Origin of the sequence: Stutzerimonas xanthomarina DSM 18231 (assembly GCF_900129835.1) — a bacterium.
In the GTDB taxonomy this organism is placed as follows: Bacteria; Pseudomonadota; Gammaproteobacteria; order Pseudomonadales; family Pseudomonadaceae; genus Stutzerimonas; species Stutzerimonas xanthomarina.
Genome location: NZ_FQXA01000003.1, coordinates 56,006 through 112,446, shown reverse-complemented (window position 1 = coordinate 112,446; position 56,441 = coordinate 56,006). Strand labels below are relative to the sequence as shown.

General features: G+C 58.9%; 51 protein-coding genes and 1 pseudogene (1 of these 52 cut by a window edge). 25 read left to right on the top strand and 27 right to left on the bottom strand.

The features are described 5' to 3' along the window. The first annotated feature begins 68 nt into the window (after window positions 1–68). The gene (locus BUE09_RS20350) at window positions 69–308 is read left to right on the top strand and encodes a DUF1127 domain-containing protein (protein ID WP_073300553.1); all 240 of its coding nucleotides are present in this window, start codon (window positions 69–71) and stop codon (window positions 306–308) included. A gap of 56 nt (window positions 309–364) precedes the next feature. On the opposite strand, the gene mnmC is transcribed toward BUE09_RS20350, so the two are convergent. Beyond that, on the bottom strand, window positions 365–2,338 hold the full coding sequence (mnmC, locus tag BUE09_RS08455; RefSeq protein ID WP_073300551.1) for a bifunctional tRNA (5-methylaminomethyl-2-thiouridine)(34)-methyltransferase MnmC2/FAD-dependent 5-carboxymethylaminomethyl-2-thiouridine(34) oxidoreductase MnmC1: 1,974 nt from the start codon (window positions 2,336–2,338) through the stop codon (window positions 365–367). Window positions 2,339–2,517: 179 nt separating this feature from the next. Here mnmC and pap point away from each other — a divergent pair, with 179 nt between their 5' ends. Next, complete coding sequence (gene pap, locus BUE09_RS08450) at window positions 2,518–3,999, top strand: polyphosphate:AMP phosphotransferase (protein ID WP_073300549.1); 1,482 nt, start codon at window positions 2,518–2,520, stop codon at window positions 3,997–3,999. Between the two features lie 142 nt (window positions 4,000–4,141). Continuing rightward, complete coding sequence (locus BUE09_RS08445) at window positions 4,142–5,326, top strand: thiolase family protein (RefSeq protein ID WP_019341590.1); 1,185 nt, start codon at window positions 4,142–4,144, stop codon at window positions 5,324–5,326. A 321-nt stretch (window positions 5,327–5,647) separates the two neighbouring features. Here BUE09_RS08445 and BUE09_RS08440 read toward each other — a convergent pair whose 3' ends face one another. Beyond that, a complete protein-coding gene (locus BUE09_RS08440) occupies window positions 5,648–7,039 on the bottom strand; it encodes a class II fumarate hydratase (protein ID WP_073300547.1) in 1,392 nt (463 codons plus the stop codon). Window positions 7,040–7,187: 148 nt separating this feature from the next. Between BUE09_RS08440 and BUE09_RS08435 the strand changes: the two genes are divergently transcribed. The 6 genes from BUE09_RS08435 (at window position 7,188) to BUE09_RS08410 (ending at window position 13,713) form a co-directional block, all read left to right on the top strand. Continuing rightward, a complete protein-coding gene (locus BUE09_RS08435) occupies window positions 7,188–7,697 on the top strand; it encodes a DUF2059 domain-containing protein (protein WP_073300545.1) in 510 nt (169 codons plus the stop codon). Window positions 7,698–7,712: 15 nt separating this feature from the next. Then, complete coding sequence (locus BUE09_RS08430) at window positions 7,713–8,012, top strand: BolA family protein (protein ID WP_073300543.1); 300 nt, start codon at window positions 7,713–7,715, stop codon at window positions 8,010–8,012. Between the two features lie 192 nt (window positions 8,013–8,204). Continuing rightward, on the top strand, window positions 8,205–9,140 hold the full coding sequence (gene trhO / locus BUE09_RS08425) for an oxygen-dependent tRNA uridine(34) hydroxylase TrhO (RefSeq protein WP_073300541.1): 936 nt from the start codon (window positions 8,205–8,207) through the stop codon (window positions 9,138–9,140). A gap of 58 nt (window positions 9,141–9,198) precedes the next feature. Further along, window positions 9,199–9,831 carry a DsbA family protein gene (locus BUE09_RS08420; RefSeq protein WP_073300539.1) on the top strand — a complete coding sequence of 211 codons (633 nt, stop codon included), beginning with the start codon at window positions 9,199–9,201 and terminating at the stop codon, window positions 9,829–9,831. Beyond that, window positions 9,824–11,605, top strand: coding sequence for an ABC transporter ATP-binding protein (locus tag BUE09_RS08415; protein ID WP_073300537.1), 1,782 nt, complete (start codon window positions 9,824–9,826; stop codon window positions 11,603–11,605). The genes BUE09_RS08420 and BUE09_RS08415 overlap by 8 nt, the downstream gene beginning before the upstream one ends. Before the next feature lie 158 nt (window positions 11,606–11,763). Further along, entirely contained in the window at window positions 11,764–13,713 is a 1,950-nt protein-coding gene (locus tag BUE09_RS08410) for a HAMP domain-containing methyl-accepting chemotaxis protein (protein WP_073300535.1), read from the top strand. A gap of 122 nt (window positions 13,714–13,835) precedes the next feature. On the opposite strand, the gene BUE09_RS08405 is transcribed toward BUE09_RS08410, so the two are convergent. Then, window positions 13,836–14,879, bottom strand: coding sequence for a metal-dependent hydrolase (locus BUE09_RS08405; protein ID WP_073300533.1), 1,044 nt, complete (start codon window positions 14,877–14,879; stop codon window positions 13,836–13,838). Window positions 14,880–15,016: 137 nt separating this feature from the next. On the opposite strand from BUE09_RS08405, the gene arfB reads away from it, so the two are divergent. Beyond that, window positions 15,017–15,430: an alternative ribosome rescue aminoacyl-tRNA hydrolase ArfB gene (gene arfB / locus BUE09_RS08400; RefSeq protein WP_064482122.1), complete on the top strand. Its 414-nt coding sequence runs from the start codon at window positions 15,017–15,019 to the stop codon at window positions 15,428–15,430. Between the two features lie 143 nt (window positions 15,431–15,573). Here the strand turns inward: arfB and BUE09_RS08395 are convergent, their stop codons facing one another. From BUE09_RS08395 to BUE09_RS08380, 4 genes and pseudogenes are all read right to left on the bottom strand, one after another. After that, the gene (locus BUE09_RS08395; protein ID WP_073300530.1) at window positions 15,574–16,884 is read right to left on the bottom strand and encodes an MFS transporter; all 1,311 of its coding nucleotides are present in this window, start codon (window positions 16,882–16,884) and stop codon (window positions 15,574–15,576) included. Window positions 16,885–17,168: 284 nt separating this feature from the next. Beyond that, window positions 17,169–17,433 (bottom strand): annotated as a pseudogene (locus BUE09_RS08390) (LysR substrate-binding domain-containing protein); the annotation flags it as partial. 257 nt (window positions 17,434–17,690) lie between these two features. Next, window positions 17,691–18,098, bottom strand: a complete 408-nt coding sequence (locus BUE09_RS08385; protein WP_073300528.1) for a PA2817 family protein — start codon at window positions 18,096–18,098, stop codon at window positions 17,691–17,693. A gap of 287 nt (window positions 18,099–18,385) precedes the next feature. Beyond that, entirely contained in the window at window positions 18,386–20,833 is a 2,448-nt protein-coding gene (locus BUE09_RS08380; RefSeq protein WP_073300526.1) for an acyl-CoA dehydrogenase, read from the bottom strand. A 259-nt stretch (window positions 20,834–21,092) separates the two neighbouring features. Here BUE09_RS08380 and BUE09_RS08375 point away from each other — a divergent pair, with 259 nt between their 5' ends. From BUE09_RS08375 to queF, 3 genes are all read left to right on the top strand, one after another. Continuing rightward, on the top strand, window positions 21,093–22,025 hold the full coding sequence (locus tag BUE09_RS08375; RefSeq protein ID WP_073300525.1) for an ABC transporter ATP-binding protein: 933 nt from the start codon (window positions 21,093–21,095) through the stop codon (window positions 22,023–22,025). After that, window positions 22,022–22,801: an ABC transporter permease gene (locus tag BUE09_RS08370; RefSeq protein ID WP_073300523.1), complete on the top strand. Its 780-nt coding sequence runs from the start codon at window positions 22,022–22,024 to the stop codon at window positions 22,799–22,801. Before BUE09_RS08375 ends, BUE09_RS08370 begins: the two co-directional genes overlap by 4 nt. A gap of 94 nt (window positions 22,802–22,895) precedes the next feature. Then, window positions 22,896–23,726, top strand: coding sequence for an NADPH-dependent 7-cyano-7-deazaguanine reductase QueF (queF, locus tag BUE09_RS08365; protein ID WP_073300520.1), 831 nt, complete (start codon window positions 22,896–22,898; stop codon window positions 23,724–23,726). Between the two features lie 58 nt (window positions 23,727–23,784). Here the strand turns inward: queF and BUE09_RS08360 are convergent, their stop codons facing one another. Further along, window positions 23,785–24,054 carry a DUF4404 family protein gene (locus BUE09_RS08360; protein WP_029404786.1) on the bottom strand — a complete coding sequence of 90 codons (270 nt, stop codon included), beginning with the start codon at window positions 24,052–24,054 and terminating at the stop codon, window positions 23,785–23,787. A 272-nt stretch (window positions 24,055–24,326) separates the two neighbouring features. On the opposite strand from BUE09_RS08360, the gene BUE09_RS08355 reads away from it, so the two are divergent. Beyond that, window positions 24,327–24,977: an MlaA family lipoprotein gene (locus tag BUE09_RS08355; RefSeq protein ID WP_417775846.1), complete on the top strand. Its 651-nt coding sequence runs from the start codon at window positions 24,327–24,329 to the stop codon at window positions 24,975–24,977. A gap of 87 nt (window positions 24,978–25,064) precedes the next feature. Here the strand turns inward: BUE09_RS08355 and BUE09_RS08350 are convergent, their stop codons facing one another. Next, a complete protein-coding gene (locus tag BUE09_RS08350) occupies window positions 25,065–25,364 on the bottom strand; it encodes a PilZ domain-containing protein (protein ID WP_073300516.1) in 300 nt (99 codons plus the stop codon). Window positions 25,365–25,568: 204 nt separating this feature from the next. Here BUE09_RS08350 and rssB point away from each other — a divergent pair, with 204 nt between their 5' ends. Further along, window positions 25,569–26,753 (top strand): two-component system response regulator RssB, encoded by a 1,185-nt coding sequence (gene rssB, locus BUE09_RS08345; RefSeq protein WP_073300513.1) that lies wholly within the window; start codon window positions 25,569–25,571, stop codon window positions 26,751–26,753. Beyond that, window positions 26,750–27,232 carry an anti-sigma factor antagonist RssC gene (gene rssC / locus BUE09_RS08340; RefSeq protein WP_019341611.1) on the top strand — a complete coding sequence of 161 codons (483 nt, stop codon included), beginning with the start codon at window positions 26,750–26,752 and terminating at the stop codon, window positions 27,230–27,232. The genes rssB and rssC overlap by 4 nt, the downstream gene beginning before the upstream one ends. A 1-nt stretch (window position 27,233) precedes the next feature. On the opposite strand, the gene tal is transcribed toward rssC, so the two are convergent. Then, window positions 27,234–28,160 (bottom strand): transaldolase, encoded by a 927-nt coding sequence (tal, locus tag BUE09_RS08335; protein ID WP_073300511.1) that lies wholly within the window; start codon window positions 28,158–28,160, stop codon window positions 27,234–27,236. A gap of 120 nt (window positions 28,161–28,280) precedes the next feature. After that, window positions 28,281–29,306, bottom strand: coding sequence for a tRNA dihydrouridine(20/20a) synthase DusA (gene dusA, locus BUE09_RS08330; RefSeq protein WP_073300509.1), 1,026 nt, complete (start codon window positions 29,304–29,306; stop codon window positions 28,281–28,283). Window positions 29,307–29,695: 389 nt separating this feature from the next. Here dusA and BUE09_RS08320 point away from each other — a divergent pair, with 389 nt between their 5' ends. After that, window positions 29,696–29,956, top strand: a complete 261-nt coding sequence (locus BUE09_RS08320; RefSeq protein ID WP_197675247.1) for a hypothetical protein — start codon at window positions 29,696–29,698, stop codon at window positions 29,954–29,956. Between the two features lie 510 nt (window positions 29,957–30,466). Here the strand turns inward: BUE09_RS08320 and BUE09_RS08315 are convergent. The 10 genes from BUE09_RS08315 to BUE09_RS08270 form a co-directional block, all read right to left on the bottom strand. Continuing rightward, a complete protein-coding gene (locus BUE09_RS08315) occupies window positions 30,467–31,555 on the bottom strand; it encodes a polysaccharide biosynthesis/export family protein (RefSeq protein WP_073300504.1) in 1,089 nt (362 codons plus the stop codon). Window positions 31,556–32,137: 582 nt separating this feature from the next. Continuing rightward, the gene (locus BUE09_RS08310; RefSeq protein WP_083380712.1) at window positions 32,138–33,058 is read right to left on the bottom strand and encodes a GDP-mannose 4,6-dehydratase; all 921 of its coding nucleotides are present in this window, start codon (window positions 33,056–33,058) and stop codon (window positions 32,138–32,140) included. Between the two features lie 279 nt (window positions 33,059–33,337). Further along, entirely contained in the window at window positions 33,338–34,369 is a 1,032-nt protein-coding gene (gene gmd, locus BUE09_RS08305; RefSeq protein ID WP_073300502.1) for a GDP-mannose 4,6-dehydratase, read from the bottom strand. A 159-nt stretch (window positions 34,370–34,528) separates the two neighbouring features. Continuing rightward, window positions 34,529–35,290, bottom strand: a complete 762-nt coding sequence (locus tag BUE09_RS08300) for a WecB/TagA/CpsF family glycosyltransferase (RefSeq protein WP_073300500.1) — start codon at window positions 35,288–35,290, stop codon at window positions 34,529–34,531. Then, the gene (locus BUE09_RS08295) at window positions 35,280–36,164 is read right to left on the bottom strand and encodes a glycosyltransferase family 2 protein (protein ID WP_073300498.1); all 885 of its coding nucleotides are present in this window, start codon (window positions 36,162–36,164) and stop codon (window positions 35,280–35,282) included. Before BUE09_RS08295 ends, BUE09_RS08300 begins: the two co-directional genes overlap by 11 nt. Then, window positions 36,124–37,380 (bottom strand): hypothetical protein, encoded by a 1,257-nt coding sequence (locus BUE09_RS08290; RefSeq protein WP_073300496.1) that lies wholly within the window; start codon window positions 37,378–37,380, stop codon window positions 36,124–36,126. Before BUE09_RS08290 ends, BUE09_RS08295 begins: the two co-directional genes overlap by 41 nt. Before the next feature lie 355 nt (window positions 37,381–37,735). Continuing rightward, window positions 37,736–38,794 (bottom strand): glycoside hydrolase family 5 protein, encoded by a 1,059-nt coding sequence (locus BUE09_RS08285; RefSeq protein WP_073301009.1) that lies wholly within the window; start codon window positions 38,792–38,794, stop codon window positions 37,736–37,738. A 169-nt stretch (window positions 38,795–38,963) separates the two neighbouring features. Beyond that, window positions 38,964–41,174, bottom strand: a complete 2,211-nt coding sequence (locus BUE09_RS08280; RefSeq protein WP_073300494.1) for a polysaccharide biosynthesis tyrosine autokinase — start codon at window positions 41,172–41,174, stop codon at window positions 38,964–38,966. 15 nt (window positions 41,175–41,189) lie between these two features. After that, window positions 41,190–41,627: a low molecular weight protein-tyrosine-phosphatase gene (locus tag BUE09_RS08275; RefSeq protein ID WP_073300492.1), complete on the bottom strand. Its 438-nt coding sequence runs from the start codon at window positions 41,625–41,627 to the stop codon at window positions 41,190–41,192. A gap of 157 nt (window positions 41,628–41,784) precedes the next feature. Beyond that, window positions 41,785–43,221, bottom strand: a complete 1,437-nt coding sequence (locus BUE09_RS08270) for an undecaprenyl-phosphate glucose phosphotransferase (RefSeq protein ID WP_073300490.1) — start codon at window positions 43,219–43,221, stop codon at window positions 41,785–41,787. A gap of 374 nt (window positions 43,222–43,595) precedes the next feature. On the opposite strand from BUE09_RS08270, the gene yegS reads away from it, so the two are divergent. From yegS to BUE09_RS08255, 3 genes are all read left to right on the top strand, one after another. Beyond that, window positions 43,596–44,525: a lipid kinase YegS gene (gene yegS / locus BUE09_RS08265; RefSeq protein ID WP_073300488.1), complete on the top strand. Its 930-nt coding sequence runs from the start codon at window positions 43,596–43,598 to the stop codon at window positions 44,523–44,525. 124 nt (window positions 44,526–44,649) lie between these two features. Further along, window positions 44,650–45,582, top strand: coding sequence for a chemotaxis protein CheV (locus BUE09_RS08260; RefSeq protein ID WP_073300486.1), 933 nt, complete (start codon window positions 44,650–44,652; stop codon window positions 45,580–45,582). Window positions 45,583–45,608: 26 nt separating this feature from the next. Next, window positions 45,609–46,412, top strand: a complete 804-nt coding sequence (locus BUE09_RS08255; RefSeq protein ID WP_073300484.1) for an MOSC domain-containing protein — start codon at window positions 45,609–45,611, stop codon at window positions 46,410–46,412. A gap of 109 nt (window positions 46,413–46,521) precedes the next feature. Here BUE09_RS08255 and BUE09_RS08250 read toward each other — a convergent pair whose 3' ends face one another. Next, the gene (locus BUE09_RS08250) at window positions 46,522–48,453 is read right to left on the bottom strand and encodes a transglycosylase SLT domain-containing protein (RefSeq protein WP_073300482.1); all 1,932 of its coding nucleotides are present in this window, start codon (window positions 48,451–48,453) and stop codon (window positions 46,522–46,524) included. Between the two features lie 275 nt (window positions 48,454–48,728). Between BUE09_RS08250 and BUE09_RS08245 the strand changes: the two genes are divergently transcribed. After that, entirely contained in the window at window positions 48,729–50,636 is a 1,908-nt protein-coding gene (locus BUE09_RS08245) for an ATP-binding cassette domain-containing protein (RefSeq protein WP_073300480.1), read from the top strand. A gap of 131 nt (window positions 50,637–50,767) precedes the next feature. Then, entirely contained in the window at window positions 50,768–51,460 is a 693-nt protein-coding gene (locus BUE09_RS08240; RefSeq protein ID WP_073300479.1) for a DUF6901 family protein, read from the top strand. Window positions 51,461–51,491: 31 nt separating this feature from the next. Here BUE09_RS08240 and BUE09_RS08235 read toward each other — a convergent pair whose 3' ends face one another. Next, a complete protein-coding gene (locus tag BUE09_RS08235; RefSeq protein ID WP_073300477.1) occupies window positions 51,492–51,932 on the bottom strand; it encodes a universal stress protein in 441 nt (146 codons plus the stop codon). A gap of 209 nt (window positions 51,933–52,141) precedes the next feature. Between BUE09_RS08235 and BUE09_RS08230 the strand changes: the two genes are divergently transcribed. Genes BUE09_RS08230 through BUE09_RS08220 form a run of 3 tightly spaced genes read left to right on the top strand, consistent with a single transcriptional unit; the run spans window position 52,142 to window position 53,965 of the window. After that, window positions 52,142–52,603 carry an MFS transporter gene (locus BUE09_RS08230; protein ID WP_073300475.1) on the top strand — a complete coding sequence of 154 codons (462 nt, stop codon included), beginning with the start codon at window positions 52,142–52,144 and terminating at the stop codon, window positions 52,601–52,603. A gap of 46 nt (window positions 52,604–52,649) precedes the next feature. Continuing rightward, a complete protein-coding gene (locus BUE09_RS08225) occupies window positions 52,650–53,426 on the top strand; it encodes a class II glutamine amidotransferase (RefSeq protein ID WP_073300473.1) in 777 nt (258 codons plus the stop codon). Continuing rightward, the gene (locus BUE09_RS08220) at window positions 53,426–53,965 is read left to right on the top strand and encodes a DUF2937 family protein (protein WP_073300471.1); all 540 of its coding nucleotides are present in this window, start codon (window positions 53,426–53,428) and stop codon (window positions 53,963–53,965) included. Before BUE09_RS08225 ends, BUE09_RS08220 begins: the two co-directional genes overlap by 1 nt. Here the strand turns inward: BUE09_RS08220 and BUE09_RS08215 are convergent. The 4 genes in view from BUE09_RS08215 to BUE09_RS08200 are tightly spaced (at most 51 nt apart) and all read right to left on the bottom strand, a layout consistent with a single transcriptional unit that may run on beyond the window. Beyond that, window positions 53,940–54,458 carry a hypothetical protein gene (locus BUE09_RS08215; RefSeq protein ID WP_073300469.1) on the bottom strand — a complete coding sequence of 173 codons (519 nt, stop codon included), beginning with the start codon at window positions 54,456–54,458 and terminating at the stop codon, window positions 53,940–53,942. The two genes, BUE09_RS08220 and BUE09_RS08215, sit on opposite strands and share 26 nt — an antisense overlap. Before the next feature lie 36 nt (window positions 54,459–54,494). Further along, window positions 54,495–55,673 carry a vWA domain-containing protein gene (locus tag BUE09_RS08210; protein WP_073300467.1) on the bottom strand — a complete coding sequence of 393 codons (1,179 nt, stop codon included), beginning with the start codon at window positions 55,671–55,673 and terminating at the stop codon, window positions 54,495–54,497. A 47-nt stretch (window positions 55,674–55,720) separates the two neighbouring features. After that, complete coding sequence (locus BUE09_RS08205) at window positions 55,721–56,119, bottom strand: GFA family protein (RefSeq protein WP_073300465.1); 399 nt, start codon at window positions 56,117–56,119, stop codon at window positions 55,721–55,723. A gap of 51 nt (window positions 56,120–56,170) precedes the next feature. Continuing rightward, a protein-coding gene (locus BUE09_RS08200) for an AAA family ATPase (protein ID WP_073300463.1) crosses the window boundary here: on the bottom strand, window positions 56,171–56,441 show its final stretch. The gene runs 575 nt beyond the window's last position; the window shows 271 of its 846 coding nt (coding positions 576–846); its start codon lies beyond the right edge, outside the window; it ends in the stop codon at window positions 56,171–56,173.

Here is a 56,441-nt window from a genome sequence, read left to right as displayed (position 1 = left end):
GAAACATTCGTTGGATTGATCATAAGCTTCGCAGGAAACTGACGCCATCCCACTCGGAGGTACGTCAGATGAAAAGCCATGCTGAGTTCATTCAACCATGCGCCAGGAGCGCAATTCCGCATTTCTCGCTCGCAGCGACGCTACGTGCGGCCTGGCAGCAGCTGGGTCGCTGGCACGCGCTGTATCGCCAGCGTCAGCAGCTCGCGTCCTTGAGTGATGAGATGCTCAAGGACATCGGATTAAGCCGAGCCGATATCGAAACCGAAACCATCCGCCCGTTTTGGGACGAACCGTTTCGTCGGTGCTAACGGTCCGTGATCTGTTCGAGAGCGCTGCCAGACGCTGGGTGGCGCAGGGAATGCCGTCAGTCGGTTCGGCGAATGAGTTTGCGCAGCAGGAATCGATTGGGGTGGCAGGCTTCGGCGATGGCGCGTGGCACGGGTAACGGTTCGTCATTCAGCCACGCGGCGAGCAACTCGCCTGACAGTGGCGCGGTAATCAGGCCGCGCGAGCCGTGGGCGGTATTGACGTACAAGCCATCAAGCCACGGACACGGCTCATCGGGTATCTGGCGAGCGTCCTTTGCCAGCACGGCATAGGCCTCGGCGAAACGTTCCGGATCGGCCAGCGCGCCGATAATGGGTAGATAATCGGGGCTGGTGCAGCGAAACGCGACACGACCATGCAGCTGGCCCACGTCGCAGGTGTCGGCCTCGAAGCGCTGGTGCAGATCGCCGGAAATCTCCTTGAGCATGTCCAGATTCGAACGATGCTCCGCTGCACTCGGCGCCGGATCGGTCTCGGCAAAATTGAAGCTGGCACCCAGCGTATGCTGCCCCTCGCGTGGCGGGGCGACATAGCCCTTCGCACACAGCACGGTGCGCAACGCGGAACTTGCTTCGGTGGCCGGCAGCGCGCTGATCTGCCCTCGAATTCGCTTGAGCGGTAGCCAGGCGCTTTGGCTGAACTGCGCTGCGTCGGCGGCGCCGGCCAGAATTACCACCGGCGCTTCGGCCAGCAACTCGTCGCCGGCGAGCGCCTGCCACTGCTCACCGGTGCGGCGCAGTTCGAGCGGCTGTCGATGGCCAAACAGCTCGATGGCGGGGTGCTTGATCAGCCAGCGACACAGCGCCGGCGGGTGCGCCCAACCGGCGTCCGGATAAAACAGCCCGCCTTGTTCCAACGTTACGCCTGCCAGCCGCTCGGCTTCTTCGCGCGGCACCGCGCGCAGGAGGCTGGGCGGGAAGGCGTCGCACAGTGCCGCCTGGCGGACGATTTCCTTGTCATCGAAGGCAAGTTGCAGCACGCCGCACGCGTCCCAGTCCTGTCCGTGCTGCAGGTTATGCAACAGCCGGCGTGTGTAGCCAAAGCCACTGCCGACCAGCTGCGCAAGCGCGGTGCCGTGGGCTGAAAGCTTCAAATAGAGCACACCTTGCGGGTTGCCAGAGCCCTCCTGGGCGACATCGTCGTGCCGTTCCAGCAACGCCACCTGCCAGCCACGCGCCGCCAGGCTGGCCGCGCTGGCGCAACCCGCCAAGCCTGCTCCGATGACCAGCGCCTTGCGCTGCGCCGGTTTATGCGAAGGACGGGCGAACCAGGGGCTCGGCGAGGAATCTGCTGACGCAGCAAGCTGCCCTTGCAGGTTTTCCCATTTGTGCCCGAGACCGGGTATCCGCTTGACCTCAAAACCCGCTTCCTTGAGTGCGCGGCGTACGCTGCCGGCACTGCTGAACGTCGCCAAAGTCGCACCTGGAGCCGACAGTCGCGCCAGCTGCCCGAACAACTCGGGCTGCCACATGTCCGGGTTTTTCGGCGGTGCGAAGCCGTCGAGAAACCAGGCATCTATGCGCGCGTCCAGCTCTTTGAGCCTGTCGAGCGCATCGCCTACCAGTAGCGTTAGCGTCACCCGGCCGAAGCGAAACTGCTGGAAACCCGGGTTGATCGCCACATACTGGTCCAGTAACTGCCGCGCCTGGTCCTGCAATTCCGGCCATAAAGCCAGGGCGCGATTCAAATCGTCGCGCGTGAGCGGGTGCTTTTCAACGCTGACGAAGTGCAGGAAGCCAGTGTCAGGCGCTGTGCGCTCGAAAAGCGCCCAGGTGCAAAGGAAACTGAGACCGGTACCAAAACCCGTTTCGCCGATCACCAGGCGTTCGCCGGCGTGGAGGGCGGCGAAACGCTCGGCCAGCCGATTGGGTTGCAGAAACACATGGGTGGTTTCGGCTATGCCCGAACCGCGGGAAAAATACACGTCGTTATACTGCCGGGATTGCGGTTGGCCGTTCTCGTCCCAGTCGAGTTCGGCATGCTGAAAACCGGTGGAGATCGGGGCGGGCATCGACGTTTCCTGCGGTAAAAAATCGGGATTCTAGCAGCCGAGCGAAACCTGCTGCGGGCACGCTTTGTCGCATCGATAAGCGTGCCCGCCTGCACCCAACGCTGACTGGGGTGCTGCATCAGTACGGCGGCCGCGTTGGCCTGCTAGGGTTCATCACAGCATCCTTTCCTGGAGTTCACATGTTCGAGTCCGCCGAAATCGGCCATTCCATCGACAAGGACACCTACAACACCGAAGTACCCGCTCTGCGCGAAGCGCTGCTGCTGGCGCAGTACCGCCTCAGGGAGCAGGCACGGTTTCCCATCCTGATCCTCATCAATGGCATCGAGGGTGCAGGAAAAGGCGAGACGATCAAGCTGCTCAACGAATGGATGGACCCACGCCTGATCCGTGTCGACAGCTTTGACGTGCCAACCGATGAAGAACTCTCGCATCCACCAGCGTGGCGCTACTGGAGACGGCTTCCGCCCAAAGGCCAGACCGGAATCTTCTTCGGTAACTGGTACAGCAAGATGCTGGAAGACAGGGTGCATGGTCGCATCAAGAAAGCCGATCTCGAACTGGCCATCGATCGTGCCCAACGCTTCGAGCGGATGCTCTGTGCCGAGGGCATGCTGATCTTCAAGTTCTGGTTCCATCTGTCCAAGGACCGCATGTTGCAGCGCCTGGAATCGCTCAAGGATGATCCATTGCACAGCTGGCGCATCAGCCCGCTGGACTGGCAGCAGTCCAAGACCTATGACAAGTTCGTGCGTCATGGTGAGCTGATCCTGCGCCGGAGCAGCCGAGAGTTCGCGCCCTGGTACGTGATCGAGGGTTATGACGAGCGATATCGCAGCCTCACCGCCGGTCGTTTACTGCTCGAAGGACTGAATGCCGCACTCGACGCGGCCGATAGCCAGCCCTCGCAACCGCACACTGCGTCGGTTGAGCTGAACCTCGATCGACTGAGTCTGCTCGGCAGCCTGGACCTCGATCAGGCGCTCAGCAAGGACGATTACCAGGAACAGTTGGGGCAGGAGCAGGCACGCCTGTCCGGGCTGCTGCGCGACCCGCGTTTGCGCAAGCGTGGCGTGTTGGCGCTGTTCGAGGGTCACGATGCAGCGGGTAAGGGCAGTACCATCCGGCGCGTCACCGATGCGCTGGATCCTCGCCTGTACCGCATCGTGCAGATCGCGGCGCCCAGCGAAGATGAACTGGCGCAGCCGTGGCTCTGGCGGTTCTGGCGCAATGTGCCGGCGCGGGGCCAGTTCACGATATTTGACAGGTCTTGGTACGGCCGGGTGCTGGTTGAGCGGGTCGAGGGCTTTTGCTCGCCGGATGAATGGCTGCGTGCCTATACCGAGATCAATGAGTTCGAAGAGCAGCTGGTCGATGCCGACGTGGTCGTGGTCAAGTTCTGGCTGTCGATTGACAAAGACACGCAAATGGAGCGTTTTCAAGAGCGCGAGAACACGCCGCACAAACGTTTCAAGATCACCGAAGAAGACTGGCGCAACCGCGAAAAGTGGGATGACTATGGTCATGCGGTCGCGGACATGGTCGACCGTACCAGCACCGAAATCGCACCCTGGACGCTCGTCGAAGCCAACGACAAGCGTTTTGCACGGGTCAAGGTGTTGCGCACGCTCAATGACGCGCTGGAGGCCGCAATCAGCTGAGCGACCAGGGGAGCGGAGACAATGGCCAGCCATATCCCTGCTGAATGTTCGTCGCCTTCGGTGACGGGCCAGAACTATGCTCGACCCATCTTCAACAGGCCGGCCGCCCACGTCGCGACCGCCGAACCATTCGAGGTATGCCATGCGTGAAGTAGTGATCGTCGACAGCGTCCGGACCGGACTGGCCAAGTCCTTCCGCGGCAAGTTCAACATGACCCGCCCCGATGACATGGCGGCCCATTGCGTCAATGCGCTGCTTCTGCGTAACGACCTGGATCCCAAGCTGGTCGAGGACTGCATCGTCGGTGCCGGTTCCAACGAAGGTGCGCAGGGCTACAACATCGGACGTAACGTGGCGGTGCTGTCGAACCTGGGCATCCAGTGCGCGGGCATGACGCTCAATCGCTTCTGCTCGTCCGGCCTGCAATCGATCGCCATCGCGGCCAACCAGATCGCCTCGGGCTGCAGCGATATCATCGTCGCCGGCGGCGTCGAATCGATCACCATGACGGCCAAGAGCAAGAACACCGACAACCTGTTCAACCCGATCCTGCAGGAGCGCGTGCCGGGCCTATATCACAGCATGGGTCAGACCGCCGAGATGGTCGCGCGCCGCTACAACGTGACCCGTGAACAACAGGATCAATACTCGCTGCAGAGCCAGCAGCGCACCGCACGTGCACAGGCTGAAGGACTCTTCCAGGACGAAATCGTGCCGATGAACGTCCGCTATTTCACCGAGGACAAGGCCACCGGCGAGCGCACCGAACATGAAGGTGTGGTGGATCGCGACGATTGCAACCGTCCCGAGACGACGCTGGAGAACCTCTCGTCGCTCAAGCCTGTGTTCGCCGATGACGGCTCCGTCACCGCTGGCAACGCGTCGCAGTTGTCCGACGGCGCCTCAATGACGCTGGTGATGAGCCTGGACAAGGCGTTGGAACTGGGTCTGAAGCCGCGTGCCTATTTCCGTGGTTTCACAGTGGCGGGTTGCGAGCCGGATGAAATGGGCATCGGCCCGGTGTTCTCGGTGCCGCGTCTACTTCAGGCACGTGGCCTACAGGTCAGCGACATTGACCTCTGGGAGCTTAACGAAGCCTTCGCTTCCCAATGCCTCTATTGCCGCGACACGCTCGGTATCGACAACGAGAAGTTCAATGTCAACGGCGGCTCGATCTCCATCGGTCACCCCTTCGGCATGACCGGCTCACGCACTGCGGGGCACCTGATTCGTGAGTTGCAGCGCCGCAACCAGCGTTACGGCGTGGTGACCATGTGTGTGGGTGGCGGTATGGGCGCATCGGGGCTGTTTGAAGCCGTGCGCTGATCATCGTCGGGACGACTAAAAGAAACCCGCGCCAGATGGCGCGGGTTTTTCATGCCTGATCATTATGTTGGCCGCTCCTCGACTGGGCTTCAGCGCAGTGCGCCATCTGCTTTGGCCATCCGGTCTGCGTCTGGCTTGGTCTGCGTCTGGCTTCATGTCACCGATGTAATGGCTAGTGGAGTTTAGACGTCGGCCAGCAGGCGATCGGCTTGCTCTGTATGAAGTTTCCGGTGGGCTGAAGCCCACCCTACGAACGCAACATAGATTGTAGGGTGGGCTTCATCCCACCGTTATGACACGGGCGATACGCTTCATCTCAGCTCAGCTGCGACTGGATTCGAGCATGGTCTCCGGTCGCACCCATTGATCGAACTCTTCATCGGTCAGGTAGCCAAGCGCCAGCGCCGCTTCGCGCAAGGTAGTGCCTTCGGCGTAGGCGTTCTTGGCGATTTCGGCAGCCTTGTCGTAACCGATGTGCGGGTTTAGCGCGGTCACCAGCATCAGCCCTCGCTCCAGGTGCTCGGCCATGCGCCCGGCGTCCGGTTCCAGGCCGACGATGCAGTGGGTGTTGAAGTTGCGGCAACCGTCGGCCAACAGCCGGATCGATTCAAGCATGTTGTGCACGATCACCGGCTTGAACACGTTGAGCTGTAGATGGCCTTGACTGGCGGCGAAGCCGACCGTGACGTCGTTGCCCATGACCTGACAGGCGAGCATGGACAATGCCTCGCACTGCGTCGGGTTGACCTTGCCCGGCATGATCGAGCTGCCTGGCTCGTTGGCCGGCAAACGCACCTCGGCGAAGCCACCGCGCGGGCCCGAGCCCAGCAGGCGCAGGTCATTGGCGATTTTCATCAGGGCGGTCGCCAGAGTCTTCAATGCGCCGGAGAGAGCAACGAGCGGCTCATGGCCGGAGAGGGCGGCGAACTTGTTCGGCGCCGAGACGAACGGCAGGCCGGACAGCGCCGCCAACTCGGCCGCAATCGCCTCGGCGAAGCCGTGCGGGGCGTTGAGCCCTGTGCCCACCGCGGTGCCGCCCTGGGCCAGCTCGTAGACCGCGGGTTGGGCGTGGCGGATCGCCTGTTCGGCGATATCCAGCTGTGCGACGAAGGCCGACAACTCCTGGCCAAAGGTCACCGGTGTGGCATCCATCATGTGGGTGCGTCCGGTCTTCACCAGCCCGCCATGGCGGGCCGCCTGCTCGGCGATGCCACCGGACAGCTCGGCGATAGCGGGCAGGAGGTCGTCATGAATCGCCCGCGCAATGGCGATGTGCATGGCGGTCGGGAAACAGTCGTTGGAGCTTTGCGCACGGTTGACATGATCGTTGGGGTGCACCGGGCTCTTGCCACCTCGTGCTCCGCCGGCCAGTTCATTGGCGCGCCCGGCGATGACCTCGTTGACGTTCATGTTGCTTTGGGTGCCGCTCCCGGTTTGCCAGACCACCAGTGGAAACTGATCGTCGTGCTGACCATGGAGAACCTCGTCCGCGGCCTGTTCGATCAGGCGGGCGATGTCTGGCGGCAGGTCACCGATGCGGTCGTTGACCCGCGCCGCGGCTTTCTTGATCAGTGCCAGAGCATGGCAGACGGCAAGCGGCATGCGCTGCTCGCCGATGGCGAAATTGGTCAGGGAGCGCTGTGTCTGCGCGCCCCAGTAGGCCGCCTCAGGTACTTCCACAGGTCCCAGGCTGTCGGTTTCGGTGCGTGTCATGCCGTGCTCCATTAATGAGGTATCCGTATTAGGTCGCTGGCAGTTGCCACAGGTTCAATCTGGCCTGCAGCTGTTCCTTGAGCGACGGGAACTCCGCGCGCAGAATGTGTCCATTGAGGCTCACCTAACGATCGCCAAGGATCATCTCATGCACATTCTTCGTACATTCGGCCTTTGTAGCGCTCTGTCGATCGCGCTGCTCAGTGGTCAGGCCAGCGCGGACAGCGCCAGCCACGCAACTCAGGCCGAACGTTTTCTGGAACTGGTCAACGCCGATCGGCTGTCGGTTCCGGTCTATGGCCAGGTGCAGCAGATGTTCGCCCAACGCTTCGAACAGACTCGGGCACCGGAAAGCAAGCGCGCGCTTCTCGAGCAATACCAGTCCAAGGCGGATGCCGCGCTGGACAAGGCGATCGGCTGGGAAAAGGTCAGGCCGGAGCTGATCACGCTCTACACCGAGACCTTTACCGAGCAGGAGCTCACCCAGTTGAACGAGTTCTACGAGTCGGCGCTGGGCAAGAAGATGCTGACCAAGTTGCCGGAGTTGAATGCGCGCTCTGCGCAGGTTACCCAGGCCAAGCTGGAAAGTGCCGTACCTCAGGTAAACAAATTACTGGCAGAAATGACTGCCGAACTCGATACCCAGAAAAAGCCCTGACGGAGTCCGCCTGGCATGTCCAAGATCGACCTTATCCAAACCGCGCTGCAAGGCGCATTGCAACCCGAGCACCTGCAGGTGCTCGATGAAAGCCACATGCACAGCCGCGGTCAGGAAACCCATTACAAGGCGGTGATCGTCAGCGAGCAGTTTGCCGGCCTGAACGCGGTCAAGCGTCATCAAAAGGCCTACGCGGCGATGGGTGAGTTGATGCAACAGGTTCACGCCCTCGCGCTGCACACTTATACCCCGCAAGAGTGGGCCGAGCAGGGCGTTGCGCCCGCGTCCCCGGTCTGCGCTGGCGGGCATAAGTAGAAACGGAAAACTCCCGGGGGCTGGACGAACAGGAAGCTCGTCCAACTTGACGGTCGTCTGGCCTCCAGCCTCCAGCGCTTTCTTCGGCTTTATCGCCCCTGCTAGAATGCACGCCGCGCCGGCTCACGCCGGCGTTGTTGTTTTCGCATTCCCGGTCCGCCCTTTGCGGGGGTGACTGCTCGAGGATAATTCATGACTCAGAAGATCGTCGTCGCGGCGCTGTACAAGTTCGTCTCCCTGCCGGACTACGTCGCGTTGCGTGAACCCCTGCTCGAAACCCTCGAGACCAATGGCATCAAAGGCACGCTGCTGTTGGCCGAAGAAGGTATCAACGGTACGGTGTCCGGTAGTCGGCAGGCCATCGATGCGCTGATGGCATGGTTCGGCACCGATGCGCGCCTGGCTGATATCGATCACAAGGAATCCTACTGTGACGAGCAACCCTTCTACCGCACCAAGGTCAAGCTGAAGAAGGAAATCGTCACGCTGGGGGTTCCCGGCGTCGATCCCAATCAGCGCGTCGGCACCTATGTCGATCCGAAGGACTGGAATGCGCTGATCGAAGATCCGGAAGTGTTGCTGATCGATACCCGCAACGACTACGAGGTAGCTATCGGTACGTTCGAAGGCGCAATCGACCCGCAAACCAAATCCTTCCGCGAGTTTCCCGAGTACATCAAGGCGCACTACGATCCGGCCAAGCACAAGAAGGTCGCGATGTTCTGCACCGGTGGTATCCGTTGCGAGAAGGCATCGAGCTACATGCTCGGGGAGGGCTTCGAGGAGGTCTATCACCTCAAGGGCGGCATCCTGAAATATCTCGAAGAAGTACCGCAGGAAGAAACACGCTGGCGCGGCGACTGCTTCGTGTTCGACAACCGTGTGACCGTCCGCCATGACTTAACAGAAGGCGACTTCGACCAGTGCCACGCCTGCCGCACGCCAATTTCGCTGGAGGACCGACAATCGGAGCATTACGCTCCAGGCATCAGCTGTCCGCATTGCTGGGATAACCTCAGCGAGAAAACTCGCCACAGCGCGCGCGAGCGGCAGAAGCAGATCGAACTGGCGCTCGAGCGCAACCAGCCACACCCCATCGGCTACAACTATCGCAAGGCGGGTGTGTAACCGAGTACAGCCATGAGGCACGCTAAATGCGCCTTACCCTGATAGCACCGGAGCGCTGATGAGCAGTCGACTGATCTACGTAATGGACCCGATGTGCTCATGGTGCTGGGGCTTCGCACCGGTCGTGCAGGCATTGATTGATCAGGCGCAGGCCCGCGGCGTCGGTGCGGATCTGGTCGTCGGCGGACTCCGTCAGGAGCGTGTTGCGATGGACCAGGCCGCTCGCGATCGCACCGCTTCTTACTGGCACGCAGTACACGAGGCGAGCGGCCAGCCCTTCAACTTCGAGGCGGGCCTGCCGGACGGGCTGGTTTACGACACCGAGCCGGCCTGCCGTGCACTGGTCGCCGCGCGCGATCTCGATAGGCAATCTGCGTGGCGACTTGCCGGGCTGATTCAACGGGCGTTCTACGTCGAAGGGCGCAACGTCACGCTGCCTCCGGAGCTTGTCGAACTGGCCGACGCTGCCGGCATTCCGCGTATCGAGTTTGCCGACCGCTTCGATTCCCAGGCCGCGCGCGATGCCACCGTCGCGGATTTCGAATGGTCGCGAAATCTTGGCATTGCCGGTTTCCCCACCTTGCTCGCTGAGCATGACGGTCAGTTGGCGCTGGTGACCAACGGCTTCCAACCGCTCGACGTGCTTTCGCCGCTGCTGGCGCGCTGGCTGGATCACAACATCGATGCCTGATCAGCTCAGCTGGGCCGAGATCCGCCGCCTCGCGCTTCACCATCGCAAGGCCTTGGTGCTGGCCAATCTGGTTGCGGTATTGGCAACCCTGTGCAGCGTGCCGATTCCCTTGCTGTTGCCACTGCTGGTCGACGAGGTGCTGCTGAAGCAGGGCGACGCAGCGCTAGAGGTCATGAATAATTTTCTGCCGGCCGGGTGGCAGACAGCGGTTGGCTATATCGGCCTGATGCTCTGCGTGACCCTGGCGCTGCGCGCTTCGGCGCTGGTCTTCAACGTCCTGCAGGCCCGACTGTTTGCTCGACTGTCGAAGGATCTGGTCTATCGCATCCGGGTCCGCTTGATCGAGCGACTCAAGCGGATTGCGCTGAGCGAATACGAAAGTTTGGGTGGCGGGACCGTTGCGGCTCACTTGGTCACCGATCTCGAAACCATCGACAAATTCATCGGCGAGACGCTTAGCCGTTTGCTGGTCGCCGTGCTTTCTATTGCCGGTACGGCGGCGATCCTGCTCTGGATGCACTGGAAGCTGGCGCTGTTGATCCTCTTGTTCAACCCATTAGTCATCTATGCCACGGTGCAGCTGGGCAAGCGCGTCAAGCACCTCAAGAAGCTGGAGAACGACAGCACGTCTTTGTTCACCCAGGCGCTCACCGAAACCCTGGATGCAATTCAGGAAGTGCGCGCCGGTAACCGCCAGGGATTCTTTCTTGGGCGTCTCGGTCTGCGGGCACGCGAGGTGCGTGATTACGCGGTCGCTTCGCAGTGGAAGACGGACGCCTCCAACCGTGCCAGCGGGCTGCTGTTCCAGTTCGGTATCGACATCTTCCGCGCCGCAGCCATGCTCACGGTGCTGTTTTCCGACCTGTCCATCGGGCAGATGCTCGCGGTGTTCAGCTACCTGTGGTTCATGATCGGCCCGGTGGAGCAGCTGCTTAATCTGCAGTACGCCTTCTATGCCGCGGGCGGCGCCCTGAGCCGCATCAATCAGCTGCTGGCGCGAGCCGATGAGCCGCAATATCCAGGTGGTCTGGATCCGTTCGCTGGGCGCGACACTGTCGATATTGAAGTCCAGGGGCTGCGTTTCTCCTATCAGGATGAGCCAGTCCTGGAAGGGCTCGACCTGACCATTGCAGCCGGTGAGAAAGTCGCCATCGTCGGCGCCAGTGGCGGCGGCAAGAGCACGCTGGTACAGCTGCTGCTGGGCCTGTATCAGCCGCAGGCCGGGTACATCCGCTTTGCGGGCGTCGAGGTGCAGGATATCGGTCTGGCCACAGTTCGCGACAATGTGGCGGTGGTGCTGCAACATCCGGCGCTGTTCAACGACACGGTGCGCGCCAATTTGCTGATGGGTCGCGAGCGAGATGACCAGGCGTGCTGGCAGGCACTCGAAATCGCGCAGCTGGCCGATACCATCCGGCAATTGCCAGCCGGGCTGGACAGCATCGTTGGTCGTTCCGGCGTGCGTTTGTCCGGGGGCCAGCGGCAACGACTGGCTGTGGCGCGCATGGTTTTGGCCGAGCCTAAGGTGGTAATCCTAGATGAAGCCACATCGGCTCTTGATGCGGCGACCGAGTATGCCTTGCATCAGGGACTCAATCGCTTCCTGCAAGGTCGCACGACGCTGATCATCGCTCACCGTTTGTCGGCGGTGAAACAGGCTGATCGTGTGCTCGTTTTCGATGGTGGGCGCATTGCGGAGCAGGGCGATCATCAGCAGTTGATCGCCGACGGCGGGCTCTACGCCAAGCTTTACGGGCATCTTCAGCAACACTGAACCAGGCGATGGCAAGACCCGGCGCGCTCAGTTCTCGTTTGGCTGTGTGTGCTGGTAATTTGACGTCAATTGCTGTTTAAATTGCGCCCCTTTCGCATTCAACTTTAGTCGCGATCTGCCGACTTCATAAGCGCGCATACTTTTTAAGGGATTCACTGATGCAGTCCGTCGACCTATTCGCCAACCTGTCCGTAGGCAAGAAATTGCTGCTTGGCTTCGCCATGGTGCTTTTGCTGACACTGGGAGTCGCCGGGACCGGCTTTTACGCTGTGGACTCGATCCTCGACCGCTCGCATCAGATGAATCAGCTGTCACGCATCAATGCGGCGATTCTCGAAGCGCGTGGCCTGGAACGTGATTTTGCGCTGACGCGCAGTGATGAGTCCGCCAATGCCCTGCGCAGCACCTTGGCCAAACTCGATCGGGAGCTGGAAGAGCTTGCTGAGGGTTCATCCGAAGAGCACCGGCAGACACTGCAACAGATCCGCAGTGATGCGGCCGTATACACAGACCAATTCACCCAATACGGTCAGTTGATCGGCAAGGGCGTAGCACTGCGCGAGCGCATGGCCGAGGCTGCACAAAAGAGCCGAGAGGAGTTCGAGTACATTGAGCTGGATATGTACGACGCGGTGCGTGTCTTGCGCCTCGAAGGTGATCACCTCAAAGGCAGTGACCCGCTGACCATTGCAGAAGCTGCTTCCGGCCTGACCAAGCGCATTCTCGATCTGCGCACCTTCGACAGCATGTTCATAGCCAACAGCGCCCAGGCCGCGGTGGACAGCTGGAACGAGTCCTACCAGGACGTCACCACCATCGGCAGCAGCCTCAAAACCTGGCTCAACGACGAGCAGAAAGCCACTATGGATGGCGCGCTCGCCGCGCTGGCGTCCTACCAGCAGGCATTCGGTGAATTCCGTAGCAACCGGGCCGAGCGTGTTTCGCTGGAACAGGCGATGGTAGCCCAGGCTCAGCGCATCCTGGACACCGCCGACAAGGCGTTGGCTGGTGCCACCGAAGCGATGCAGGATCAGCGCCGCAGTGCCTATATGCTGCTCGGAGTGATCAGCGTTCTGGCTGTGGTGATCGGTCTGGTCGCTGCGATGGCAATCTCCCGCATGATAGTCGTTCCGCTTCGCTATACCGTACAGCTGGCACAGCGGGTGGCCGAAGGTGACCTGACCCAGTCGCAAGAGGTGACCCGTCGCGACGAACTCGGCCAGCTGCAAAAGGCGATGTCGGAGATGACCGTGAGCCTGCGCACTCTGATCGGCCGCATCGGTGGTGGCGTCGGTCAAATTGCGACTGCCGCAGAGCAGCTTTCGGCCGTGACCGCTCAGACCAGTGCGGGCGTACAAAAGCAGCGGGTCGAGACCGAGCAGGTCGCCACCGCCATGCATGAGATGGCAGCCACCGTTCAGGAAGTTGCACAGAATGCCGAGCAGGCATCGCTTGCTGCACGTCAGGCCGACGAGCAGGCGCGCCAGGGCGATGTGGTGGTCAAGGAGGCCATCGGCCAGATCGACAGCCTGTCCGGTGAAGTTGAGCATTCCGCGCATGCAATCGAAGAGCTGAATACCGAAAGCGGCCGCATCGGCACCGTACTGGAAGTAATTCGCGCGGTGGCTGAGCAGACCAACCTGCTCGCTCTGAACGCAGCGATCGAGGCCGCCCGCGCCGGAGAGCAAGGTCGTGGTTTTGCCGTGGTGGCTGACGAGGTTCGCGCCTTGGCTCGCCGTACCCACGATTCCACCGAAGAGATCGAGGGGCTGATCGCCAACCTGCAGCGCGTGGCGCAAAAGGCCGTCGAGCAGATGCAGACCAGCCGAAATCTGACCCAGCGTACCGTCGACCTGGCGAGTGAAGCGGGCAGTGCGCTTGGCCGTATCACCGAGTCGGTCTCAACCATCGAGCAGATGAACCAGCAGATCGCTGCCGCAGCTGAGCAGCAAAGCGCCGTCGCTGAGAACATCTCCGAGAGCGTCACCCGTGTTCGTGACATCGGCGAGCAAAGCGCCAGCGGCAGCGAGCAGACGGCCGCGGCGAGTGCCGAACTGGCGCGCCTTGGCGTTGAGTTGCAGGGGCTGGTCGCGCGTTTTCGTACCTGAGGCTTGCACCCCAGGATTGATAAGCCCCGGTCTGCCGGGGCTTTTTTATTGCGCTTTGAAAACCATCGAAATTGCGCCCGTAAAATCTTTCCGGTTGGCCGGCCAGTAGACGCGCGGCGCGGCTAACCGGGACGGTCAAGATCTGCAGCCCACTCGGCCAGCGGCAAGCCCGGCTGTTGTTGCCAGATGCGCTGCCAGATCTGTTTGAGCCTATACAGATTGGCGTGCTCAGTGGGCAGCCGCTCGACGAAGGGAATCAGCTCCCAGCCCTCTCCGTTGCGTTCGGCGAGCGCGAAGCGGAAGGGATGAAACCCGGTCATGCCGAGACGCAGGTCGGTCACCAGCAACTGGTCTCCGACGTCGTCGTAGCGCAGCACGCCGCCGGTAAACCATTGCAAACGAGCATGTTGCCGCGACTCACTCAGTGCGGTGGCGAGCCGTTCGCCGCGTGGAATACTGACCAGCTTAGGCGGCTGTTCATCGAACCAACTCACCAGCGACTCGTAGTAGTGGTCGTCTTCAATGACGATGACTCGCCACAACAGGCTATTGAACGGCGTCGGTGTGCTGAACAGCTGGCTCGCCTGGATGCCCTGGGCGTTCATCACCGCTTCCACGCGCTGCTCGGCCATCTGCTTGCCGGCGAGGGTAAAACCCAGATACAGCGACGACAGCATCAGTGCGCTTGCAGCCCAGCGCGGGCGGCGATCCTTCACCCCGACGATCATCCCTGACAACACGGCTAGCAGCAGCGGTACGCTGTACAGCGGATCGATAATGAACACGCTGGACCAGGCCACCGGCGGTGCGGTCAACGGCCAGAACAGCTGGGTACCGTAACTGGTGAACGCGTCGAGCAGCACATGGGTCATCAGCACCAGCCAGATCGTGAGAAACAGACGCCTGCTGCTGTAGTTCGGATCTGGTCTTATTCGTCGCGCCAGCCAGGCCAACGCAACCGCCAGCGAGCTGAGAATGAAGAGTGAGTGGCTGAAGCCTCGGTGATAGGTCATGTCGGCGATCGCGTCGCCGTAGTCGATGACCACGTCAAGATCAGGCAGGGTGCCGAGCGCTGCGCCGTAAAGCAGCGCCTTGCGGCCTTGCCAGCGACCCAGCAGCGATGCCTGCACGGTCGCACCGAGAAGGGCCTGGGTTATCGAGTCCATGTGCGGTTCCATCTGTTACGAGTGCGCTACGGTAGTCGAACCAGCTGAGCCACCGCGGCTCGAAAACATATAAAAATATGTCCGCAACGTTCCCGATGTGGACAATGACCTTCCTATCCCGATTGTTGAAGGACCGGATGCTCGACATATCCAGCAATGTGCAACTAGCGGACAGCGAGATCGAACTGACTGCCATCCGCGCCCAAGGTGCCGGCGGGCAGAACGTCAACAAGGTGTCCAGTGCGCTGCACCTGCGCTTCGATATCAATGCGTCGTCACTGCCAGCGTTTTACAAGGAGCGCTTGCTGGCGCTGCGTGACAGCCGCATTACCGGCGACGGTGTGATTGTGATCAAGGCGCAGCAGTACCGCACCCAGGAGCAGAATCGCGCCGACGCTCTGGAGCGCTTGGCTGAGATCATTCGTAGCGTGACCAAAGTGGAAAAAGCGCGTCGCCCGACACGCCCGACGTTGGGCTCCAAAAAGCGGCGCCTGGAAGGTAAGACCAAGCGTGGGGCGATCAAGGCCGGGCGTGGGAAAGTGGATTTCTGACGTTCGCCTGCGCTATGGCACGCCGGCGGACCAGATGCCGCTCGCCTGGCCTGACGGCACTCAGGGTCACGGGTCATCTTGAGCTGCCCGGCCGTTGCGCCGGGTAGGGCGGGACCGGCTGGGCGAACACCTGTACCGGCTGTCTAGGGATGCGTTCCGGTACGCAGTTCGACGGCCTCTTCTTCGTCGAGTGGCTGCTGGCCTTCGTCGAGAGTATCCCCCTCGGCGATTTCACCTTCCGGGGTGTCCGGCATCAGCTCCAGCACGGTATGACTGGTACGCAGCATCGGCGTGAAATGGCCGTGGGGCTCGGTAACGAGATCGAACACGCGGCGCGAGCGGAAATAGGAATACAGGGCCAGAAACGCCAGGGTGACTGCGAAAAACACGGGGAGCGCCTTGGGCCCGAAAAAACTCATCAGGCCGCCTGCTATCACCGGACCAAAGGCCGCGCCGAAACCGTTTGCCAGCAACAGGCCGCTGGAGCCGGACAGGATTTCGTCAGGATGCAACTGGTCGACCATCTGCGCGACGGCAATCGAGTAGATGGAGAAGGCCAGACCGCCCCAGAGAAACATCATCCCCAGCAGCAGGGGGCCGGAGGTCAAGGGTGTGATCAGGCCGCCGATCACCGCGGCGATCGCCACGACCCAGAGCAGCACCAGACGGCGGTCATGCTTATCGGAGAACAGCCCGATGGGCCACTGCAGAACGGCGCCGCCGAGAATGGTGATACTCATCAGCAGGCCGACGCCCGAGGCGTCGAAACCGCTCTGCGAGGCATAGACCGGCGCCAGCCCCCAGAAGCCACCCAGGGTCAGCCCGGAAATCCCGGCGGCCATCAAGGGTAGCGGGGCGATTCGAGCCAGCTGCAAGAGGTCGGTAGCAGGCATGTCGGGCTGCGCAGGTTGCGCCTGACGGGTGAGGGTAATCGGCATCAGGGCAGCGCAGATCAGGATTGCGGCCAGTGCGAACAGGGTGAAATTCATCGGACTGTCCAGGCTCAGCAATTGCTGAGCCGCAGCCAGTGAGCCGAGGTTGACGGCCATGTACAGGGCGAACACCTGACCGCGTTTTTCACCGCTGACCTGCGCATTGAGCCAGCTTTCGATGACCATGTAGAGCGTGACCAGGGCGACGCCGTACATCACGCGCAGCACCAGCCACACCCATGGATCGACGATCAGCACGTGAAGCAGCACGACGACCGAGGCGAGTGCCGCGTAGAAAGCGAACGTCCGGATGTGGCCGATGCGCCGGATAAGCGAAGGCGCAAGCCAGGTGCCGACCAGAAAACCGGCGAAGTAGCCGGACATCAGCAGGCCGATCAACCCGGTGGAGTAGCCTTCTTCTATGCCGCGCAGCGTCAGCAGCGTGTTCAGCAATCCATGGCCGAGCAGGAGAAATGCAACTCCGCCTAGCAGCGAGCTGATGGGGGCTATTAACGACCTCATAACAAAACAACCTTAAGCAAGTTTATCCGTGAAGGCAGGCTGCGATGTCGCGAGCGGCGTGCCGTATATCTGTAAGTGACTGAATTTTAAGTATCTGTTTGTGGCGTATTGGCGTATGCAGGTTGGGCAGCATCTTTGCCCGAGGATTCAAAACGAAGCGGAATTTCCAGCAGAGCGCCTTCTTCTTATATGGCTCACGTAGCGTAAGCCGACAGCATCAGTTATCGCTCCAGGCACGAGCGCCACCTCGAAGGCTATCCAAGGTACAAGCTTGGACCAACTTTTCACCTTTGTCCTGGCGCTAATGTCGCGATTAGCGCGAACGCTACCAGGCAGGGCGTCGAGTTCGTGAACCAGAATGCTGCGCTCCCGAACAGCCCAGGGCTCGTCGAACTCGATAAATAGCGGCTGCGTGGTGCGGCTGTGTCGGCGTGCCGCGGATTGGGGAATGATGCTGATGCCCACGCCCGCCCCGATCACCCGACACACCGCTTCGAAACTCGACAGCAGGATGCGCAGCGACAGCTGACCGTCATAGTTTTCCACTTGGGCCGAAGCCCGGTGCGCACGTCGTGCGCAACGGGGCGCGAGGCGATGAGGCCGATGTGGAGGTGAATTCGATCTGATCAATGCAGCCTAGGCGGCCACCAGCCCTGAACGGGCCCAAGCCGCCTGCTGTCTGCACGGCGGTGTACTTGGACTTTCGAACAGAACTCATGGAACAGTGTCTGTCCGCCGCACGCGGGCTCGCGTCGCCGAGAGGCTGGCTCGCGACAGCGATTCGCTAAGAACAATTGCCGCGTCCGTCAGTGGCGGGGCCCGTCTTCCGGCATCGTCATCAACTGCCGTTCCATGTTCCAGTCGAAAGGCTCATCGTTTTCCTCGGCTTCGTAGCGGCGTTCCTCGAGGCGTTGGAACAGTTCGATTTCTTCGTCGGGCATGAAGTGCAGGCAATCACCGCCGAAATACCAGAGCAGATCCCGCGGAACCAGATGCGCGATTTGCGGGTAGCGGTGAAAGACCTGGCAGATCATGTCTTGGCCCATGTGGCGCTCTTCCGGCACGTTCCGCAAAGTCATGATCAATTCGTCGAATCGCTCGAGAAACAGCGCATGGCTTTCTTCAGACACCTGTTCGGTTTCACCCATGGCAAGCAGGATGCCGCGCAGATGGGCCAGAAGGGCCAGGTTGTAATCGTGGTAAGGGTTGGCCATGGTTCACCTGAGTCGATTGGGCGCGCGATTATAAAGGCGCGCGGATTAATTGGGGCGTGTCTAGTTGACTCGAGTCATGGGGCTGGGTTCGGTACAGGCGTCGGATAGCTGGGCAGGGGTTTCGGATGCCAGGAGGAGTATCAGCGCTGTTGGCGAATGCAGGAATGTATTGAGCCAGTGGCTGCCTGAATGTCAGCAGGAGATGACGGCGGCTTGCCAAACGTCGCGCGGGAAGCGCGACGCCTGGCAGAAACCTAAAGTGGACCGAAACGAGCTGCCTGCGGTGGCTAGCGAGTCTTGCCCTCGGCTAGCTCCAGCGGCTCCTTGGCGAAATCATCGACGCTGATCACCTTGCGGCGAGCCGCTTCTGCGACGGTCAGTTGCTCCGCTTCGGCGGCATCCAGTACGCCTGCTGCAAGAGCGGCGCTGATCGGATCCTCCCCAGCAGCAGGTTTGAAATCGCCAGCCTTGAGCGCTTTGTGCAGCTTCTTCTGCAGCGGTTGCGATGCGGCCAGGGTGTCGAACGCATCTCGCAGCGCGCCCAAGGCTTCGTCGCGATCCTGCGGACGGTAGACGCCCTCGAGGATCTGCTCCAAGGCGGGATCGCCTTCCGGGCGACCGAGAATAGCGGCGACTTCGGCATCCAGTGCATCGGATGGCCCTTTGTGGCGGGCGCCGAATGGGAACACCAGAACCTGCAACACACCACCAAGCAAGCGGTTGGGGAAGTTTGCCAGCGTGCCAGCCAGGGCTTGCTCGGCTTTGCAGAGGCAGTCTTCCATCGCCCAACGCAGCAGCGGCGCTTGCTCCGTCGGGTGACCCAGGTCGTGGTAATGCTTGAGCGCAGCGGACGCCAGATAGAGGTGGCTGAGCACATCGCCCAGTCGCGCGGAGAGGCGCTCACGACGCTTGAGTTCGCCGCCGAGCAACATCATGGACAGGTCGGCGAGCATGGCGAAGGCCGCGGCGATACGGTCCAGTTCGCGGAAGTAGGGTCGAGTCAGCTCGTTGCCTGGCGCCTTGCCTAACAGCCCGAACGTCAGCCCGAGCACCAGTGTGCTGGCGGTATTGCTGACCGCAAAACCGATGTGCTGCATCAGCAATCCATCGAACTTCTTGATCGCAGCGTCGCGGTCAGGCTCGTGGATCAGCTCCATTTCGCGAAGTACGAACGGATGGCAGCGGATTGCGCCTTGGCCAAAGATCATCAGGTTGCGCGAGAGGATGTTCGCCCCTTCGACCGTAATCGAAATGGGTGCCGACAACCACATGCGACCGAGGTAGTTACTGGGCCCCATGATGATGCCCTTGCCGCCGTGGATATCCATGGCATCGGTGATGCACTCGCGGCCGCGCTCGGTCAGGTGATATTTGAGAATGGCCGAAAGCACCGAGGGTTTTTCGCCTAGGTCGACCGCGTTGGCTGTCAGGATTCGTGCACTGTCCATCAGCCAGGCATTGCCGCCGATCCGCGCAAGCGGTTCCTGAATGCCTTCGAACGCGGCCAGCGGTACGTTGAACTGCTCGCGGATCTGCGCGTAGCGGCCGCTGACATAGGTGCAGGTCTTTGCTGCGCTGACGCCGGTCGCTGGCAGAGAAATCGAACGCCCGACCGACAGGCAGTTCATCAGCATCATCCAGCCTTTGCCGATCATGTCGCGCCCGCCGATGATGGCTTCGAGCGGTACGAACACGTCTTTGCCCCAGTTCGGACCGTTCATGAACGCGGCGCCGAGGGGCAGGTGACGGCGACCGATTTCGACGCCTGCGGTATCGGTCGGGATCAGCGCGAGACTGATGCCCAGTTCTTCCTCATCGCCCAACAAATGCTCAGGGTCGTATGTCTTGAAGGCGACACCGAGCAGGGTGGCCACAGGGCCGAGGGTGATGTAGCGCTTCTCCCAGTTCAGGCGTAGGCCGAGTACTTCTTCACCTTCCCATTGACCGCGGCAGATGACGCCGCTGTCGTTCATCGCGCCGGCGTCTGAGCCCGCATAGGGGCCAGTCAGGGCGAAGCATGGGATGTCCGTACCGTTGGCCAGGCGAGGCAGGTAATGGTTGCGCTGTTCATCGGTGCCGTAATGCATCAACAGCTCGGCGGGGCCGAGGGAGTTGGGCACCATCACGGTTGTTGCCAGGTCACCGCTGCGGGTGGCTAGCTTCATGACGACCTGCGAGTGGGCGTAGGCCGAGAAACCTTTGCCGCCGTACTCCTTGGGGATGATCAGGGCGAAGAATCCTTCGGCCTTGATGTAATCCCACGCCTCCTGGGGAAGGTCCATGCGCTGGCCTATTTCCCAATCGCTGACCATGGCGCACAGGGTTTCTGTCGGGCCGTCGACGAAGGCCTGTTCTTCATCGGTCAGGACAGCCTTCGGATAGCCGAGCAGGACGTTCCAGTCAGGTTTGCCGCTGAATAACTGTCCATCCCACCAGACCGTTCCGGCGTCGATTGCATCGCGTTCGGTATCGGAGATGGGTGGCAGGACCTTGTTGAACCAGTCGAACATCGGGCCGCTGAAGTACCGGATGCGCAGATCAGCCACCAGTAAGGGCACCGCGACCGCAATCAGCATCAGCCAGAGGATGACCATCAACCAGGTCGGCGTCTCATCGGCCGCGCCCATGAGGACCAGATACGCCGCAACAATGGCCAGCGCCGGTACGGGGGAAACCCGTAAATGAGCAATCACGGCGATGCCGATGAGTAATACGAGCAGCCAGAGCAGGGTCATAGGGTTTTCCTTGTTGAGCGAATGGCGTCCAACTTGAGCATAGGCTTTTGTGGCGAGCGGGGTGAAGAGACAGGGCGACGCGTTTGGTTTCAGATAATGACCGGACCTTGGCAAACGAGTTCGAAAAATGACCGGCGCTGATCGCAATGTTTGTTTCGCCTTGGTGTGTGTCAGGCCGCCGTTTTCAGTTCGGCGTTGCAATTGCCTTGGCGTGCCCTTATGTATTCTGAATCTCTCTGCGTTGTGTGCGTTCTTATATATGAGTACTGCTCTGTCCATTCGGCAGTTGACCAAGGTTTACGGAAACGGCTTCGAGGCTCTCAAGGGCATCGATCTGGACGTAGCCGAAGGCGATTTCTTTGCATTGCTGGGGCCCAACGGCGCCGGTAAGTCCACCACCATCGGCATCCTTTCCACGCTGGTGAACAAGACCGGCGGCACGGTCAATGTGTTCGGTCACGACCTCGATCGCGATCCATCAGGGCTCAAGCGTTGTCTGGGCGTGGTGCCGCAAGAGTTCAATTTCAACCAGTTCGAGAAGGCCTTCGACATTCTTGTCACCCAGGCCGGCTATTACGGCATTCCGGCAAAGGTTGCGAAGGAGCGTGCCGAGCAGTACCTGACCCAGCTGGGACTGTGGGACAAGCGCGACGTGTCCTCGCGCATGTTGTCCGGCGGTATGAAGCGGCGCCTGATGATCGCGCGAGCGTTAATTCACCGGCCGCGGCTGCTGATTCTCGATGAGCCCACCGCGGGCGTGGACATCGAACTGCGTCGCTCGATGTGGTCGTTCCTCACCGAACTGAACCGTGAGGGCATCACCATCATCCTCACCACACACTATCTGGAAGAGGCCGAGCAGCTGTGCCGCAACATCGGCATCATTGATCACGGCCAGATCGTCAAGAACACCAGCATGCGCGAATTGCTCAAGCAGCTGCATGTCGAGACCTTCCTGCTTGATCTGAAGGAGTCGCAGCTGGTGCCGCCAGAGCTGGGCAGCTACCCGGCGCGGCTGGTTGACCATCACACGCTGGAAGTTCAGGTGGACAAGAGCCAGGGTGTAACCGACTTGTTCCGCATGCTTTCGGCGCAGGGTATCGAGGTGTTGAGCCTTCGCAACAAGACCAATCGCCTTGAAGAGCTGTTCGTTTCGATGGTGGAAAACAACCTGCCGCAGGGGGCCAAATGAACGCTGAATTTCGGCCCAATCTGGTGGCGTTGCAAACAATCGTCCATCGTGAGATCCGCCGCTACACGCGCATCTGGCCGCAGACGCTGCTGCCCCCGGCAATCACCATGGTCCTTTACTTCGTCATCTTCGGAAACCTGATCGGCGCGCGGATCGGCGAAATGGATGGCTTCACGTACATGGAGTACATCGTGCCGGGGCTGATCATGATGTCGGTGATCACCAATTCATACAGCAACGTGGTCTCGAGTTTTTTCAGCAGCAAGTTTCAGCGTTCTGTCGAAGAGTTGCTGGTCTCGCCAGTGTCGCCTCACGTGATCCTCATCGGCTTCGCCCTGGGCGGTATTACACGCGGCCTGGCCGTGGCCTTTATCGTGACGCTGCTGTCGATGTTCTTCACCGATCTGCAGGTGCACCACTTGGGTATCACGCTGCTGGTGATTACCCTTACGTCGACGATCTTCGCCTTAGGCGGGTTTCTCAACGCGGTTTACGCGCGCAACTTCGATGACATCTCGATCATTCCGACCTTCGTGCTAACCCCACTGACCTACCTGGGCGGCGTGTTCTATTCGATCAACCTGCTGTCGCCGTTCTGGCAGACCCTGTCACTGGCCAACCCCATCCTGCACATGGTCAATGCGTTCCGTTACGGCATCCTGGGGGTCTCGGACATCCGTATCGGCATTGCCATCAGCTTCATGGTCGTCGCGGCAATAGTCATGTACCTATGGTGCATTCACTTGCTCAAGAGCGGGCGAGGCATGCGCCAGTAACCTCGTTGCCGCGTTTGATCTGCTAATGACGACGCGGTGATAAACAGTGCGGGAACCGCTACACTTGCGGTCATTTTTCGTACAGGTTCCCGCTATGCAGCACCCCGCCGAACTGTCGCCGCTGGGCAAATCCAGCGCCTATGTCGCGACCTACAGTCCCGAGCAGCTGTTCCCCATTCCGCGTGCGCCGAAGTGGGCCGAGCTTGGGCTGACGGCCGAGTCCCTACCCTATGGCGGCGTCGATATCTGGAACTGCTATGAGCTGTCATGGCTGTTGCCATCCGGCAAGCCGGTGGTGGCTATCGGTGAGTTCAGCATTCCTGCGGACTCGCCAAATATCATCGAATCCAAGTCCTTCAAGCTCTATCTGAACTCGCTTAACCAGTCGGTCTTCGAGAGTTGTGGTGTGCTCGTTGACGTGATGACGCGAGATTTGTCAGCCGCAGCGGGTAAACCCGTCGGTGTTCGCCTGCGGACGCTGGAGGAGGTTGCCGAGGAGGGGGTTGCAGCGCCAGGTGGCCACTGTGTCGATGACCTGGATGTCAGCATCCAGCACTATGATTCGCCACGCCCAGACTTGCTTAGCAGCGACCCTGCGCGCCAGGTCGAAGAGTGCGTCTACAGCCATTTGTTGAAATCCAACTGTCCAGTCACCGGCCAACCGGATTGGGGCACGGTGGTGATCGAGTATCGGGGCGCCGCGCTGGACCACGTCAGCTTGCTTGCCTATCTGGTGAGCTTTCGCCAGCACGCGGACTTTCATGAGCAGTGCGTGGAGCGGATCTTTCTCGACTTGCAGCGGGTGCTGCGGCCAGAGCGACTGAGCGTGCATGCGCGCTATGTGCGCCGCGGCGGGCTGGATATCAATCCCTACCGCAGCACTCATCCCGTGTCGCCAGATAACCGCCGGCTGGTTCGGCAATAACCGCTGCGATAGCAGAGCGTGGACGCGTCCGCGCTCTGCTGGCTTGAACAGGGTTCGCTCAGATTCCCATGTTTGCCAGGGTCTGCATGATGTTGCGCAGCGTCATCGCCGTGTTGGGATGGCTGACCTCGAAACGCTCGACCGCCAGGTTGACGCCATCGACCAGTGAGTCGTTCTGATGATCGACTACGCCTTGGTTGGCAAGCCGCAGCTCGATGTCATGAGCAATCACCTGCAGCGAGGCGCGCTCTTCTTCGGTGAGCGGCGTGTCCTGGGCCAGTTGACTACGCAGCTCTGCTAGCTGCAACTGCAGATCATGTTCCGGCATGTTGCTACCCTCTCTGGTTTGTCGTACGGCAAAGTCGCCAGCGCTTGATAGGAGCAGGGTAAACCAGCGTGCTGGGCTTGTCGTTGATTTTGAGGTTCAAGCAGCCTGCAAAATCTGTCGGGCTTCCGTGTGTCTGCCCGCTGCCGAAACCGGCTGCTATCGATTTATACTGCTGCGCTTTGTTGGGCAATTGTCCCCATTCGAAATAGGAGAGGGTCACGATGCAAGTCATCAGCAAGGATTGGGTTGGGTACATCAGGATAACGCTAGTAATGGCGCTGGCCGTGTTTGGCGCATCGTCGCTTCACGCAGCCGAACAAGACCCCTGGGAAGGCGTGAATCGGGCGATCTTCACCTTTAATGACAAAGTCGATACCTATACGCTCAAGCCGCTGGCGCAGGGCTACCAGACGATCACACCAAACTTTGTCGAAGACGGCATCAGCAACATATTCAGCAATCTTGGCGACGTCGTGGTGCTAACCAACGACCTGCTGCAGGGCAAGGTTCGTGACGCGGGCATCGACACCAGCCGCATCCTGTTCAACAGTACCTTCGGTGTACTGGGTTTCTTCGATGTTGCAACCCCTATGGGTTTGCAGAAGAACGATGAGGACTTCGGTCAGACCTTGGGTGTTTGGGGGCTGGGCAGTGGGCCTTATGTGGTGTTGCCGCTGCTGGGCCCAAGCACTGTGCGCGATGCAGCGGGACGGGTGCCAGACTCTTTCCTGCAGCCGTATCCGTACATGGATCATGTGCCGACACGCAACGTGACGCGAGCCGTCAATGTGGTGGACCTACGCGCCGGTCTGCTCTCCGCGGAAAAAATGATCACTGGCGACAGGTATATCTTCGTGCGCAACGCCTACCTGCAGAATCGCGAATTCCGCACGCAGGATGGTCAGGTCGAAGACGACTTCTAAGCGTCACCCGGACCGCATCGGCTCGGCCACTGCGGTCCCTCCACTCTTTTATGCCACGGTCACGCCAAGGCCTTGGTGTTGAAAAGCTCAACTCATCGAAAGGATTGCCAGGCCCAGGCTTTGCCGTCCGTCTTCGAGCGTAGCGACTCGCACTACTTCTGTTTCAGCCTCCAACCCCTTCAGTTCGCTGTGTTCCGAGGGAATGTGCACGTGAACCTTGTCACCTGTCTGCAAGCGGGTCGCAGCGACCACCTGCATCCCCGTGCTGGAAAGGTCCAGGCAGGTTGCCTGATAGTGCTGGTCACCCTGGGTCAGGGTAATTGCGGTCTCGATATTCATGCGAATGAAGTCGCGCTTTTCGCTGTAGTCTCGATCTTGCTGAGTCATTGTTTCGTCCTCTGAGTTCTTGTTTCACCGGTTCTTATAACGCCCGTCAATTCAGGCTGTAAAGGACAGGCGGAGCGACCGTGGCTGGCTTGAAACACAGGTCGTATGGGAGTACCGTCTGCGCCTTGAAACGATCCCATGCCCGGCGCTCGCGCGGGGCCGATGCTTTCGCCAATCATCCTGGCGATACCGCCTGGTAGGAACATGCATAACCCAAGCGCGACGCTGCTGATCATAGATGACGACGATGTGGTACGCGCCAGCCTGGCCGCCTATCTGGATGACAGTGGTTTCAAGGTGTTGCAGGCGCCTAACGGGCCGCGCGGTGTGGAACTGTTCGATGCAGAACACCCCGACCTGGTGATTTGCGACCTGCGCATGCCGCAGATGGATGGCCTGGAGCTGATCCGTTTGATCAGCGAGCGCCAGGCCGACCTGCCGGTGATCGTGGTCTCCGGTGCCGGCGTGATGAGTGATGCGGTCGAAGCTCTGCGGTTGGGCGCAGCCGACTACCTGATCAAACCCCTCGAAGACCTGGCGATGCTTGAGCATTCGGTCCGCCGGGCCCTTGATCGTTCTCGTTTGCGTCTGGAAAACCGGCGCTACCGGGAACAGCTGGAAACGGCCAACCGCGACTTGCAGGCGAGCTTGCACCTTCTCCAGGAAGACCAGGATGCTGGCCGGCAGGTGCAGATGAACATGCTGCCAGTCACACCCTGCAGTCTTGACGAGTTCCAGTTCGCCCATCAGATCATCCCTTCGCTCTACCTCTCGGGCGACTTCGTCGATTACTTTCGGGTGGACGAACACCGCATCGGCTTTTATCTGGCAGATGTCTCCGGCCACGGCGCCTCTTCTGCGTTCGTCACCGTCCTGCTGAAATTCATGACCACGCGATTGCTTTATGAATCTCGGCGGGGCAGGGCGCTACGCGCATTCAAACCGTCCGAGGTGCTCGATCATATCAATCGCGGTTTGATCAACTGCAAGCTCGGCAAGCACGTCACGATGCTGGGCGGCGTAATCGATCAGGAACGCAACCTGCTGCACTACAGTATCGGCGGTCACCTCCCGATGCCGGTGTTATACGCCGACGGCGTTGCGCGATATCTCGAAGGGAAAGGCTTGCCGGTCGGTTTGTTCGTCGAAGCGACCTACGACAATTATGAGATTGAACTACCCGATTCTTTCAGTCTGACGCTACTTTCCGATGGCATTCTGGACCTTTTGCCCGGCGACACCCTCAAAGATAAAGAGACCGGGCTACCCGGATTGATTCGCGAGGCAGGCGGCACGCTGGGCGGGCTGCAGCGTGTGTTGGGTCTAGCCGAGCTGGAGGATATGCCGGATGACATCGCGTTATTGGTACTGAGCAGGAACCTTGCATGAGCACTGGTAAAATCCAGTTTGCTGAGCAGAACGGTACATTCGTTCTCAAGTTCGTCGGAGAGATCCGCCTGACGCTTTGCTCGGCGCTGGATGCAACGATCGAGAAGATCTTTTCTTCGCGCAATTTCTCATCGATCGTCATCGATCTCACCGAAAGCCGTAGCATCGACAGCACGACACTCGGCCTGCTCGCCAAGCTTTCGATCCTTTCGCGGCAGAAAGTCGGCATGCTGCCGACCTTGGTCACCACGCATGAAGACATCACGCGTCTTCTGCAGTCGATGGGCTTCGATCAGGTCTTCAATATTGTCGACCAGCCGCTGCCGTCACCTGAACAACTGGCTGATTTGCCGAGCCAGGATCAGTCCGAGGATATCGTGAAGGGCAAGGTGCTCGAGGCTCACCGTATTCTGATGAGCCTCAACGAGTCGAACCGCGAGGCGTTCCGCGACCTTGTGACGGCGTTGGAGCGCTGCTGAGCTACAGCTTGGTTGGCAGAAGTGCTTCGAGCTTTTCCTGATCTCGCGCGAACTGGCGAATTCCCTCGGCCAGCTTCTCCGTCGCCATCGGATCTTCGTTCAATCCCCAGCGGAAGCTGCGCTCATCCATGTTGATACGCGGCTCGGAAGCACGTCCGGGAGACAGCTTGCGCTCCAGTGTGCCTTCTTCCTGGGCCAGCTGGCTGAGTAATTCAGGGCTGATCGTCAGGCGATCGCAGCCTGCCAAGGCTTCGATTTGACCGGCGTTGCGGAAGCTCGCACCCATCACGACGGTCTGATAACCGTGCGCCTTGTAGTAGTCGTAAATCCGGCTGACCGACTGTACGCCTGGATCTTCATCACCGACGTAGTCACGACCTTCGGACTTTTTGTACCAGTCATAAATACGGCCAACGAAAGGCGAGATCAAAAATACGCCGGCCTCGGCACATGCCACTGCCTGGGTGAAAGAGAACAACAGCGTCAGGTTGGTCTGGATACCCGACTTTTCCAGCTGCTCAGCGGCACGAATGCCCTCCCAGGTAGAGGCCAGTTTGATCAATACGCGGTCGCGGGATACCCCGGCCTGCTCGTACAGGCCGATCAGGCGTTCGCCGCGCTGGACCATGGCCTGTGTGTCGAATGAAAGCCGCGCGTCGACCTCCGTGGAGATCCGCCCCGGGATCAACTTGAGCACTTCCTGACCCACCGCGACCGCAAACAGGTCGCAGCCCAGGCCAATATCACCGCCACAGCGGGACATTGCAGCCTGGAGGTGTTCGGCATAGCGCGGCAGGGCAGCAGCTTTGAGCAGAAGCGAAGGGTTGGTAGTGGCATCAACCGGTTGGAGGCGGGCAATGGCGTCGAGATCGCCAGTGTCGGCGACCACGGTAGTGAATTGCTTGAGTTGTTCCAGCTTTGACGTCATAAGGGCGCTCTATCCTTTGGTTGTCATGACTCGAATTCCGTGGCCATCGCGCCATCTGGGATGGTCCGGGTGTGGCAGCTGTTGGATCGAAAATGTGACCGTGTGTTCCCTGCGCCTGTATCAGTGTCCTTCGAGCAGCCCGGTCGCCTGATCGAGCTGCACCAGCGGTTCTTTGGCTTTGTGGATGTCGACTGACAGCAATTGGCGAAAACGTCTGGCGCCTGGAAAACCCTGGCCCAATCCCAGTACGTGCCGGGTAACATGGCGCATCGAGCCACCGCCATCAAGATGATTCTGAATATAAGGGCGCATCCGTCTCAGTGCGTCGGCGCGGGTAATGATAGGTTCTTCGCTGCCAAACAGCCTGGCGTCAACCTGCGCAAGCAAGTAAGGATTGTGGTAAGCCTCGCGTCCGAGCATCACACCATCGAACTGCTCCAGGTGGGCTTCACATTGGTCCAGCGTTTTAATGCCACCGTTGAGGATAATTTCCAGATCCGGAAAGTCGCGCTTCAATTGTTGCGCAACGTCATAGCGAAGGGGCGGAACCTCCCGGTTTTCCTTCGGTGAGAGTCCTTCCAGAATAGCGATACGCGCATGAACGATAAAACTGCGACAGCCAGCAGCTTGGACCTGGCCAACGAAATCACAAAGTTCGGCGTAGCTGTCGCGTCCATTGATGCCGATGCGGTGCTTGACCGTTACCTCGATCCCCACTGCATCACGCATCGCTTTCACGCAATCGGCCACTAGTGCCGGATAGCCCATCAGGCACGCGCCGATCAGGTTGTTCTGTACGCGGTCGCTGGGGCAACCGACGTTGAGATTCACCTCGTCGTAACCTGCCGCTTCGGCCATCTTTGCGCAGACGGCGAGATCATTCGGCACGCTGCCGCCAAGTTGCAACGCCAACGGGTGCTCCGCCTCATCGTGACGCAGAAAACGTTTAGCATCGCCGTTGATCAATGCGCCCGTGGTGACCATCTCGGTGTAGAGCAGGGTGTGCCGTGAAAGCAGACGCAAAAAATACCGGCAATGCCTATCCGTCCAATCCATCATCGGTGCGACAGAAAATCTCCTGTCTACCGTGGCGCCTGCGTTTGCGAGCTTTGAGGTCCGTTTTGCGGGGTTTGACGCTTCGCTCATTTGCTACCGTTTCCAGCCATTTTTGCTTGTTTCTGAAAGGTCATTGCTACGATGTAGCAAAGCCGTTCACGTTATGTAGCAGAATCGTGGGCACTCTCACGACACGTAAGCGCAAGGACGGGGCGACCCGGTACACCGCGCAAATACGCATCATGCAGAAGGGCGCGACAGTCTACACCGAGTCGCAGACCTTTGAGCGCAAGGCGACGGCGCGCAGGCCTGGATAGAGAATCGCGAGACGAACTGGCCGAGCCTGGGGCAATTGCGAGAACTGAAGCCAAACCCCTTCCCGCGAAGGGCTTTCGGTTTCTGGCCGATGCAGATAGCTCTGTCGACTGAGGCCATTGCGATTCCGGTTTGCTACAGTCGGCGATTCCAAAGGAGACCCCATGACCGAACGAACCGAGCCGAGATTGACGCTGAGCGCAGGCGAGCAAGAAACTGCAGGCGCTGCTGATGAAGCCGCAACCATGCGCCGGTTCAAAAAGACCGAACCCCGGCCGGTAGTCATTACGGGTATACGTATCAGCTTTTTGTCGATTGTCTGGCTAATGCTGAAGTGGGCAATCGCCTCTGTCCCTGCCGCAATCATCCTGATCGCGGTGTTCACTTTTGTGCCGGAGCTATTTCGAGGGCTTCGGCTTGGCTGACGCGATCCACCAACCTCCGCATTAAATATCCCGGCCGGCAATTTGCCACATTCAGCTCTTTCTAAGGGAAGGGGCCGGGATGCGAGCGGTTGCATTGCGTTCATAGCAACGCTATCTCTGAGCGGGTGCGCAAATAGGCCTGCGCAGGAGTTCGGTTTCGGTCAGCCGCCAACGGTTGCTCAGACCAGGGCGATTGTCCACGAGCATCTTCAAGTTGCCTTGCAAGAGCGGTGGGCTATTGGCCGCAAACGATTCAAGCATTGATGAGCCCCTTCCGGGCGATCCGGACGGTGCCAGCATCAACGAAGCACCAATGTCCGAGCCGGATGAAACGGGGATCAGTGACGACGTTGATATGTTCGATGTTGATCCTACGACCGACCGAGTAGTTAGCCAGGGCGGCGCCTATGTAGGCGGCCCGAGCGGGTTCGATAGCCAAATAAGAACCGCAGTCGCTGGTCGCTGACTGCGGTTTAGATCAGGCCGATCTCGACCTGAGGATTACGGCTCTTACCGGTTGAACGCAGCACCGGTACCAATGACGCTAGCCGACGGCAGCAACTGGCTGATGAAGCGGTTCCAGCGAGTGATCCCAGCTGGTCCGACGAACACGACGTCCTGCGGTTGCAGAGGGAAGTGTTGAGCCAGGGCAAATGCCGCAGGGGATTCGGCATTCAGCTGGAATACTGTGGCCTTTTCAGTGGCAATGTTCTCTGCGCCACGGATAACGTATACCGCTTCGCCATCGGCAGTTTCCTGACGAATGCCGCCAGCAGTTCCGATAGCATCCATCAGGTTGAGGCTGGTGGCCTTGAACGTCATGGCTTGCGGGTTCACGACTTCGCCTAGGACGTAGATTTTCTTCTGGTCGTTATACGGCAGATGGAGCTGGTCGCCGTCTTTCAAATACACCTGATGCAGCCAGGAGTCAGGGCGGTTCAGATCATCGAGGTTAAGCATGTACTCTCGACCGTCACGTTTGAGCATCAATCCAGACAGGTCTGCCGTGTCGGTATCGACACCGGCTTGGCCGATGGCTTGCACGATGGTCATCGGCGCGGTAGTCACCTCAACCTCGCCAGCCGTGGTGAACGCGCCGGAGAGCACGATGCGCTGGCTACCGAAACGCAGCAGACTGACGTCTACCTGAGGGCTGTCAATGTAATTGGCCAGTCTTTTGGAGATATCGGAGCGAAGCTGCTCAATCGTTTTGCCGGCTGCCTCGATGTTTCCGATGTAAGGGTAAAACAGGGTGCCATCGGGGCGAACCAGGCGACCATTGGCGTCGAGCTGTTGCTGTGGACCCGACGGAGCGGTCAACTCTGGGTGATCCCAGACAGTGATGTAGAGAAGGTCGTTGGCGCCGATGCGATAAGCCTCTGGCTTGAAGCTCAGCAGCTCTTGCTTGCTGGATGTGCCCTGGTCGGAGGACAGCTCGCCCTTGAGCATTTCAGGGGTGATGCGCATCAGTTGGACAGTGCCGTCTTCCGTTTCTGCGCCGTCCTTGAACTGATCGGGATCCAGATGCTGGCCGGGCGAGAAAACGCATCCCTGCAGCACCAGCACGGAAGAGAAAGCGAGAGCAAATAATGGTTTCATGGTTTCTTCATCCTTGACGGAATAGTTGTTTTTACGAAGTGAAACAGCGCAATTCACCTTTACCTGAAGGAGCGAGCGAACACTGACTCGTCTATCGCCATCGCCGAACGTGTTTCGACGGTGTAACAGACGCATCCAATCTCTGCTGTTCCGGTGTCGCTACTGCAAACTCTGTGAGGTCTACCTCCAGACTCGTGTGAGATCAGTGCCGATTGAGCCACTGAGCAGGTTCCGCTCAACCTTTGTTTAGCGCCTTTCTTCGGATGGAAAACCGACGCTGCGTTGCTCACAGTAGCCATAGACCGCTCCGTTTCTCTGCGGTTCACGGCGATGTGCATAAATGCCGCGGTAATGCAAAGCTCGCCGATGCAGGCCTAAATAGGAGGTAGCGATAACGAGCGGTCAGCGGTTTGAGCCCGGAGCTCTGATCGCTTGGCAGCCACCAAATTGCTATCGACGTCAAGTGAACGCAGCAGGCCGTAGGCAACGCCAAGCTTGCGCTCATTGCTTCAGTGTCAGAAAAAAGCGCATCGCCATAGCTTTAGGTTGGCTACCTCACCCTTGGCGATGAATCTGATTGAGTCATGTGTCGGTCGCGGAGGGATGCTCGATCATCCAGCGCAGCGTGTCCTTCAATTCGATCCGGGACATGTCGCCGATCAGAGAATCCAGTTTGGCTCGGTTACCGAACAGGTTCTTCACATCCGCGCTGCGCACGAAGGCCGGATTGACCCTGACCTCCATTCGATGGCCAGAGATAGCCGCTGCCTGCTCAAGGACATATTCGAGTGTGTAGGCAGACCCAGAGCAGATATTGACGGTCTGGCCAATCGCGGCAGGTGTTTCAAGCAGGCGTCGATAGGCTTGGGCGACCTGACGGACATCGCAGAAATCACGGGCGATATCCAGATTGCCGAGCTCGATGACCGCAGCCCGACGGCGCGTGTGCATCACGATTTTCGGGATGAGGAACTGCTCTGCCTGGCCAACTCCCGTGTAGTTGAACGGACGGCTGATTATCAGCGGCAAGCGATCCTGGTACAGCCTCGCGAGGAACTCCATGGCAGCTTTGCTCACGGCATAATCATTAGCCGGAGCAAAGGGCGATGATTCATCGAGGACACCTTCGGTAGCGTTCCCATAGACGTTTGCACTACTGGCGAGCAACACGCCTTCGAGCTCGGTTGCAGTGGTGCGTAACGCTTCCAGCAGGTGGCGAGTACCGAGCAGGTTGGCGGCGTAGATTGCATCCGCATCGCTGTGGGCGACGAACGAGACCGCCGCCAGGTGAACGATGTAGGTCGGGCGTATTTCAGTCAGCAGGGTTCGTAGCAGCTCAGTATTGTTCAGTGAACAGCAATGGACGGCTGAAAGAGCCGCAGGCAGCTTGCCGACGGGTTGGCGATAGCTGAGGCCATGAACCTCGTAGCCGCAGGCTGCGAGTTCTTCTGCCATATAGCGGCCGGTAAAACCGGTGACGCCGGTAATCAGCACTTTACGCATGATCTTCCCGATAGGATGAGTTCCAGTTTCGACGGCGATGCAAGGCCAAATATAGGCGTGAGGCACTGCGTTCCGGTGACTGTCGACGGCCAGTTGGACGATCAGCCCCGCAACCCCAGTACTGGCTCGGTGTTCCAGCAGAACCTGTCTCGACCGCTGGAACCACCAAGACCGCTCTGGGCTAATGCGCCGGCTGGCTATTGCGCGTGGTTACCCGCGTGGAGTAACCGGACGTCAGCAGATGCCGGAACGAAAGCGGCCGTTGCCAACCGATGGCGCCTAGAATGAAAAACCTTGCTGATTGCGGCGTATATCGGCGTCCACCATCATGCGGCACAATTGCTCCAGTGTGGTTTTCGGTTCCCAGCCCAATACGTCCTTGGCCTTTTGCGGATCGCCGATCAGCAGGTCGACCTCGGCTGGGCGATAGAATTTCGGATTGACCCGCACAACGACCTTGCCGGTTGCGGTGTCGATGGCTTGTTCCTGCTCACCGGAACCTTCCCATTGGAGTTCGACATCAACTGCCTTGAATGCCAATGTCACGAAATCGCGCACGGTTTCGGTGCGGTTGGTCGCTAGCACGAAAACGCCGGGGTCGTCCGCCTGCAGCATGCGCCACATGCCTTCGACATACTCCTTGGCAAAACCCCAATCACGCTTCGCGTCGATGTTGCCCAGTTCCAATACGTCGAGCTTGCCCAACTTGATCTTGGCCACCGAATCGGTAATTTTCCGAGTCACAAACTCGCGCCCGCGCAGCGGCGACTCGTGATTGAACAGAATGCCGCTGCAGCCGAATATGCCGTATGACTCGCGGTAGTTGATTGTCATCCAGTGTGCATACAGCTTGGCAACGCCATAGGGGCTGCGTGGGTAGAACGGTGTGGTTTCGGATTGTGGAATGGCCTGCACCTGGCCGAACATTTCCGACGTCGAGGCCTGGTAGAAGCGGATCTTCGGATTGACGATGCGAATGGCTTCCAGCAGGTTCACGGCACCTGCACCGGTAATATCAAGGGTAGTCAGCGGCTGCTCGAAGGAAACACCTACGAAACTCTGTGCGGCGAGGTTGTATACCTCTGTCGCGCCAGTGCTCTGCAGCAGGCGAATGCTGGACGACAGGTCAGTCAGGTCGTACTCGACAAGATTCAGGTTAGGATGCTTGTCGATACCCAGCTCTTCAATTCGCCAGAAATTGACCGAACTGGTGCGACGAAACGTGCCGTAGACGGTATAGCCTTTGTTCAGTAAGAGTTCTGCCAGGTAGGCGCCGTCTTGTCCTGTGATACCCGTGATGATCGCTTTCATTTTCTTCCCTGTTCGAGGATAGGTTTCTAATGTGCTCTTGCTTCGCTCCTGCCTGGCACAGGGCACTGAAGGCAGCGAAGTGCTTCGGTAAGCTTCACTGACTACCGAGCGCCGCGTGCCGGAGCTCGGTAGTTCCGGAAGATAACTTTCAATATCTGTTCAAGACTCCTGTTTGGCTGGGCTGGCTTTCTGCCTGGCGCTTTTTTCCCGCAGGAAGGCAGGCACGATATACACCGCATCTGCCCAATAGCGTTTGGCTAGCCTGCGGGGCTCCATGCACATGCGATGCAGCCATTCGAGTTTGTATTCCCGCATCCACTTCGGGGCTCGCTTGATGGTGCCCGTCGCAAACGAAATGGAGGCGCCGATACTGAAGCCCATCCCGGTGCGCTCATAAGGTTGTGTGGCTGCAGCCAGGACCTCACCGCGTGGCGTACCCACCGCGTACAGAACCAATTCCGACGGATTCTCCCGAACGAATTGCAAGCAACGCTGCACTTCTTCCGGCTTTTTTATAAAGCCCATCGGTGGGTTGTAGTGATACAGGGATATGCCGGGATAGAGCGCTCTGAGTTTGCAGGCTTCGGATGTCGCTGAACCGATCAGAACAATTCGCAGTCGGTCCCGGTCTGCCCATTTGAGCAGGTCGAGCGTCAAATCGCTGCCGGGAATAGCTTCATCCAGATGTACGCCCAGACGACTTAACAGCGACACCAGGATGCGGCTGTCACACAATCTCCAGCGCGCTTTGAGATAAGCGTCGCGCAGCTGTTCGTCGTGTTCCAGTTGAACGAGATGGTCAACGTTCGGCGTTACCACAAACGAATAGGGTTGCTTGACTCCCTCGCGTATGCAGGTCAATAAAGTCTTCTTATTGCCGGAATAGAAGTCTATTCCGAACGCAGTAGTATCACTCGACACTCATTGCTACTCCCTTGAAGGCGCCCTTGATACCTGACCAGGCGAGGGTGGGATTTTTGTATTCCTTGATAGTTGTTACGGCCGAAAGCAGAAAAGCGGAGACGACCGCAAATATCGGGCCGTAGAAACGCTTGTTGAAACGGGTAGCTGCACGGTTGCGGTAGTAGTGATAAAACGCCGAGCGGTTCCCCAGACTGAGTGAGCCGTAGTGATAAAGGCGGCTTTCGGCAATCACGCTCGTTGAAATACCAAAGCGTCTCGCACGGTATTGCCAATCCACCTCTTCGAAATACATGAAGTAATCTTCATCCATCAAACCGATTTCTTCAGTCAACGCAGCCGAAAAAGCCAGACTGCAGCCCATGATGTAATCTGGGGCGTGCTGTGGATTCTGCTGCTGAGATGCTTCGATGCTCTGATCTTTTCCGAGTAGTCGAGCCTTGCCTAGGATCGGATAGAGCTTGCCGCCCCCGTAGCACTCCAGGCGACCTGTGTCGGCACTCAATACGAGCGAGCCGACAAACTGACGGTTGTTGCGCTGCAACGCCTCCAGCAGCGGTGAGAACGCATCACTGTCTACATAGGTGTCGTTATTGATAACCCAGAAATGCTCGGGCTGCAGATGTTCCATCGCCCAGCGCAATCCATAGTTGTTGCCGCCTGCATAACCGCTGTTTTCTGGATTACAGAGCAGCGTCACATTTGAATAAGCTTTTTCATCCAGCCAGTTTTGAAATGCAATGGCCGACCCGTCCTGCGAGTCATTGTCTATGATGACGATATGATTGATCGTCGCGCAATGCTCGAGCAGGCTTTCAGCGCAGCTGATCGTTTCAGTAGCAGCTTTGTAGTTGAGAATAAGTGCGACGTTCATGTACTCGTTCCTTGCTGCGAAGATGGCGTGCCCGTAGAGCGTGTAGTACGAAAAGCATACAAATAACTGGCTGCGTATATTCGAACAGGCCGTTAAGTGGCCATATCACAAAGAAGGCCAACATCACCGCATAGGTGAACTCCATATCGGCGTTAATGCTGCGGGCAACTCGTCGATAGATGAACAGGGTCAAGGGGACCAGCAGAAAAGTGAGAAAACCAAAGCGAAACAGGGTGCCAATGATGCCGATATCAGAGAGAAAGAAGTGTTCACCGAAATAGGGGATGAAGCCGTCCTGCCACATCAGCGACAAGGATCCGCTGGGAAGCCAGTTAACCAGGCTCAAATGGCTGAATACGGAGGCGATTGTATGCGGTCGCACGCCATCCTCTACGTCGCCGTCCAGGCTGTTCTCGTAAAACTCGACATTCAGGCCGAGAATTTCGAGCAGGTCTGGATAAAGAAACAGCGGTGACAACAACACGCAAAGAGAGGCAGCCCAGATGATTGCCTTGGCCCGTAGCGAAAACAGCGTGAATGCCAGGCATAGCACGATCAATTGGCGAGTCTGCGTTGCGAACACCAAGGTCAGCAACAGCACGGCCGCGATAATGAGATAAAGCTTTCGTTGTCGCTGTTCGCCATTGATTGGCGACTTGCCTCTTGCCCAGACTTGAATGCAATAGAAATAGGCGAAACAGATCAGAAACGGCCCTATGGACGAGCGGTCCGGGCGGTCCCATGAGGTTTGCTCCTCGCGCAAATCCGGAACCAGCCCGAACTTGAAACCCCAGGACAGGGCTATAGCGATCAGTGCGGCGTAAATTAATGCATGCTCGAACTGGCGCGTGCTGACATACTTGGTGAGCAATAGCAGCGGTACGAAACCGAATGTAAAGAGAATCCGGCGTTCTTCGATTAAGCCATATGCGATGGGTTGGCCGAAGGTATAAAACGAAAAGATGGCCGGGAGCACGGTAAATACGACAACGCTGTAAAAAGCGTAGTACATCAGGATGCGAAACTCTCTGGACGCGTCCTCGGTACTGGCAAGAATCAATAGAAGCGCAAAGCCCAGGCAGATAGCCAGATAAGCTTCGTTGAGGAACTTGAAACCGACCGGGTTGTGCGTGCTGTCCCCGAACACCGAAAAGTGCAAGGCAATCGCCAGCACGGTCAACGGCAAAAAGAAAAATTTTGAGCTGATGTTTGTCATCACCTGAGTCCTTAGGTGCATTTCCGTTCCAGATTAACTACGTCGCAACAAACTCAAGCTTTAGCATTGCCATATCGTTGCCTTCGGTGCGTTACTCTACGAATCGCTGACCGCTTAAGCGCCTTTATCAATCCGACCCCGGTAAATGAGTCTGTGAACAACCGGTTTCGATAGCCGCTAGGTCATTTGAGTTCCGCTCGCATTAAGCCGCTCGATGTATGGTCGAATTTGGACAAGCGACTGCGGGCAGGGTTGCGTAAATTTTTCGGGTTTCGCTGAAATCTTTCTGAACAGCTTCACATTGTTCGGCACGGGCAATGCCGCCAGCCGTAGCCAGCAAGGCAAAGGAGGCTCTTCAAGGCTGCTGGTTAGGGCCATATTCCGTGCAGCTATTGGAAATATGCTTCTGTAAAATCTCCATCTGAGGTCTGTCCTTTCCATCGACAGGCTCGACAGCCAACACGTATTTCCCCCAGCCCGGACCGCCTGCCCAGTAAGCACTTGGCATGCAGTTTTCGTTGAGGTAGTCGAGGAGGTTATCCATGGCGACCAGCATTGACTCTGAGTGCCCAGGTACACCGTACTCGCCGAGGAAACCCTTCAGGTTGTTTTCCTTTAGCCACTCGACGAACGGGCGAACACGCTCAACGCCCAACATTGGATCGACCACTTCGTCTTTTGCATAACGCCCGGAGAAATCTTTGTCGAGGTATAGGTGACCCTCGTAAATGGTCTTGTCTGCCGGATCATTGATAAGAAAGTCTTCATTGACGTAACGCCAGTGAAAGGTGCTCGCCCAGCGGTCGCCTTCGACGAAAATCAAACTGTCCATGTCCACTTGGCGGATGGCATCGACGGCCGCCTGGGCCGCAGCGGGCCACAGCCCGTCAGTGGAGTGGGGCTCGTTCATGATGTCGTAGCCCAACAATGCGGGATGGTCTTTGAATTCCTTCGCAAGCTTGCGCCATACATTTGCGTAGGCTTCGTAAGGAACCTGCGGTGATCCGATCAGCTTGCCCTTATATCGGCCATAGTTATGCATATCCAGGATAACTTGCTGGTCATGTTTGGCGGCGAAGTCGAGGGTCCGTCGGAGCAGCCGCATCTGGTCGAAATTGACGCCCTTGTATAGATCATGTTGCAGGCGTTCCCAGATGAACGGGAACCGAATCAGGCGAATATTCTTGCTTGCATAATATTCGAAGTACTTTTCTTCCGGATAAAAGTAGTTGGTACCGACCTTGCCTGGCGTGATATGTGGAGCGAAGTTCGCACCCGACATATTAATGCCGATCAAGTCGATGCCTGTATGTTCGCTGGGCTGAGCTTGTACAAGCGACACACAGCCGGCAAGGGCCAAGCTGGCTACAAACCTCGCGGTGTAAAACAGCAGAGAAAGGGGGCGACGTTCCATGATGACCATTATCTCCAAAGGATCGCTGTCAACTCGACGGCCTATTTGATATTCAGCCGATTGCATAATGCGAACCGCTCCCCTGTGTTATCGGGAAACGGTTCGGTTAGCAGCACGGGGTGATTAGCGGCAGAGCTGGATTTCCTGAAACTGGCAAGCCAGGAAAGCGTTACTTGCTCTGATACTCGTACTGGTAGTAACCGTACTCGCTATAAGTTGACGCCTTGCGTATGACGGCATTGAAGATAACGCCCTTGACCAAAAGCCCGTTTTGCTCAAGACGTCGTTTGGCGAACTCGATTTCCTTCACGCCGTTCAGCCCGTAGCGCGTCACCATCAGGGTGGTGCCGGCCTGGCTACCGACCAGTGCGGCGTCGGTTACGGCCAGGATCGGTGGAGTATCGAAAATCACCAAGTCATACATGCTGCTGATCTCTTTTACGAAGCGCGAGAAGTTCTCGTGCATCAGCAGCTCCGATGGGTTTGGCGGTAGCTGGCCGTGGGTGATCACATGCAGATTGTTCAGCTGGGTTTTCTGGATGGCATCGAACAGGGTGATACGGCCGGACAGGATGTCGGAGAGGCCTTTCTCACCCTGGCAGCGCATGACTTTGTGCAGATAGCCCTTGCGCATGTCGGCGTCGATCAGCAGCACCTTCTTGCCAGACTGCGCGATAACGGCGGCAAGGTTGCTGGTCACGAATGACTTGCCCACTGCTGGGCTTGGTCCAGTGATCATGAGGATGTTGTTTTTCGCTTCGATCATCGCGAAGTGCAAGCTGGTACGCAGGCTGCGCATCGCTTCGGTCGCGAGGTCGGCTGGATCGTTGATCGAAAGCAGATACGAAGCGCTGCTCTTGTCCCGCTTGAAATTCGCCAGGCGTTTTTCCAGCAATCCCTGTTTCTCGCTGAACGGAATCGCTGCGTACACAGGGATGCCTACACGCTCGATCTCTTCAGGATTTTCGACGCCACGCTTCAGGGCTTCACGAACATATACGAAGGCGACGGCAATAATTCCGCCAAGCAGCGTAGCGACGATGACGATCAGCGGCTTGTTGGGCTTGATCGGCTCGTCGATATCCGCCGCAGCGTGGTCAACGATGCGAACGTTGCCGACGGTCCCGGCGCGGATGATGTCCAGCTCCTGCGTCTTGTTCAGCAGCATCGAATAGGTTTCGGAGGACACCTCGACATCGCGGTTCAGGCGCAGCAGTTCCTGTTGAGTAGACGGCAGGGTGCCAATTTGCTTCTCCAATTCAGTTTTTTGCGCTTGCAACTGATTGATCTGATTCATCAGTGCCTGGAAATTTGGATGCTGACGGGTGAAGCGGCTTTCCATCTCGGTACGCTTGAGGTTCTGCTCGGAAATCTGGCTTTCCAGATCCACGATGCGGTCGAGCACCGACTGGGTTTCCGCCGAAATATCCACGGAGCGGTTGCCGGTTTGGAACTCGTTCAGGGCGGTCTGGGCGGCGTCAAGTTTCTTGCGGACCTCTGGAACCTGCTCGCTCAGAAATTCCAGACTCTGGGTCGCTTCGGCCGCATTTCGCGCAATGTTCTGATCGACGTAGCGCTGGGCTACCGCCTCAAGCACCTTGACCGCTTTTTCTGGGTCGGTGCCTTCCAGAGTCACGTTGAGGATGCCCGACTGCTTGCCGCGCTCACCGGCGTTCAGGCGATTCTGGTAATCCTCAGTGGTCGCGTAGGTGCGGTTCTTGATCACCGTAAAAGTGGTGCCTGGCCGTGCATTCATCTCCGCCACGGTAATGCCGTAATCCGGGGTCTCGATCGGCTCGCCGATGACGCCTTGCACCACCACTTCGCCGTCGGTGTCACGCAGGATGAATCCGTTGTTTTCAGCAGCTTCCAGTGTCAGTTCTTCGCCATGCATTTTGTCCGGCACGATCAGCTGCGTGACTCGCAGCGACTCGCCGCCCCAGGCGTAGGATTCGAAGCCTTCTGGATACCAGCCCAGCTCACCTTCCTCAGTGGGCTCGAATCGACGAAAGATATAACCGCCTACGACCGGGAAATGATGAGGCTCGATGATGATGTCAAGATTCAAGTCCTGGACCGCTCCGCCGACCACCGAACGCGACTTGAGCAGGGCGATCTCGGTCTGGGCTGGCGAAACGGCTGGGGCGGTGCCGACCACGTCGGTGAGGCTGGGCAAGCCGCCTTTCGGCTGGATCTGAATCATTGCGCTGGCGAGGTACACCGGCGTCGCGAGCAGGGCATAGGCAACGCCTAGCGCGGCGAAAAACCCCGTGATGGTGAGTATCAGCGCGCGATTGTTTAGAAACGTGTCAAAGAGGTGGGCCAAGTCAATGTCCTTGTCCTCTTTTGTTTCATAGATGGGTCGGGGCATGGTGGTCATTGAAGTTCCTTCTTCTTATTTCAGGTAAGGAAGCCAGCTTTCGACGGACTGTGTCAGAAGGCTGTGAACATGTTCGAATGCGGGCTTGGACTGGCGGTAGGGATCAGGGATTTCCGTATCGTCCAGCCATTTGCCCAGCAGGAAGGTTTTGCCATGTACTTCGGGTGCAATCTGACGGATGTGCTGGATGTGGCTCTGTTCCATCACAAGGATCAGGTCGGCGCGATGCAGCATCTCGCTATCGACCTGACGCGCACGGTGGGCCGTATGTTCTATTCCGTGGTCGTTAAGCACCTCATGTGCAGTCTTGTCCATTGGGTTGCCTACTAGGGCACCTATGCCTGCTGAACTGATCATCAGGCTTTTGTTCTCGAGTTTGTGGGCTAACAACGCTTCGGCTGCGGGGCTTCTGCAGATGTTGCCCACACAGACAATCAATATGTTCTGGAACATTCGCTCAGCCTCGTAGCCCGCGTTTCGTGGGCGAACAGGTGTGCTTATTGCAGAACGCAAATCTGATATTGGCTCGCTTCATTAGTTCAATCTTCCTGCTGCGCTCGCGCATGAATATGGCTCGGTGCCTGGTTGGGGCTGTCAGTGCGTGTGGCAGTCAGTAAACATCCTTGTTGAGCAGCAGGGCGGGGATGGTTCGGGCCAGGATGTAGATGTCGAACCAGACCGACCAGCGCTCGATGTAATCGAGGTCGTACTCGACGCGCTTCTCGATTTTCTCGACGGTGTCGGTCTCGCCACGGTAGCCATTGATCTGCGCCCAGCCGGTGATGCCCGGCTTGACGCGATGGCGTGCGGAGTATTCCGAGACGGCGTCTTCGAACAGCACGCCTGCGGCCTTGGTCGCGGTCGCATGGGGGCGCGGGCCGACCATGGACATGCTGCCCAGGAACACGTTGAGCAGCTGCGGTAGCTCGTCGAGGCTGGTTTTACGGATGAAACGGCCGACGCGGGTGATGCGATCATCGTTGCGCGTTGTTTGCCGTTCGGCATTGGCATCCGATTTGGCGTGGTACATCGAGCGGAACTTGAACACTTCGATCAGCCGGTTGTTGTAGCCGTAGCGCTTCTGCTTGAACAATACCGGGCCGGGCGAGTCGAGCTTGATCGCCAAAGCGAGCAGTAGCATGACCGGGGCGGCCGCCAGCAGCGCCAGGCTGGAGAGCATGATGTCTTCGATGCGCTTGAACATTGGTGACCAGCCACGCAGCGGCAGGTCGGAGGCAATCAGCGTCGGCAATCCACCGACTTCGGTGATGCGCTTGTTGGCATGGCGGAAGGCGACCATGTCCGGTACCAGCAGCACATTGACCGGAAGCCGGCGCAACTCATTGATCAGCTGGCCGATGCGGCTGTCGGCAAACCAGGGCAGGGCAACCAGCACCTGGGTCACCTTTTCCTCGCGGATCATCTGTTCCAGGTCGCGGGTGTTGCCCAGCAGCGGCAGATCCGCCAGGGTGTTCGGAAGCCGCTCGAGGCGGTCATCGATAAAGCCGAGCACGCCAGTGCGGATATCGCGGTGATGAGCCAGATACTCGGCAACGCGCACACCGTTGTCAGTGCCGCCCAGAATTACGGCATTCTGTAGGTAAACGCCTTTTGCCATCAGCCGGCGAAAAAGAGCGAGCATCATCAGTCGCTCGGCGCCGAACAGGATGCCGCTGGTGACGAACCAGAAGGTCAGGTGTTTGGCTTCAAGGTAGCCGAACATGCCAAGCCCCTGGTGCATGAAGATCATCAGGCTGAAAGCCGCGGCCCAGGCGACGAGCATGGTGCGAAAGCGTAGCAGTGTGCTGAACACTTCCTCGCTATAGATGCCGACCGACTGAAAGATGACCACGCTGATTACGCCGAAGAACATCAGGAAGGTGCTGAATGTGCCTCCGCCTGCCGGTAGGTCGAGGGGCAGGAACAGCAACAACAGAACGCCCGGCAGCACTGCGGTAAGCCCGTGGATCAGACGAATGCTGGCAAGAAAGTAATCTACGAAACTGGGGTGGGCGTACTCAAGGGTTCCAACGGACTGTAAGCGCATACAAGGCTCCTTCCTATGGCTATTGCTAGCTCAATACTCGTTTTGATCGCCGCGATCCGCGGTTCTGATGGCAGGCCGCTATTGCAACCTTTACCTGGACAAGTGCTCCGACCGCCCTGCAGGAAATGAGTTCACAGAAACCCTGGAAAGAGCCAATCGCGGCGAAAGAATTAAATGCCGCTCGCAAGCACTTGATATGCAAGGGATAACGCGCGGATAACGCTGCTCTGGTGGGGTATTTCGTCGCTGTTCGCTGACCGATGGTCAGCGTTTTGCTTGATCGACTTAAGTCCGTCCGCACTTTGCCTTTTCACAACTTTCTGCGGTGGGAACAGGTCTATCTCGCATATCGAAACGGACGACGGGAACTTGTTATGAATGAGCCTAAGGCGTTGCTCGTCCTTCACGGGAAGCAGGGCCTCAACGAAGAACTGAGAGACGCTGTTACCGAATGGCGTCAGCTGGGTAATGAACTGGCCGTACGGGTGACATGGGAACCGGGAGACACCGCGCGCCTGGTCGGCGAAGCCCTGGCTGCAGGTTATCGGACGCTGGTCTCGGGCGGCGGTGACGGGACCTTACGGGAGATGGTGCAGGCCCTGCTCGACAACGGCTCTGATGCGAGCCTGGCGGTTTTACCGCTGGGCACCGCCAATGATTTCGCCACAGCGGCTGAAATCCCGTTGGCACCTTTCGATGCGCTCACGCTGCTCAATCGCGAGCCCGTTTGGGTCGACGTCGGAGACATGAACGGTGAGCTGTTCATGAACATGGCGACGGGTGGTTTTGGCTCCAAAGTAACCGCCACCACTTCATCGGAATTGAAGCGGGTTTTGGGCGGAAGCGCATACCTGCTGACGGGGTTGTCTCGCTTCAGTGAGTTGCGCGCCACCTGGGGCCGCTTCGTGGCGCCCGATTTCACCTGGGAGGGGGAGTTTCTGGCGCTGGGCATCGGCAATGGCCGCCAGTCTGGTGGTGGCCAGCTGCTTTGCCCGCAAGCCTCGATCGATGACGGGTTGCTGGATATTTGCATCGTTCCGGCACCGGCCGATACGGTCGGGACACTCGGTACTTTGCTGAGTGGCGGCTTGCTTGGCATCGACACTGTCTCGGTCAAAGCCCGTGCGCCATGGTTCGAGGTAGAGGCGCCAGAAGAAATCAGCATTAATCTTGATGGCGAGCCGCTCGCGGCAAAGCACATGCGTTTTTCGGTAAAGCGTCAGGCGCTGCGACTGCATCTTCCGGTGGACAGTCCTCTACTACGAGAGGAACCACTGATCGAAAACGATGATTCATCCGTCTGACCCTTTACGACTCCGGGCAACAGGTCGCATGAAGACGGGTCGATAAATTCTGTTGCGTCCGGATAAAGCCTGGGCATTTGCGGCCGATAGCTCCTTAGTCCCTTATTCGCCAAAGGAGCCCGCAATGGCCGGCATTCTAGCGTCAGTCGATCAACGCACCCGATTGGTGGGGCAGAACCGCCTGGAAATTCTCATGTTCCGTCTTTCCGGGCGGCAGCAGTTCGCGATAAACGTGTTCAAGGTGCAGGAAGTCGTGCAGTTGCCAAAGATGACGCTGATGCCGCACCGCCATGGCTCTGTATGTGGCGTGGTCAATCTGCGCGGACAGACGCTGCCGGTCATCGACCTGTCACGCGCGATAGGTTTGCGTCCTCTGGTGCCGGATGAGCGCAGCACCATCATCGTGACCGAATACAACCGCTCGATTCAGGCGTTTCTGGTCGGCGGCGTGGACCGTATTCTCAACCTGAACTGGGAGGAAGTGTTGCCACCGCCGAGCACCGCGGGACGGCAGCACTACCTCACCGCGATCACCAAGGTCGAGGACAGGCTGGTCGAAGTCATTGACGTGGAAAAGGTCCTCGCCGAGATCGTTCCCTACAACACCAGTATCGCGCCGGAGCGTCTGAGCGATCCGGTGCTCGAGCGCGCCAGGGGGCGTGAAGTGCTATGCGTCGACGACTCGACCGTGGCCTTGGCGCAGCTGCGAGAAACCCTGAGCCAGCTGGGAATTACCGTTCATTCCGCCAGCGATGGCATGAAGGGCTTGAACAAACTCAAAGCCTGGGCGGACAGCGGCGAAGTGCTGACCGAGCGTCTGCTCATGGTGTTCACCGATGCCGAGATGCCGGAGATGGACGGCTACCGGCTCACCACCGAGATCCGCAACGATCCGCGCCTGCGTGATCTCTACGTGGTGTTGCATACCTCTCTCTCCGGAAGCTTCAACCTGGCGATGGTGCAGAAAGTTGGCTGTGACAACTTCCTTTCCAAGTTCCAGCCGGAGAAACTGGTGGACGTCGTCCGTGAGCGTTTGTTGATGGACGAAACACGCTGACCTGACCCATCGCTCGAGGACCCCGCATGCACCTTGCCGCGTTGTACCGTTTTCCACTCAAGTCCGGTTCGGCTGAGTCACTGGAACAAGAGCGATGTGACGAGCTGGGTCTGTCTGGCGACCGGCGCTGGATGGTGGTGGACGCCGCGACCGGGAAATTCCTGACCCAGCGCATACTGCCCCGCATGGCGTTGCTGGACGCTCGCTGGCAAGGCGATGCCGAGCTGCTGTTGACGGCACCGGGGGTGGAGGGGTTGGCGGTCTCGGTCCCGGAGGAGGGTGGCGTTGAGCGAGGCGTGCTGATCTGGCGTGAAAGTCTGCAGGTGCCCGATGCGGGCGACGCTGCGGCTGAGTGGCTTACACGCCTGCTTGAGCGTCCGTGTCGGTTGGTGCATCTGCCGGCATCGCGGGCCATCCAGATCGATCAGGACTATGCTCGGCCAGGCGAGCGCACGGCGTTTAGCGATGGATTTCCGTTTCTGCTGATCGGCCAGCGATCACTCGATGACCTTTCTGCGCGCGTCGGGCGATTGTTCGATGCACGTCGGTTTCGGCCGAATCTGGTGATCGCCGGGGCGGCGCCTTACGCCGAAGATGGCTGGCGGCGCATTTGCATTGGTGATCTAGCGTTCCGCGTGGTCAAGCCCTGCTCACGCTGCATCATCCCGACCATCGACCCGCTGAACGGCGAGCGGAACGCCGATCGCGAGCCGCTGGCGACTCTGATGAACTACCGCAAGGGTGACGGTGGCGTGTTCTTCGGACAAAACCTCATCGCCGAAGGCACTGGCTTGTTGCAGGTCGGCATGTCGGTCGAAGTGCTCGAATAGGCCAGCCAGAGCGACAGTAACGTTCGTGAAATAACGCTACGGCTAAGCCCCGGCCCATTTGGCGCGGCGGCACGGCGCGCATGCGGCGGTCGTCAGGCCGGGTACGCGCTTATCGCTGGTTATCGAAGTAACGCTCGTGCCATTCCACCAGTGGCTGTGGCGAATTGAGCTTTTGCCCGTAGATGACCGAATAGGTCAGTACGTTTTGCACGTACTGCCGGGTTTCATCGAACGGGATGTTCTCGACCCATACGTCAAACGGAAGGTGTTCCGCATTCTTCAGCCACTGGCGAACTCGCCCGGGACCTGCGTTGTAAGCGGCTGAGGCTAGCACCCGGTTGCCGTTGAACTGACCGTAGATCTGGCTGAGATAAGCAGCGCCCAGCTGAATGTTGACACTGGGGTTGAGCACCTGCTTAGGCGACGACAACGGAATATCGAAGCGCCTGGCGGTTTCTTTCGCGGTGGCCGGCATTAGCTGCATCAGGCCTGTGGCGCCCGCGTGAGAGCGAGCATCGGCCATGAATGCGCTTTCCTGGCGAGTGATCGCAAATACCCAGCTCGGATGGATTTCACGCGCTTTTGCAGCGTTCACCAGACTGCTGCGATGGGCCATGGGGAAACGGATGTCCAGATCGTCCCAGTACTTCGCCTGACTGATGGTGCGGATGGCTGGGAAGTACCATTCCATCTCGTAGGCCAGTCGCGCCTGGGCAACCAGTTCGTCGCGGCTGAACAGCCGGCTGACGTGATACCACTCGCGACGCCCGTCAACAATCTGCCCGCGCGCATGGAATTCCATGGCGCGGCGAATGCCCGCGGTATTACGAACCTTCTGCACGAGTTTCGGGTCGAGGGCGAGGGGTTGATGGTTGAGTTTGTAGGGCGCCTGGATGCGATCTGCCGACAGGAAGCCGTAAAAGTCACGCTCCTCGGCCACCGGCTGGTAGAGTTGGGCGGCTTGCTTGTCGTTGGGCTTGGCCAGTTCCAGGCTGCGAGCTTGCCAGTACCGCCAGCGATTGCTGTTGGCCAGCTCCTCGGGGAATCGCTGAGTCAGCGCATAGACGTCATCCCAGCGGCCGAGACGGAGCAACAGACGGGCCCGCCATTCGCTCACCGTGTCATTGCGGAGCTCGGGGTCGTATTCGGCCATGACTTTCAGCGCGCGGGGATCGAACCGCTTGGCCAGCGTGAGGCCGATCTGGCGGGCAATGGAAACCTTTTCTTCCGCCGAGAACGACATCCGCCTGGCGTAACTGTCGAGCAAGCCAAGGGCTTGCTCGGGTTTGGCACGGGCCAGCCGGCGCAAGCCGATCGAGACGATATCACCCATGGTCTCGGTGGCTGGCGAGAACCGCTCAGGCTGGCTCAGCAACTGCGGTTTCTGCGCAACGTCGAGCAGCAGTTCACCCTGTGCTTTCAGCGTCGGCAGGCTTTTGACCAGGAACTTGGCCAGCCCATAGTTGCCACTTTCAACGGCCAGTTTGGTGCGCTTCCAGCGTAGCTTCTCGGTAAGTTGACCTGCGTCTTCCCAGCGCTCGAACAAGGCATCGCAGGCGTTGTGCTGGGATTTGCCGACCAGCCAGAGTTTTTCAGCGGTGGCATAGCCCTGGTCTTTCTGCCCGCTGATGAGCTGGTACTGACCATACAGGCAGTCAAGCTCGGTGAAGTTCATCTTTGGGTCGTAGTGGGCGACAAAGGGACGCCAGTCGCCGCGCGCAGCCAGTAGCCGCAGCCAGCGCAGCTTCATCCAGCTCGCCTGTGGCAAATCACCATGTTCGGCGAGAAATTTCTCCACTTCCTCGTTACTAGCGGTTTTCAACCGTGCGGTCAGGTCGTCATAGGCCAGGTAGGGTTCGAGCGGATAGTCACGCAGAGCGTTGGAATGACGCCGGTACGGCCCGCTATCGCCCTTGGCCAACGCCCGCTTGGCTTCGTCATAGAGCTGGCGCTGCTGCTGCAGGCTCGCGGCCTGGGTGGTTTCGAGGGTGACGATGGTGAAGAAAAGACACAAACAGACACTGGAGAGTCGACCGCGCATGAGACTTCCGAAAACGGGGGGTACGGGGAATTTCTGCGGCTAGCTTAGCTTGGCCGGTCAAGCAGTTAAACGAGGATTAAGCGTCGCAAACGCTCAAAGCGAAACTTCCGACGAACGTCATGCCAATGCCTCGGTCCGGGCTGGCGCGGCTCGCTCGGATGGCGGCTGGCAGGGCGGGCGATAGCCTGTTCCCAGGTAGGTTGGCAGATATCTGTCACAGCCCGGTGAAGCAATGCCTTCTGTTAGAATGCGCGCCCTGTTTTTCGGAGATCGTCATGACCCTGCTCAAGTTGACCGATGTGTCCCTCGCCTACGGCAACAATCCATTGCTCGATGGAGTTTCCTGGCAGATTGCGCGGGGTGAGCGGGTTTGCATCATCGGCCGTAACGGCACCGGCAAATCCAGCATGCTCAGTCTGGTGAAGGGCAGCCAGCTGCCGGATGACGGCGAAATCTGGCGAGCGCCAGGATTGAAGATTGGCGAGTTGCCGCAGGAACTGCCGGTCGCCGATGAGCGCACTGTCTTCGATGTTGTTGCCGAAGGGCTGGCCGGGGTAGGGCAGTTGCTTGCCGAATATCATCACCTGAGCCAGAACATCCACAACGAAGCCGATCTCGACAAGCTCATGCACGTCCAGCAGGAGCTAGAAGCCAAGGATGGTTGGCGCTTGCAGCAGCTGGTCGACAGCACCCTGAGCCGCTTGCAGCTGCCAGCCGACAAGACCCTAGCCGAATTGTCTGGCGGATGGCGCCGGCGTGTGCTACTGGCCCAGGCTCTGGTGTCCGAGCCGGATCTGCTGTTGCTCGACGAGCCGACCAACCATCTCGATATCGGCGCCATTGCCTGGCTGGAAGAGGCGCTCACTGGCTTCAACGGTGCAGTGCTCTTCATCACCCACGACCGGGCATTCTTGCAGAACCTGGCGACCCGAATCCTGGAGCTTGATCGTGGCCATATGATCGACTGGAACGGCGATTACGCCAGCTTCCTGGTGCACAAAGAGCAGCAGTTGGCAGCCGAAGAGACAGCCAATGCGCTGTTCGACAAGAAGCTGGCACAGGAGGAGGTGTGGATTCGCCAGGGCATCAAGGCGCGACGCACCCGCAATGAGGGACGCGTGCGAGCGCTCAAGGCGCTGCGCAGCGAGCGCAGCGAGCGACGTGAGCACCAGGGCAAGGCGAACATCCAGATTGATGCGGCCGAAAAGTCCGGCAAGCAGGTCATTGTCGTGGAGCATGCGAGTTTTGCTCACCCCGGTGGTGAGCCGCTGATCCGTGATTTCTCGATGGTGTTGCAGCGCGGTGACCGTATCGGTTTGCTCGGCGCCAATGGCACCGGCAAGACCACGCTGCTTAAGCTGCTGCTCGGCGATCTGCAGCCAACCAGCGGTAAGGTGGAAGCCGGCACCAAACTGGAAGTGGCATATTTCGACCAACTACGTCACCAGCTGGAATTGGAAAAGACTGTCGTCGACAACGTCGCTGAGGGTCGTGATTTCATCAGCATCGATGGCCAGAGCCGGCATGTGCTGAGCTATCTCGGGGATTTCCTGTTCAGCCCTCAGCGCGCCCGCACGCCTGTCAAGGCGCTCTCGGGCGGCGAGCGGGCACGGCTCTTGCTGGCCAAGCTGTTCAGTAAGCCCGCCAACCTGCTGGTCCTGGACGAACCCACCAACGATCTCGATGTGGAAACGCTTGAGCTGCTGGAGGAAGTTCTGCTGAATTTCCAGGGCACGGTGCTGATGGTCAGTCACGACCGGGCGTTCCTCGATAACGTGGTGACCAGCACGCTGGTATTCGAAGGTAATGGGGTGGTTCGCGAATACGTCGGTGGCTATCAGGATTGGCTACGCCAGGGCGGTTCGGTAAAGCTGCTCGGCGTCGGCGATGCGAAGGACGGCAAGGAAAGCAAACCCGAAGCGGCGCCAGTGGCTGCGCCGATGCCCGCCGAACCCGTGCCGGCGAAGAAAAAGCTGAGTTACAAGGTGCAGCGCGAACTGGAGGCGCTACCGGGGAAAATCGATGCCATGGAAAAGAGCATCGCCGCGCTTCAGGAAGAGATGGCGCAGCCGACCTTCTACCAGCAGACTGCTGAGCGTACTGGCGAAACGATAGCGAAGCTCGAAATGATGCAACAGCAGCTCGATGAGCTGCTTGAGCGTTGGGCTGAGCTGGAGGGATGAGACGCTGGGTAGGTTTTGCTCGGCGTTCTCGAAAAAAGCCGCATACGGCGTTCGGCGTATGCGGCGCGAAACGTCCAGCGATTTGCAGGACGCCATTAAACGGAACATCTGTCAGCACTGGACGGACATAGATGGCAATCGAATACCGCATCATCCTCGATGATGAGCACAAGTTCAGTTACCGGATCGAACTGGACCGTGCGTTTGATCACGAGGCAGCTAGACAAGCGCCCAAGTGGACGCGTCTGGACCATCAGCAATGCAACAACTGCCCGCTGAGTCGCGACCAGTTCCGCCATTGCCCGGCGGCGGTCGACCTACATCGAGTGATCGAAGATTTTCAGGGCTTGCCAGCCGTCCGCAAGGCGCAGGTTCACGTTCGCACGCCGGAGCGCGAATACAGCAAGCTGGTGGGTTTGGAGGAGGGCTTGCGCGCATTGCTTGGCGTCATCATGGCGACCAGTGCCTGCCCGGTGCTCGGTCGGCTCAAACCGATGGCCCATCAGCACCTGCCGTTCGCTAGCAATCAGGAGTTCGTGTTACGGGCGGTATCCCTGTATCTGGCACAACAGTATTTCAATCTGCGCGAAGGGCGGCACGCCGACTGGGAACTGCGTGGGCTGGTGCGGTCATTTCAACAACTGCAGCTGGTCAACCAGGCGTTCTGGCAGCGTATCCATGACACCTGCCACGGTGATTCCAACCTCAAGGCTTTCCTGACCTTTTTCTCGATGGCGTCGAGCCTGACCTACTCACTGGAAACCCAGCTGCAGAAGATCCGCCCGTTGGTGATGAGCGCCGAGGAAACCGCCGAAACGGCCTGAACCGGTTGCCGGTTCAGGCCGTTTGGAGAGCTTACTCGGGCTTTTTCAGGCGCACGGCGAGCACATCGCAGGGTGCTCCATGCAGGATGTCGTTGGAGGTGGAGCCCAGCAGCAACGCCAGGCCATGGCGACCATGGCTGCCGACCACTACCAGATCGCAGCCCTGCTCCTTGGCCAGTCGGTGAACTTCCTGGCGAGGCTGGCCGTAAGCCAGGTGACGTTGTTCCGCAGTGAGTTCGGGGTAGCGGCCGGCAAACCCGGCCAAACGCTCGCGCGCCTGATCGAACTGCTGCTGCTGCAGCATTGAAAGATCCATCGGCACGTCCCCGCCGAAAGCCATGGCCATCGGCTCGATGACATGGACCAGCGCCAGTTTCGCACCGCTGGCAGTCGCCAGCGCCTGAGCACGCGCTACCACCGGATGACAATCGTCGTTCAGGTCGGTGGCGACCAGAATATGCTGGTAGATCATGTTGAATCTCCTGAAATGTCGGTTGCTACAAGTATGGCTTCTCGGCACGCGATGTGGGTTAGGACGCGTTTTTTTTCAGGGTTTATACGGCGTTGGATGCGTAATGGCCAGCGTGCATCGCATCAGGTTGCTAGCCGTGCCGCCGGTTACGACTGTTATCATGTCCGCCGCTGATGCCGGTGCTTCCTCCGGCCTGTACAGAGATCGCCATGTCCCTATTCGCCAATGAATATTTGCTCGCCTGGTCAGCCTACGGTATCGCCGCGCTGGGCTGCCTGCTGGTCTGGATGCGTATCACCCGCCCCATGTGGCGCTGGCTGCGCGAGCCGTTGCGGCTGATCGTTGCCGTGCTGCTGCTGACGCCGACCATCGTCGATCCCGCCAAGGACCTGTTCGCCCCTGCGGTCGCCATCACGGCACTGGATCTACTATTCAAGGTTGGCAGCAATGCCTGGCGTGCCGTGGCTGACCTGGCGCTGTATGGATTGATCGCATTCGCGGTCTACGCAGTGTTTGTTGTCATACGCTGGCTGATCGAGCGCCGGGCTAAGCAGCAGCGGAGCCAATCGCGACACGATGATCCTCGTACCCTGCGTGAACGACTCGAGGATGACGACGAGGACATCCGCCCGACACACCGCTACGAGGCGCGGACTGAACCGAGACTCTGAAGAACCTTCTCGCCAAGGCGCAGCAGGACCTATCGGGAGATAGCGCATGTGTGAATTGCTCGGCATGAGCGCCAATGTACCCACTGACATCCACTTCAGTTTTACTGGGCTGATGCAACGTGGTGGCCGCACTGGACCACACAAGGACGGTTGGGGCATCGCGTTTTATGAAGGTCGCGGTTTGCGGCTGTTTCAGGATCCGGTGGCTAGCTGCGAGTCGGAAGTGGCGAAAATGGTCCAGTGCTATCTGATCAAAAGTCATGTGGTGATCGGCCATATCCGTCACGCCAATGTCGGCAAGGTCGCTCTGGTCAACACGCATCCTTTCGTACGTGAGTTGTGGGGACAGCACTGGTGTTTTGCCCACAACGGCCAGTTAGGGGATTTCGCTCCGGTGCGTGGTTTCTATCAGCCGGTAGGGGATACCGACAGCGAAGCGGCATTTTGTGACCTGCTCAATCGGATACGCGGCGATTTCCCCGAGCGGGTCGCTGCGGAGGATTTGATCCCGCATCTGCTCGATGCCTGTGCCGGTTACCGAGCCAAGGGCGTATTCAACTGCCTGCTGAGCAATGGCGAGTGGCTGTTCAGTTTCTGCTCGACCAAGCTGGCGCAGATTACCCGTCGCGCGCCGTTTGGCCCGGCTCAATTGAAAGATGCCGAGTTGACGGTGGACTTTGAAGCCGAGACGACGCCAAACGACGTTGTAACCGTGCTGGCGACCGAACCGTTAACCGACAATGAACAGTGGGATGTGCATCGATCCGGCGAGTGGACGCTTTGGCGGCTGGGCGAGTGCGTCGCGCGCGGGCAGGTGGCGTGATGCTGAGAAGCTATTTGCGTTTGACCTTGTTCGCCTTGGGGCTGCTGGTCGGTGTTCAGGTGCCGGGCTTCATTGAGGCGTACGGCAACCAGGTCGAGGCGCGCCGACTCGAGGCACAACAGGGATTGTTGGGATTCCAGGACACGGCTGGACGATTCTTCAACGGTGATCTGAATGCATTGGTCGAACATTATCGAGTCAGCGAAGATCCGGTAATACAGAGCGATGCGCGCAGTGTTTCGGCCTTGGTCGAACGTGCGCGTTTACTCGACCGCGAACGGCGAGTCATGGAGGGGCCTTGGTACGCACAGGCCTGGCACGTCCTGATCGGCGCGGATCAGGCGATCAGGCGTCAGGTCTGGAACAGCTACCGTTTCCAGGTACTGCTGTCGCCCGAGGCGATCGCGTGGGGCCTGAGCTGTGCGCTTTTGCTCGCCTGGATCGTTGAAAGTCTCTTCGTATTGCTTCGTCAGGCCCTGTTTCCACAACGTAATCGACGTCGGCGTCGTACGGCTAACTCGCTTCCGTCGAAACGATAGTATTGGTCGCCTGAGTTCGCTCGGCTCGCCTACTTACGCGGTACGCCCACTCCCCTAGACCGAGCTGAAGGGCAGGCAGGCACAGCGTCAGGGGTATGATCCACAGCAGGTCGGTATCCCTCGCGACCAGTCCCACGTTTCGAAGGGTCGTGGGCATTTCGGCAACCTGCAGCAGGACACCGATCACCGCGAGCCATATCAGCGTGACTTGAGCGAGCTGCCAGCCGCCGAAAATCCCATTGGCAATTCGCAGCCACGGGCGGTGCGCTGGCACCAGCAGAGCGCCTAGCCACCACACCAGCAAGGTCATCGATAACGACATTTTCCACAGGGCAGGAAGAATCCCTCCGTTGCCCAGCAAGAATGCATGCGATGGGGCTGCTGCCCAGCTATAAGAGCCAGACTGCAGCACCGCTAGAACCAAACGGAGATCGTTAACCGCTATGAGCGCGGTAAACCCGGTTACTGCGGCAGTCGCCCAGCGCTGTTTCATTTATTTGCATCCTTGCAATGGTTAACCGGAAACGGCCTATTTCGACAGGAACTTCATACCTTCTTCCAGCCCGCTCAAGGTCAGCGGATACATGCGGTCTTCCAGCAAGTCGCGGATGATGCCGGTGGAAGAGGTGTAGCCCCAGGTGTCTTTCGGGTAAGGGTTGATCCAGATGAGCTTCTTGTATTTTTCCATGAAGCGCTGCATCCAGACGTAACCGGCCTCTTCATTCCAGTGTTCAACGCTGCCCCCGGGCTGGGTAACCTCGTAGGGCGCCATGGCGGCATCGCCAACGAACACGACTTTGTAGTCCGCGCCGTACTTGTGCAGCAGATCAAGAGTCGAAGTGCGCTCCGAGGTGCGGCGGAAGTTGTTTTTCCAGACCGATTCGTAAATGAAGTTGTGAAAGTAGAAATACTCGAGGTGCTTGAACTCGGTCTTGCAGGCCGAGAACAACTCTTCGCAGACCTTGACGTGCGCATCCATCGAACCGCCGATGTCGAACAGGATCAGTAGCTTTACCGCATTGCGACGCTCGGGGCGCATCTGGATATTCAGCAGGCCGCCGTCTTTCGCGGTGTGGTCGATGGTGCCGTCCAGGTCCAGTTCATCCTGCGCACCCTGGCGAGCAAATTTGCGCAAGCGGCGCAGAGCGACCTTGATGTTGCGCGTGCCCAGCTCGACCTGATCGTCCAGGTTCTTGTATTCGCGCTGATCCCAGACTTTAACCGCTTTGCCCTGGCGCTTGCCGGCATCACCGATGCGGATGCCCTCGGGGTTGTAGCCGCCGGAGCCAAAAGGACTGGTACCGCCCGTGCCGATCCACTTGTTACCGCCGGCATGTTTGCCTTTCTGCTCCTCGAGACGCTTCTTGAACTCCTCGATCAGCTTGTCCAGACCACCTAGCGACTCGATCTTGGCGCGCTCTTCATCGCTCAACGAACGTTCGAACTCCTTGCGTAGCCATTCCTCTGGAATTAGCGCTTCTATGTGTTGATCGAGATTTTCCAGGCCTTTGAAGTAGGCGCCGAAGGCGCGATCGAACTTGTCGAAGTGCCGCTCGTCCTTCACCAGAATGGCACGCGACAGGTAGTAGAACTCATCCATGTCAGCGAACACGACGTTGTGTTTCAGCGCATTGATCAGATCGAGCAGTTCGCGCACCGACACCGGAACCTTTGCGGCGCGCATCTCATTGAACAAGCCAAGCAACATGGCAGAACCTCGGGCTGCCGTCGTGGCGGCAGCTTTTCATGATTGATTCAGAGATCTTCGTTGTGAGTCGGCAGACCGTCTCGGATCTCATACCAGTCCGCCTTGGAGCGCACGAAAATGTGCGCCTGCGGCGGGGCGGGTAATGGTGAGTCGAGCGTGCCGGCAGCGACACCGAGCTCATGCTCGCGGTTGTCGACGAATTGCAGGTTGGAGCCGCAGCGAATGCAGAACGTCCGTGTCACATGATCGGACGAGTGATAGACACCCAACTGATCCTTTCCGGAGAGAAAGTGAAACGCATCCAGCGGCACGCTCGCATAAGTGGCGAAAGCCGCACCGTGGGCTTTGCGACACATCTTGCAGTGACAATGGGTCAGCTCGTTGATCGGAGCGTCGATGCGATAACGAACGACGCCACAGAGGCAACTACCGGTATGCGTTTGCATGGATCTTTCTCCAGTAAGTGAGACGTCCGGCTCCTATGAGACGCCGCCGGGTCAGCGACTGGCGCGACGACTCATGAACGCCAGGCGCTCTAGCAACTGTACGTCTTGCTCGTTTTTCACCAGGGCGCCGGCCAACGGCGGGATCGCCTTGGTCGGATCGCGCTCGCGCAGGACGGCTTCGTCGATGTTGTCGGCCATCAACAGTTTCAGCCAGTCGACCAGTTCGCTGGTGGACGGCTTCTTCTTCAGGCCTGGCACCTTACGTACATCAAAGAACACATCCAGCGCTTCGGCCACCAGATCCTTCTTGATATTGGGGTAG

Bases quoted from the DNA above. Each gene is read 5' to 3' on its own strand.
- BUE09_RS20350 (WP_073300553.1), top strand. From the start codon at position 69: ATGAAAAGCCATGCTGAGTTCATTCAACCATGCGCCAGGAGCGCAATT.
- mnmC (WP_073300551.1), bottom strand. From the start codon at position 2,338: ATGCCCGCCCCGATCTCCACCGGTTTTCAGCATGCCGAACTCGACTGG.
- pap (WP_073300549.1), top strand. From the start codon at position 2,518: ATGTTCGAGTCCGCCGAAATCGGCCATTCCATCGACAAGGACACCTAC.
- BUE09_RS08445 (WP_019341590.1), top strand. From the start codon at position 4,142: ATGCGTGAAGTAGTGATCGTCGACAGCGTCCGGACCGGACTGGCCAAG.
- BUE09_RS08440 (WP_073300547.1), bottom strand. From the start codon at position 7,039: ATGACACGCACCGAAACCGACAGCCTGGGACCTGTGGAAGTACCTGAG.
- BUE09_RS08435 (WP_073300545.1), top strand. From the start codon at position 7,188: ATGCACATTCTTCGTACATTCGGCCTTTGTAGCGCTCTGTCGATCGCG.
- BUE09_RS08430 (WP_073300543.1), top strand. From the start codon at position 7,713: ATGTCCAAGATCGACCTTATCCAAACCGCGCTGCAAGGCGCATTGCAA.
- trhO (WP_073300541.1), top strand. From the start codon at position 8,205: ATGACTCAGAAGATCGTCGTCGCGGCGCTGTACAAGTTCGTCTCCCTG.
- BUE09_RS08420 (WP_073300539.1), top strand. From the start codon at position 9,199: ATGAGCAGTCGACTGATCTACGTAATGGACCCGATGTGCTCATGGTGC.
- BUE09_RS08415 (WP_073300537.1), top strand. From the start codon at position 9,824: ATGCCTGATCAGCTCAGCTGGGCCGAGATCCGCCGCCTCGCGCTTCAC.
- BUE09_RS08410 (WP_073300535.1), top strand. From the start codon at position 11,764: ATGCAGTCCGTCGACCTATTCGCCAACCTGTCCGTAGGCAAGAAATTG.
- BUE09_RS08405 (WP_073300533.1), bottom strand. From the start codon at position 14,879: ATGGACTCGATAACCCAGGCCCTTCTCGGTGCGACCGTGCAGGCATCG.
- arfB (WP_064482122.1), top strand. From the start codon at position 15,017: ATGCTCGACATATCCAGCAATGTGCAACTAGCGGACAGCGAGATCGAA.
- BUE09_RS08395 (WP_073300530.1), bottom strand. From the start codon at position 16,884: ATGAGGTCGTTAATAGCCCCCATCAGCTCGCTGCTAGGCGGAGTTGCA.
- BUE09_RS08385 (WP_073300528.1), bottom strand. From the start codon at position 18,098: ATGGCCAACCCTTACCACGATTACAACCTGGCCCTTCTGGCCCATCTG.
- BUE09_RS08380 (WP_073300526.1), bottom strand. From the start codon at position 20,833: ATGACCCTGCTCTGGCTGCTCGTATTACTCATCGGCATCGCCGTGATT.
- BUE09_RS08375 (WP_073300525.1), top strand. From the start codon at position 21,093: ATGAGTACTGCTCTGTCCATTCGGCAGTTGACCAAGGTTTACGGAAAC.
- BUE09_RS08370 (WP_073300523.1), top strand. From the start codon at position 22,022: ATGAACGCTGAATTTCGGCCCAATCTGGTGGCGTTGCAAACAATCGTC.
- queF (WP_073300520.1), top strand. From the start codon at position 22,896: ATGCAGCACCCCGCCGAACTGTCGCCGCTGGGCAAATCCAGCGCCTAT.
- BUE09_RS08360 (WP_029404786.1), bottom strand. From the start codon at position 24,054: ATGCCGGAACATGATCTGCAGTTGCAGCTAGCAGAGCTGCGTAGTCAA.
- BUE09_RS08355 (WP_417775846.1), top strand. From the start codon at position 24,327: ATGGCGCTGGCCGTGTTTGGCGCATCGTCGCTTCACGCAGCCGAACAA.
- BUE09_RS08350 (WP_073300516.1), bottom strand. From the start codon at position 25,364: ATGACTCAGCAAGATCGAGACTACAGCGAAAAGCGCGACTTCATTCGC.
- rssB (WP_073300513.1), top strand. From the start codon at position 25,569: ATGCATAACCCAAGCGCGACGCTGCTGATCATAGATGACGACGATGTG.
- rssC (WP_019341611.1), top strand. From the start codon at position 26,750: ATGAGCACTGGTAAAATCCAGTTTGCTGAGCAGAACGGTACATTCGTT.
- tal (WP_073300511.1), bottom strand. From the start codon at position 28,160: ATGACGTCAAAGCTGGAACAACTCAAGCAATTCACTACCGTGGTCGCC.
- dusA (WP_073300509.1), bottom strand. From the start codon at position 29,306: ATGAGCGAAGCGTCAAACCCCGCAAAACGGACCTCAAAGCTCGCAAAC.
- BUE09_RS08320 (WP_197675247.1), top strand. From the start codon at position 29,696: ATGACCGAACGAACCGAGCCGAGATTGACGCTGAGCGCAGGCGAGCAA.
- BUE09_RS08315 (WP_073300504.1), bottom strand. From the start codon at position 31,555: ATGAAACCATTATTTGCTCTCGCTTTCTCTTCCGTGCTGGTGCTGCAG.
- BUE09_RS08310 (WP_083380712.1), bottom strand. From the start codon at position 33,058: ATGCGTAAAGTGCTGATTACCGGCGTCACCGGTTTTACCGGCCGCTAT.
- gmd (WP_073300502.1), bottom strand. From the start codon at position 34,369: ATGAAAGCGATCATCACGGGTATCACAGGACAAGACGGCGCCTACCTG.
- BUE09_RS08295 (WP_073300498.1), bottom strand. From the start codon at position 36,164: ATGAACGTCGCACTTATTCTCAACTACAAAGCTGCTACTGAAACGATC.
- BUE09_RS08290 (WP_073300496.1), bottom strand. From the start codon at position 37,380: ATGACAAACATCAGCTCAAAATTTTTCTTTTTGCCGTTGACCGTGCTG.
- BUE09_RS08285 (WP_073301009.1), bottom strand. From the start codon at position 38,794: ATGGAACGTCGCCCCCTTTCTCTGCTGTTTTACACCGCGAGGTTTGTA.
- BUE09_RS08280 (WP_073300494.1), bottom strand. From the start codon at position 41,174: ATGACCACCATGCCCCGACCCATCTATGAAACAAAAGAGGACAAGGAC.
- BUE09_RS08275 (WP_073300492.1), bottom strand. From the start codon at position 41,627: ATGTTCCAGAACATATTGATTGTCTGTGTGGGCAACATCTGCAGAAGC.
- BUE09_RS08270 (WP_073300490.1), bottom strand. From the start codon at position 43,221: ATGCGCTTACAGTCCGTTGGAACCCTTGAGTACGCCCACCCCAGTTTC.
- yegS (WP_073300488.1), top strand. From the start codon at position 43,596: ATGAATGAGCCTAAGGCGTTGCTCGTCCTTCACGGGAAGCAGGGCCTC.
- BUE09_RS08260 (WP_073300486.1), top strand. From the start codon at position 44,650: ATGGCCGGCATTCTAGCGTCAGTCGATCAACGCACCCGATTGGTGGGG.
- BUE09_RS08255 (WP_073300484.1), top strand. From the start codon at position 45,609: ATGCACCTTGCCGCGTTGTACCGTTTTCCACTCAAGTCCGGTTCGGCT.
- BUE09_RS08250 (WP_073300482.1), bottom strand. From the start codon at position 48,453: ATGCGCGGTCGACTCTCCAGTGTCTGTTTGTGTCTTTTCTTCACCATC.
- BUE09_RS08245 (WP_073300480.1), top strand. From the start codon at position 48,729: ATGACCCTGCTCAAGTTGACCGATGTGTCCCTCGCCTACGGCAACAAT.
- BUE09_RS08240 (WP_073300479.1), top strand. From the start codon at position 50,768: ATGGCAATCGAATACCGCATCATCCTCGATGATGAGCACAAGTTCAGT.
- BUE09_RS08235 (WP_073300477.1), bottom strand. From the start codon at position 51,932: ATGATCTACCAGCATATTCTGGTCGCCACCGACCTGAACGACGATTGT.
- BUE09_RS08230 (WP_073300475.1), top strand. From the start codon at position 52,142: ATGTCCCTATTCGCCAATGAATATTTGCTCGCCTGGTCAGCCTACGGT.
- BUE09_RS08225 (WP_073300473.1), top strand. From the start codon at position 52,650: ATGTGTGAATTGCTCGGCATGAGCGCCAATGTACCCACTGACATCCAC.
- BUE09_RS08220 (WP_073300471.1), top strand. From the start codon at position 53,426: ATGCTGAGAAGCTATTTGCGTTTGACCTTGTTCGCCTTGGGGCTGCTG.
- BUE09_RS08215 (WP_073300469.1), bottom strand. From the start codon at position 54,458: ATGAAACAGCGCTGGGCGACTGCCGCAGTAACCGGGTTTACCGCGCTC.
- BUE09_RS08210 (WP_073300467.1), bottom strand. From the start codon at position 55,673: ATGTTGCTTGGCTTGTTCAATGAGATGCGCGCCGCAAAGGTTCCGGTG.
- BUE09_RS08205 (WP_073300465.1), bottom strand. From the start codon at position 56,119: ATGCAAACGCATACCGGTAGTTGCCTCTGTGGCGTCGTTCGTTATCGC.